This is a genomic window from bacterium, from assembly GCA_031082185.1.
GTDB lineage: Bacteria > Sysuimicrobiota > Sysuimicrobiia > Sysuimicrobiales > Humicultoraceae > VGFA01.
The window spans coordinates 1-53332 of sequence record JAVHLI010000015.1; the positions used below are offsets into that span (position 1 = coordinate 1).

The following is a 53332-nucleotide window of genomic DNA, read 5'->3' on the forward strand; positions in this document are numbered from 1 at the left end:
CAGCTCCCGGAGTTCGCCGCCTTCCGCAAGGCCGTGACCGCCGCCCTGCCGGCCCGGCCTCCCGGGGCGCGCCACGCGACCGGTTGCGCCCCACCGCCGCGCGCGTGCGGGCCGGGTTGTATGATTCCCTGGGGGAATGGGTGGTCGGGCGCGCCGTTCTTGACCTGTTCGCGGGGACCGGGGCGCTCGGCATAGAAGCTCTCCTCCGGGGGGCGCGCCGGGCGGTCTTTGTGGAATGCGACGCGGCGCACGTGCGGGCGCTCCACGAACAGCTGAGGCGCCAGGGGCTGGCCCAGCGTGCAGTGGTGCGACGCGAGGACGCGGTTGAGGCGCCGTACCGCCTGGCACGTGCGGGCGAAGTGTTCGACCTGGTGCTCCTGGACCCGCCGTACGGGATGGGGTTGATCGCGCGGTCCCTGGCTGCGATCGTCGACTCCGGGGTCCTGGCCCCAGGAGGACGGGTCGTGGCAGAAGGTCACTGGCGGGACAGGCCTACCCTGCCCCCCGGCCAGGAGATGGCGCGGGAGGCACGGTACGGCGAGACCGCTCTGTGGTTCATTCGCTCGAGCGACGGGCCCCGCTCCTAGCGGGAGAAAGGAGCCTGTGTGCGCATTGCCGTCTACCCAGGTAGTTTCGATCCCGTTCACCACGGACACATTGAGGTCATCCGCAGGGCCGTGTGCCTTTTTGACCGGGTCATAGTGGCGGTCGCGGAGAACATTGACAAGGGTCTGGGCACATTCCCGCTCGAGGACCGCGTGGCGATGCTGCGGGAAGCGGTCGCGGGGATCCCGACGGTCGAGGTGGTGGCCTACAGTGGGCTGACCGTTGACTTCGCACGCACGCGTGGCGCGACCTGTCTGATCAAGGGGCTGCGCGCGGTCGGGGATTTCGACTACGAGCTCAAGCAGTCGGCTATGAACCGCCGGCTGGCTCCTGACCTGGACACCCTGCTGTTCATCGCCGATCCGCAGTTCGCGTTCGTGTCATCGGCGCTCATCCGCGAGGTGGCGGCGTTGGGCGGTGACGTCGGCGGGCTTGTGGCCCCGGCGGTTGCCGAGCGACTGCGGGTCCGTTGGCCAAGGAAAGAATAGCCTGTGGAGACCGTGCTGGAACTGCTCGATCGGACCGAGAGCGTGCTGCGGCGCCACCTGAAGCGTCTGCCGACCGAGCGGCGCCAGGCCATCGAGGACGAGGTCCTGGGCCTGTTTCGAATGGCACGGGCGGCTCTGCCCAGGGAGCTCCATCAGGCCTCCCGCCTCATGGAGGAAGCGGAACTGGCACTGGCGCGTTCTCGCGAGGAAGCCCGCCGCATTGTGCTGGACGCGCAGGCCCATGCTCGGTCGCTCGCCGAATCCGGAGGAGCCCACGGGCGTGTTTCGCAGGGCCCTGCCGCGACCGAAGAGGCAAAGCGCGAATCCGACCGCATCCGTCGTGGGGCAGACGAGTATGCCGCCGCCGTGCTGGCACGCCTCGAGGCGGAGATGGAAAGGATCCTGGCCGCAATTCGCCGGGGACAGGAAGTGCTGCGCGCCCCCGGCGAGCGTGACCGGCGGGCGTGACCGGCGGTCCGGGTGGGGGCGTTCATTGACACCCCAAAAACCGGGTCCCTATAATGGGCATGTTTAGCGAGGCGCACCTGCCGTGAGAGTAGATCTCCGTTCCCTGCGCGCCGAACGGGGCGCTGCGCTCGTGGTGGGTTGTGGCGAGCCGGTGGCGAGCGGGATCGCCGAGATGCCGTTCGTTGGTCCCGTCGAGGGAACCCTCTCGCTCACCAATCTGGGACCGTCCCTGCGGGTGGAGGGCCGGCTGGTGACGCGGGTTGATCTGACGTGCGATCGTTGTGCCGCGCCGTTCCGCGCCGTTGTTGAAGCGCCGGTGCACGAGGATCTCGCGTGGGACGGCGAGGAGTTCCTCTCGACGGCGCAGGGCACCACGGTACTGGACGTTGACGCGCTGGCTCGAGAGATGCTCCTGCTGGCGCTGCCCACGCCGGCGCGCTGCCGTCCCGATTGCCCGGGGCTGTGCGGCAACTGCGGGGCCGATCTCAATGCTGGACGCTGTGCCTGTGAGTGAGTCCGCGCTTGTGCGCTGAGAAACGGGAGGAGATTCTGTGGCCCAGAAGAGACGAGGTCCCAAGTCAAGGACGGGTTCACGCCGAAGTCATTTCAAGGCGGTCCCCCCCACCCTGGTGACGTGCCCGCAGTGCAAGTCCCGGATCGTTCCCCACCGGGTTTGTCCCTCCTGCGGCTTCTACGACGGGCGCGAGGTCGTCGTAATCAAGAGCCGGCAGCCCAAGAAGAAGGAAAAGTAGGGCCCGAGGTGCGAGCCCGGCGATGAGGATCGCTGTGGACGCGATGGGCGGGGACCACGCCCCCCGCGCCATCGTTGAGGGAGCGGTTCATGCCGCCCGGGACTTTGGCGTTGAGCCGGTGCTCGTGGGCATCCCGGCGAGGATCGAGGCGGAGTTGCGCCGCGTCGGTGCGGGCGCGCTCTCGGTTCAGATCGTCGAGGCCCCGGATGTCATAGAGATGCACGAGCACCCGGCAATGGCCCTGCGCCGCAAGCGCCGGTCCAGCATCGCCGTGGCAGTGCAGCAGGTGCGCGAGGGCCACGCCGACGCCGTCGTCAGCGCGGGCCACACCGGCGCGGCGATGGGCGCCGGCCAGTTGATCCTGGGGCGCATCAAGGGGATAGATCGTCCGGCCATCGCCGCGGTGCTGCCCACCGTGGGGGGGCGGCGGGTGGTGCTGCTCGACGCAGGGGCGAACGTGGACTGCAAGCCGCAGCACCTGGTGCAGTTTGGGATGATGGGCAACATCTACGCGCGGGAGGTGCTCGGGATTCCCTCGCCACGCGTGGGCCTTCTCAGCAACGGCGAGGAGGACATCAAGGGCAACGACGTGACGATTCACGCAGCCGGCATCCTTCGTGATTCGGATCTCAACTTCGTGGGCAACATCGAGGGAAAGGACCTCTTCTTCGGCCTCGCGGATGTGGTGGTCTGCGATGGGTTTGTCGGAAACGTCGTGCTGAAGTGCGGGGAAGGGCTGGTCCTGGCGATCCGCCAGATCTTCACCTCCGAGCTTCAAGGCTGGCGCGGCCGACTGTTGGCGCTCTACCTGCTTCCCCTGCTTCGTCCCGCCCGCAGGATCTGGGGGCGGCTCGACTACCGGGAGCACGGAGGCGCGCCGCTGCTGGGCATCAACGGCGTGTGCATCATCGCCCACGGCCGGTCTAACTCCCGTGCCATCCGCAACGCTATTCGCGCGGCGATGGATGCCGCCACGCACCAGGTGCCGGCACGCATCAGCTCCGCCATCCACGGTGAGAAGGCGGCAGCCCTCCCATGCCTCAGGTGACCATGCGCGAGGGCAACGCCGCGAAGAACGGAGGTTACTGATGGCAGTTCGCGGTTCAACCATCGCCGGCATCGGACGCGGGATCCCGCCGCGCGTCCTGACGAACCAGGAGCTGGAACGGATGGTGGATACCAGCGATGAGTGGATCCAGACGCGCACCGGGATCCGTGAGCGCCGCATTGCGGCTCCCGAGGTGGCCGCCTCGGACCTGGCATGCGAGGCGGCGGCCGAGGCACTTGCCGACGCGGGCGTTTCGGCAGACGAACTCGACCTCATCATCGTGGGAACCGCGACCCCCGACATGCTGTTCCCGGCGACCGCGTGCTTGGTGCAGGATCGGCTGGGGGCCCGGCGCGCCGGAGCTTTCGACGCGTCGGCGGCCTGCAGCAGTTGGGCTTATGGGGTGGCGGTGGGGCACGCGGCGGTTGCCTCCGGTAGGGCCGAGACCGTGATGGTCATCGGTACGGAGGTCCTCTCACGGATTACCGATTGGAGCGACCGCGCCACGAGCGTGCTATTTGGCGATGCCGCAGCGGCGGTGATCCTGCGTCCGTGCAAATCCGGGGAGGGATTCCTGGCTTTTCACCTGGGCGCGGACGGCGCCGGCGCGCCGCTCATCGAGTTGCCGGCCGGCGGATCGCGCCGGCCTCCCGGCCACGATACCGTCGCGGCGCGAATGCACTACCTCAAGATGAACGGTCGCGAGGTCTACAAGTTCGCCGTTCGGGCGATCCCGCGGGCCATCGAACGGGTGGTGGAGGAGGCGGGTCTCACGGTTGAGGACGTGGACTGCTTCGTGCCACACCAGGCAAACGTCCGCATCATCGAGGCGGCGGCCGAGCGGTTGGGCCGGCCGTTGGAGCGGTTCTTCATTAACGCGGACCGGTACGGCAACACATCTTCGGCTTCGGTCCCGGTGGCTCTGTACGAGGCCGTGGAGCAGGGGCGCATCCGCCCGGGCAGCTTGGTGGTGTTCGTGGCGTTTGGGGCCGGGCTCACCTGGGGCGCCGGTGCGATCCGGTGGACGGATGATTCGGCCTTGACTCGGCGTTCGGGCAGCAGCACGCCGTGATTGCGTTCGTCTTCCCGGGACAGGGAGCCCAGTACGTGGGCATGGGTGTGGAGCTGGCCGCGCGGTATGTGTCGGCGCGACGCGTCTTTGACGAGGCCAGCGAATCCATCGGGCTTGACCTTCTGGAGCTCTGTCGCACGGGACCGGAGGAGCGGCTACGCCAGACCGAGAACACGCAGCCGGCCATCCTCACTTGCAGTTGGGCGGCTGCCGCCGCCCTGGCCGAACACGGCGTCCGGCCCGCCATGGCGGCAGGCCTCAGTCTGGGAGAGTACACGGCCCTGGTGGCCGCCGGGGCGCTCGCTCTTGTCGATGCCGTTGCGCTGGTGCGGCAGCGCGGGAAGTTCATGCAGGATGCAGTGGAAGGACAGCATACGGCGATGGTGGCGGTGATGGGTCTGCCCGCGGAGCGCGTGGACGAGATCTGTCGACAGACGCCGGGTGTGGTTGAGGCCGCCAGCTTCAACGCGCCCGGTCAGGTTGTGGTCGGCGGGGAGGCGGGAGCGGTTGAGGATGCGTCGGCTCGGCTGCTGGCAGCCGGCGCGCGGCGGGTCACGCGCCTGGCCGTCAGCGCCCCATTCCATACTTCGCTGATGAGGCCTGCGGCCGCACGCCTGTCCGCGGCTTTTGGGCGGGTGAACGTGGCTCCTGCCCGGATCCCGGTCGTGGCCAATGTTATCGCGCAGCCCGTGCGGGAGCCGCAGGAGATACGGGCCGCGCTGCTCGATCAGGTGGCGGCGCCGGTGCGGTGGGAGCAATCGGTCCGAACGCTGCGCGCCCTCGGCGCCTCGGTCTTCGTTGAGGTGGGACCTGGGACGGCGCTGGCCGGGCTCATTCGGCGTACTGTCCCGGGAGCTGTGGTGGTTTCGGTGCAGGACCCCTCGACGCTTGACGCGGCGCTCTTGACCCTCGGACCGGTCACGACGTCGCCCGAGCAGGGGCACGCCGGGAGCCGGAGGTAGCCGGACACCGTGGGCCGGCTTGACGGTAAGGTCGCACTGGTCACCGGTGCCTCGGGTGAAATCGGCAGCCGCGTCGCCGTGGCGCTGGCCTGTGAAGGGGCGGCACTGGTCGTTCACTTCGGAGCGAACAGCGAGGCGGCTCTGACCGTTGTTAGGGAAATCGAGGCGGCAGGGGGGCAGGCCCGAGCGGTCGGCGCCGACCTCTCCAGGCCCGAGGAAGCGGCGGGGATGATCGCCGCGGCCCTGGAGGCATACGGTCGGCTGGACATCCTGGTGAACAACGCGGGGATCGTGCGTGACGGGCACGTGCTGAGTATGCGTGATGAGGACTGGCAGGCCGTCCTGGACACCAACCTCAGCGGGACTTTCTACTGCATCCGGGCCGTGCTGCGCGAGTTCCTCCGTCAGAGGCGCGGGCGGATCATAAACATCACCTCGACCGCCGGGCAGGGAGGCAGCACCGGGCAGGCGAACTATGTGGCCGCCAAGGCAGGGGTCATCGGTCTTACGCGGGCGGTCGCGCGCGAGGTAGGTGCGCGCGGGATCACCGCAAACGCGGTGGCCCCGGGCTACATCGCCGCGGGCATGACCGAGGGTCCGGTACCGGAGGACGTCGAGCGCTACCTGGCGCAGATACCGTTGGGGCGGGCCGGCACAGCGGATGATGTAGCCGCGGCCGTGGTCTTCCTTGCGTCGGATGAGGCAGGGTATATTTCGGGGCAGGTCCTGAACGTGGATGGCGGAATGATCATGCACTGACCGAAGGGGGAAGCGTTCATGGCAACGGTGTTCGAACGTGTGAGGGCTAAGGTGGCCAGTCAACTCACTGTGGAGGAAGACAAGATCTTGCCGGAGTCTTCGTTCATTGAAGACCTGGGCGCGGACTCCCTCGATGTCGTCGAGCTTGTGATGGCGCTGGAGGACGAGTTCGGGATCACGATCCCTGACGACCAGTCCGAGAAGATAGCGACCGTGGGCGACGCCGTGGCTTTCATCGAGCGTCAAGTCAAGGGGTCGGCGCAGTAGCGCCACACGGTGCCTGAGGGCTTCCTGGTATCCGGCGTGCGCAGGCGGGTTGCGGTCACCGGGCTGGGCGTTGTGAGCCCGATCGGAGTGGGCCATCGGGAGTTCTGGTCCGCGCTGCTCGAGGGGCGCTCAGGCGTGGATCAGATCACCGCATTCGACGCCTCGGGGTACTCAACGCGGATCGCCGCCGAGGTGCGCGGCTTCGATCCACTGGTGTTCATGGACCGCAAGGAAGCGCGGCGCACAGACCGATTCGTGCAGTTTGCGTACGCCGCCGGGCGAATGGCGCTCGACGACGCCGGCTATGTCATAACGCCGGCCAACGCGACGCGGACCGGCGTGATGATCGGGTCGGGAATCGGAGGCGCCACGACGTGGGAAGAGCAGCACCGGCAGCTGCTCTTGAAGGGACCCGAGCGGGTCTCGCCGTTCTTCGTCCCTATGATCATCTCGAACATGGCCAGCGGGGTCACCTCGATTCTCACGGGGGCCAAGGGGCCGAGCTCCTGCGTGGTTACGGCGTGCGCCACCGGCGGCAACGCGATCGGTGACGCATCGCGGATGATCGAGCGCGGCGACGTGGACGCGATGCTGGCCGGGGGCTCGGAGGCCGCCATCACGCCGCTGGCGGTGGCGGGGTTCTGCTCGATGAGGGCGATGTCCACGCGGAACGACGAGCCTCGTCGGGCGTCGCGCCCGTTCGACGCCGGCCGGGACGGCTTCGTGATGGGCGAGGGCGCGGGCGTGGTACTCCTGGAGGCGCTGGAGCACGCCGAGGCGCGCGGGGCCCAGATCTACGGAGAGGTAATCGGCTACGGCGCAACCGCCGACGCCTTCCACATCACGCAGCCTGATCCCGAAGGCGACGGCGCGCTGCGGAGCATGGCCACGGCCCTCTCCGATGCGGGGATCACGCCGGAGGAGATTGACTACATCAACGCACACGGTACGAGCACGCCGTACAACGATCGGCTTGAGACGCTGGCGATCAAGCGCCTCTTCGGCGCGCACGCGCGCCGGCTCGCCGTCAGCTCTACGAAATCCATGATTGGGCATCTGATGGGGGCGGCGGGCGGCGTGGAGTTCATCGCGTGCGCGTTGGCGTTGCGCCACCAGATGATGCCGCCTACAATTAACTATGAGGTTCCCGATCCACAGTGCGATCTTGATTACGTGCCGAATCTGGCCCGCCCTGGACGGCTGCGCACGGTGATTTCCAACGCGTTCGGGTTCGGGGGCCACAATGCCACACTCGTGTTGAGGGCAAACCATGCGTAGACCCAAGCGTGCGCTACCGCCGCCTCTCCCGCCCGATGAGACCGGTGCGGTGGGCGAGGTGCTGTCACAGGAACGGCTGGCCAAACTCGCGGCGCTGGAGGAGCGACTGGGGGTGCGATTCCGCGACCGGTCGCTGCTCGACCTGGCGTTGCGCCACGGGTCGTTCAGCCACGAGCGCGGCCAGGACCCTGCCAAGAGCTATGAGCGGCTGGAGTTCCTGGGGGACGCGGTCCTGAGTCTGGTGGTCGCCGACGACCTCTACCGCAGGAACCCAGAGATGGACGAGGGGGGGCTGGCGAAGAACCGCTCGCGACTGGTAAACGAGGGGGCGCTGGCCTCATTCGCCCGCCGGTTGAACATTGGCGAATACCTGATGCTGGGCCGGGGTGAGGAGAAGGGAGGAGGGCGGCAGCGCGCCTCGATGCTGGCCGACTCCGTGGAGTCGGTCCTGGGCGCGGTCTACGTGGACTCGGGCTACGGCGTGGTGCACGCCCTTTTGATACGCTGGCTCGGAGAACTGGCTGAGGACATCCAGCGCGTCGGAGACGACTTCAAGAGTCAGCTTCAAGAACGGTTGCAGCGACGCCGCCAGATGCCCAAGTACCGCATCGCCCGCGCCGAGGGCCCCGAGCACGCGCGGACATTTTCCGCCGTCGTTGAGGCCGCCGGCAAGCCGATCGGAGATGGCGTCGGCCAGAGCAAGAAGGAGGCGGAACAGGCTGCCGCGGCCGATGCGCTGCGCCGGCTCGACAGCGGGGCTCAGTGAAGCGGCTGTGGGCCCCGTGGCGGTTCGCCTATATCGCCGCCCCTGCCGTGACCGGCTGCGTTCTCTGTGAGGCGCCGGCCTCAGGTGACGACCGGGCCGTCCTGATCCTGCACCGCGCCCAGGATGCCTACCTCATCCTCAACCGATTTCCCTACAACACCGGCCACCTGATGGCGGTGCCGCTTAGGCACCTGGCCCGCCCCGACGAACTGACGCCACGCGAGGGCGAAACGCTGCTGGCGCTCGTGAGTCTGGGAGTTCGGGCGCTGGAGCGTGCCATGGAGCCCGACGGGTTCAACATCGGCATGAACCTGGGCCACGCTGCCGGCGCCGGGATTGCCGATCACCTGCACCTGCACATCGTCCCGCGCTGGTCGGGCGACACCAACTTCATGCCGGTTCTCGGCGGCGTCAAGGTGCTTCCTGAGCACCTGGATGATACCTATCAGCGGCTGGCCTCGGCCCTGGCGTCCCTGACCGGGCCCGGCACGGCCTGAGGCCGCCCCTGCCCCAACCGATGCGCTTTGGAACCCGCCGGACCGTTCTCGTCGCCCTGGTCCTTGCCACCGCCGTTGTGCTCGTCCAGCCGGCATTCCTGCGGCAGGACACCAGGCCCCCGGGATTTCGGGCGGACGTGCTCGTGGTAGGCGGAAGCCCCTCCGGCGTGGCCGCGGCGCTCGCGGCGGCGCGCCAGGGCATGGTGGTGGTCCTCGTGGAGAGCCGCCCGTTTCTGGGGACGGTCATGACCGGCGCCATGCTCAACATGGTGGACATGAGCCGCGGACCCAACGGGGAGAACCTCATCAAGGGGATCTTCTTAGAGATCTATCGGGAGATCGGGGGGATCACCTTCGATCCCCGCAGGGTTCATGAGATCCTGCGGGCCAAGATAGAGGCCGAGCCGGGGATAGTTTCCTTGTTGGGCATAGAGCACACCGAACCCATCGTTGTGGAGGGCCGTGTCGGCGGGGCACGGGTGCGGCTCTCGGATCAGGCGATGACCCCGATCCATGCCGTGGTCACCGTAGACGCCACCGACGACGGCGACCTGGCGGCTGCCTCCGGCGTGCCGTTCACGTACGGCCGGGAGGCCTCCGGGCTGGATCGCCGGGCGATGCCTGCGACGCTGATGTACCGCGTGGCCGATGTGGACTGGCCGGAGATCATCCGGTACGCGCGTGCCCACAGGCGCGGCCGGCAGCCCAGCGGCGCCTTCCACGGATACGCCTGGGGTTCCAGGGAGGCGATGCGCGGGTACCATCCCGCCGATAGGCGGCTTTCGGCGCACGATCTGAACATCGGCAAGCTGCCCGACGGGACGGTGCTCATCAACTCGCTGCAGATCCACGATGTGGACGGCACGGACCCGGCCTCCCGTGCCGACGGCTACGCGCGCGCGGTTGGGGAGGTCCCCAACAAGGTATCCTACCTGCGGGCCAACGTTCCGGGGTTCGCCGGTGCGCGGCTGGTTGAGGTGGCGCCGGAGCTCTACATCCGTGAGACGCGGCATCTCGCCGGGCTCTACACGCTGACCGGAAAGGACATCCTTGAGCGCACGCGCTTCTGGGATCGCATCGGCGCCGCGTCCTATCCGATAGACCTACACCAGTACGTGCAGGGCGAGCAGTACCCCTACCGGCCGGCAAGGCGGGAGTATACGATCCCGCTCCGTTCGTTGATAACCGCGAGGATAGACGGCCTGTTCGTGGCGAGCCGTGCCTTCTCGGCCACCTACCAGGCCGCGGCCTCGGCCCGCGTGATTCCAACCACGATGGCCATGGGAGAGGGCGTCGGCGTGGCCGCGGCCGTGGCCGCCGCGCACAGCGTGACCCCACACCAGCTCGCGCAGCGGCAAGACCTCGTCCGCGAGGTGCAGCAGCGCCTCCTGCATGCGGGCGCGCGGATTGACTACTGACATGGACGGGCCGGTCGGCCCGAGAGAGGGTAGCGTCGTGTCCCTGCCCGATGTTCTGACGCTGGCCTACCACGCACGCGAGCCACACCCCAGGGAGGTGCCGCTCGAAGCGGTCTACCGCGACCTGGAGGCACCCGCGCCGACGGGCCGGCCCCACGTTATCCTCAACATGGTCCAGACCCTGGACGGCGCCGTGGCCGTTGAAGGCAAGGCCTGGCAGATCGGCTCCGAGGTGGATCACTACCTGTTCAGGACGCTGCGCGGATGGGCCGACGCCGTGCTCTGCGGCGCGGGCACGCTGCGGCAGAACGACATCGTGGCCGTCACGCACCCGCACCTGCAGGCTGCGCGTGCGGCCGCGGGCCGACCTGCCAATCCCGCGGCGTTCGTCGTCTCCGGCCGGGCCGAGTTCTCCGATGCGGTGCTGCGCAAGCGCTTCTTTGCGCACCGGGATTTCGCATCGGTCGTGGTCACGACCGAGCTGTCACGGGCGGCGGATCTCCGGCGGGTAGAGGAAGCGGGCGCCGAGGTCTGGGTGGTCCCGGCTGCCGCGTCCGGGGAGGTAGATCTGGAGGCCGCTCTGGGGCTGCTGGCCGACCGCGGGTTCGGAAGGGTACTGGCAGAGGGCGGACCGGTTACCAACCGGCGCTTGGTCGAAGCGCAGGTCCTGGACGAGCTCTTCCTGACCGTGTCGCCGCAGGTGGCGGGTGTTCCTACGCGCTCCGGGGTCCTGGCCGGGATCCTGGGCGGCGCTCAGGTGGGGCTTGCTCTGATCAGCGAGTTTCAGTACCGGGACCCGACTCTGCGAGAGTGGTACCTCAGATTTGCCGTAGCCCGCTGATTCCCTCTCCTGTTCGGCATTGACATACGAACACCTGTTCGTATAATCGGTGTGGAGCCCCTTCAATGTCCACACCCTTTCCCGGCACCGGATTTGTTCTCGTCCACGGGGATCCGGCCTGCCTGACCATAGGCCTGCTACTCGGCCTGCGCGCAGCGGCTCCTGCCAGCCCGCTCCTGATCGTAGATGGGGCAAATGCGCTCAACCCGTACCTGCTCTCCGGCCTGGCGCGCCGGATGGGGCGGCGTCCCGAAGCCCTGCTGGCCGGCGTTTTCATCTCCCGCGTTTTCACCGCCTACCAGCTCGAAGTCGCGGTCGTTGACCGGCTGGAGAGCGTTGTTGCGGCGCGCCGTTCCTGCGGCGTGCTGCTTGCCGGCCTGCTGGATCCCCTCCACGACAAGGACCTCTCCGCCGCCGAGGCCCGGCGGATCTTCCATCGGGTGCTTGCAACCCTCACCCGCCTGGCCGCACAGCCGCACCTGCTGGTGGTGTCCGCGGCGTCCCAGCCGCCGGTACGCGGGCGTGAAGGGTTCGGGGCGCAGCTCGCCGCAGCGGCGGACCGGGTGTTCCGCGTCGTGTCCCGCGAAGGAAGGATCGAGATCACCGGGGAGAAACCCGCGCCCGGCCGCTGGTGGTGGGAGCCGGAGGTGCCGCTGCTGGCCGCGCGGCGGTGGTGCTGATGGGCCGCACCGTACCCACCATGACGCAGATCGTAGCCCAGGAGGAGGCGAACTTCGCGCCGTTCCGCCGGGCGCTGCGCAGCGAGGACCGGGTGATCCTCGACCGGCTCTTCGCAGCCGCGCGCCACCACACCGCGCCCGCCGCCTATCTTTCGCATCCGGTGCCGTTCGAGGTTATCCTGCTGGCCATGCTGATCGAGATGGCGAAGCTGGTGGAGGCGCTGCGCGTCCGCCTGGAAGGCCTGGAGGCCGGTGATCCCACGGGTGATCCCAGGACGGGGTGAGGTGACGCTGACCGGCTGGTTGTTCGACACCTATTCCACCGGGGAGGGCATGGCGGTCTGGTTGATCGGCGAGGACGGCCGGGCGCACCGCCTGGTGGTGCCGTTTGCTCCGGTCTTCTATACAGCCGGACCGGAGCGCCTTCTGGCCCGGCTGCCGGCGCGCCTGGCCGACCTGGGAATTGCGGCCGAGACGGCGATGGCCGCGCGGGAAGAGCTCCTCTCCGGCGCGGCGCTGCCGGTGCTGCGGATCGCCGTCCGCTCACCGCTTGCGTTCCCATCCGCGGTACGCTCGGTCGCCCGCATCAGAGGCCTGACGCCGTTCGATTGTGACCTCAGCGTCCCCCAACTGTTCTTTGCACAGACCGGGCTGTTCCCGCTGGGGCGGTACCGGGTGGAGGAAGGGTCGGTCGTCACGGTAGCGGAGTTTCAGCCGTTGGACACGCCGGAAGATCTTGAGTACGTTCTTCCTCCGCTGGTGACAATGCGCCTGCGCCTGGACGGCGACCCGATCAACCCGGCACACGGCCGGATGACCGAAATCGAGGCGTCGGTAAACGGAGAAACGGTCGTGCTCTGCGGCGACCGCCCGGAGGACCTGATCACCAGCCTCAACCGCCTGCTCGAGCGCTACGATCCCGACATCCTTCTCACCGAGTGGGGCGACGCGTTCCTCCTACCGCGACTGCAGACGCTCGCGGCGCGGGTCGGCGTGCCGCTGCGGTGGAACCGCGAGCGCGGCGGGGGCCTTCAGGTGCGGCGCGCCCGCTCGTACGTCACCTACGGCCAGACCGTCTTCACGGCCGGCGCGCAGATGCTCCACGGCCGTTGGCACCTCGACCTGCGCAACTCGTTCATATACGGCGAGTCCGAACTGTCCGGGCTGATTGAGATCGCTCGCCTGGCGTGCCTGCCGGTGCAGTATCTGGCCCGGACCTCGATCGGGACGGCGATCAGCGCGATGCAGATCCACCGCGCGATCCGGCGGGGCGTGTTGGTCCCCTGGCGCAAAAGCGAGCCCGAAGGGTTCAAGTCGGCCGGGGAACTGCTGGTCACCGATAAGGGCGGGCTCACCTACCAGCCGGTCGTGGGCGTGTTCGAGGGCGTCGGTGAGCTGGACTTCGCATCCATGTACCCTACGATTATGGCGCGGTTCAACATCTCGCCTGAGACGGTCAATTGCAGGTGCTGTCCCGACGCGCCGCGCGTGCCGGAGACCGGCGCGCGCCTGTGCCGGCGCCGGAGGGGTCTGCTGCCGGAGGTGCTGGAGCCGCTGCTCCGGCGGCGGGCGTACTACAAGCGGCGGAGGCAGGAGACGTCCGGCGAGGCGCGCGCCCTCTACCAGCAGCGGCAGACGGCGCTGAAGTGGTGTTTGGTCTGTTCATTCGGGTACCTCGGGTATCGCAACGCCCGCTTCGGCCGCATCGAGGCGCACGAGGCCACAACCGCCTTCTCCCGCGAGATGCTCCTGCGGGCCAAGGAGCTGGCTGAAGCCCAGGGCTACCGGATGCTCCACGCGTTGGTGGACTCGATGTGGCTGCACCAAAGCGGCGCCACGCGCGCCGACTACGATGCCCTGGCCCTGGCCATAGAGGAGACGACCGGGCTTCCGATTCTCGTCGAGGGCGTCTACGACTGGATCACGTTTCTGCCGTCGCGAACGCATCCGGGCTTGGGTGTGCCCAACCGCTACCTGGGCCGGTTCGATGACGGCACGACGAAGGTGCGCGGCATCGAACTCCGACGCTCGGACGTCCCTGCGTTCATCGAGCGCACGCAGGCCAGGATGCTGGAGGTGCTCTTCGCGGCCAGGACGGCGGCGGAGGTACGCGCCGCGATCCCGCGGGTGCTGGACATCCTGACCGAGGCCGTGGTCCGCCTGCGGGGCGGGGAGGTCAGGGCCGCTGATCTTGCCGTGACGACGACCATCTCGCGCGCGCCCGAGGAGTACAGAAACAACGCGGCTGTGGCCGTGGCCGCTCGGCAGATGGCCCGCTCCGGGGTGCGCCTGCATCCAGGCGAGCGGATCCAGTACATCATCATCAACACGGGCGCGCGTCTGCCCGACGATCGCGTCCGGCCCCTTGGACTACTGGGACCTGACTGGTCGTGCGACGTGGACTACTACACCGGCCAGTTGATGCGCGCCGCCGAGACGTTGTTGGTTCCCCTGGGATTTCCTCTGGCGCGACTGGAACAGGAGGTGCAGCTCAGGATGCAGGCGGGCGGCTGAGCGGGCGGTATCAGCGGGAGGCGGCCAGCAGCGCCTGCATCTCGCGGCCGTTCTGCGCGGCCTGGCCGCGTGCGTGGTTGTTGAACATGAGATAGAGGGAGCCGACGCGGGGCGCCAGCGTGCGTACGGTCGCGGCCCACCCTTCCATCTCCTCCTGGGAGTAGAGGTAGTCGTATGCCCGGTCCGTGGAGACCCGGCGCTCCAGTAGCGCCGGATTGCGGCCGTGGAAGCGGACGACCGACCACCCCGCGGTTACCTCGACCTCGGGCGGGGGGAGGTACTGCACCTGGGCCATGTCCGGGACCACATAGGCATATCCGCGCTCGCGCAGGAAGCCCAGGAACGCCTCTCGGTGCCGGTGGTACAACCACTCCTTGTGGCGGATCTCCACGGCCACGGGCCAGTCGCGCAGGTAGGGGGCCCACGCATCCAGGTAGGCGAACAGGTCGGGCGCATACCCCAGGCCCTTTGGGAACTGGAATAGGACGTAGCCCAGCCGGCCCGCCGCGGCAAAGACGTTGACGAACTCCGCGAACTGGTCCCAGGCCGCGCCCAGCGCCTCCTCCGGGACGCGGTCGCCGCGCACCGGGCCGCCGGACCGCAGACCCGGGGGTAGGAGGGCCGCGATCGCGGGCGGTAGCCGACGGGGATCGCTCTCGTGCCGCGTCAGCCAGGCGAAGGCCTTGATGCCGAACCGGAACGAGGCCGGTGTCCAGTCCAGCCACTGTCCGGCGCGTTCCAGGGGCTGCAGGGCGTGGTAACTCGCGTCCACCTCGACGGCGGGGAAGACGCCGGCGTAGTGCGCCAGTCGGGCTCTCGGTTCAGTCTTGGTCCCGCGCGGGTAGAAGTCGCTGGCCACCACGCCACGGTCCGCCCACGAGCAGGTGCCCACGAAGACCTCGCACCCTCGGAGGGGGATCGGGACGGTCGCCGGGGCGCCGCCGGGTTCCGGGAACAAGCTCACAGATGCAATCCACCGCGTGTTTGACAGTACCTTCGCGCCGTGGCTATAATGTCCTGGGCTTCTGCCCGTTTTTTTTGCGCCTGATCATCCTCACCACCTGGAAGGGGATTGCCGTTGAGAGCGCGTCTCGGCGTCCGTCTGGTCATAATCTTCGTCCTGGGCCTTGCTGCGATACAGGTAGCGTTCCGGCCGCTCCAGTTCGTCGGCCGCATGCCGGTGTTCGGCAGCCCCACGCTGCGCATGAACCTGGGCCTTGACCTCAAGGGAGGCAGCCTGCTCGTGCTGGAAGGGCAGGATACGCCGACCGTCCAGGCCACGCCCGAGGCGGTGGATGCCGCGATGCGGGTGATCGAGAAGCGCATAGATCAGTTGGGCGTGGTGGAACCGACGATCCAGCGGCAGGGCCTGAAGCGCATCATCGTCGAGTTGCCCGGAATCCAGGATCCCGAACGGGCGATGAAGCTTATCGGGAAGACGGCCTTGCTGGAATTCGTGGACACCGGTGCGCAGTCGCTGCCCGAGGGTGCGCAATGGAGCGCGGACGGCAAGACGGTCATCCTCCCCGAGCGGCCGGATGCGCCTCAGCCCTCGGACCAGACCGGCGCCGCCCGATCGCTGCCTCTGGAGAAGAAGGTGGTACTGACCGGGGCGGATCTGGAAAGCGCGCAGGGTGGCTTCGACCAGAACAGCGCCGAGCCCATCGTCCACTTCAAGTTCCGCGGCAAGGCCGCCAAGACGTTCGAGGATTACACGGCCGCGAATGTCGGCAAGTACCTGACGATCGTGCTCGACAACGAGGTCATATCATCCCCGGTCATCCGGGATCGCATCACCGGCGGGAGCGGCCAGATCAGCGGCGGTTTCCGCGTAATCGAGGAGGCCCGCGACCTGGCCGTCCTCCTGCGGGGAGGGTCGCTGCCCATCCCGGTTGAGGTGGTGGAGAACCGCACCGTCGGACCTCAGTTGGGCCGCGACTCGATCGATAAGAGCCTGCGGGCGTCGAGCGTCGCGCTCTTGGCGGTTGCGCTCTTCATGGCGCTCTATTACGGCCTGCCGGGTCTCCTGGCCGACTTCGCGCTTTTCCTCTACCTGCTGGCCTTGCTGGCGCTGCTGAGCGGCCTGGGCGCAACGCTCACGCTGCCGGGTATCGCCGGGATCGTTCTCTCCATCGGGATGGCGGTGGACGCCAACGTGATAATCTTCGAGAAGGTCAAGGAGGAGCTGCGCGCCGGCAAGAGCCTGCGCGCGGCGATAGCGGCGGGTTGGAGCCGGGCGACGACCACGATCCTGGATTCCAACGTCACCACGCTGATCGCCACGACGGTGCTGTTCCTCCTGGGCTCCGGGCCGATCCGTGGCTTCGCGGTCACGCTCAGCATAGGGGTGCTGGTCAGCATGTTTACGGCGATCGTCGTCACGCGGGCATTCGTGGACGCCGCCGCGGCCGCGGGTCTCGGGCCGCAGTTGGCCCGCCTGGCCGGGAGGATCGTGCGATGACCACCCGGACCTGGGACATAATAGGCAAGCGGCGCTGGGGGTATGCCTTCTCCCTGCTCCTCATCATCCCCGGCGTGATCGCGCTCATTACCAACTCGGCCGCAGGGAGGGGCGCGCTGGACTGGGGCGTGGACTTCACAGGCGGCAACTTCTTCCAGTTGGAGATGGAGAGGCCGTTCAGTACCGGGCAGGTCCGCGCGGTCGCGGACCGATTTGTCACTGGCCAGAGCGTCATCCAGAAGGCGGAGCAGGAGGTGCTGATCCGCACCAGGCCGCTGACCCCCGAGGCGAAGAGCGGTCTGCTTGCTGCGCTAACGCAGGAGTTCGGCAAGGTTACCATCCTGCGCGAGGACGAGGTTGGACCCAAGATCGGACGAGAGCTGCGCAACGTGGCGATCATCGGCGTGCTGATCGGCCTTGCGCTGCAGGTGCTCTACGTCTCCTACCGGTTCAAGTCCGTCCGGTACGCCATGGCAGCAGACATCGCGCTGCTCCACGATCTGCTCGTCGTCGTGGGGATCTTCGCCCTCACGCGGAAGGAGGTCAACACCGCCTTCGTGGCGGTGCTGCTGACCGTCGTCGGCTACTCGATCAACGACACGATCGTTGTCTTCGACCGAATTCGCGAGAACCTGGCGATGCGGGGGCGAGAGGCATTCGATCGGCTGGTCAACCGCAGCATACTTGAGGCATTGGTGCGCTCGATCAATACCGTGCTGACCACGATCATGGCGATAGGCGCGATCTATGTTTTCGGAGGTAGCACCGTTCGCGACTTCGCCTTCGGCTTGATGGCAGGGATCACCGTAGGGGCTTACTCCTCGGTGTTCAATGCGAGCGCCATCCTGGTTGACTGGAATCTGTGGGCGGAGCGCCGCGGCAGGCGGCCACGCCCTGAGGCCCCGGCGGAGATGGCCGCGGCTCCCGAGGCGGCGGTGCCGCAGGCGGCCAACACCACCCCACGCCGCAGGCGGCCCCGGAGGAGGTAGCAGGCATGTCGGTATTCACCGTGTTCGCGCTACTGCTGTTTGCCGCCGTCACGGTATTCGCGCTAGCCAATCCCTCGACCGTCGTGCTCCGCCTCGCGGTCTGGGAGGTGCGGACGACGCTGGCGCTGGCAACCATAGGCGCCGCCGTCCTGGGCGGTTTCCTCGTCTTCATCAGCGGCTTCATCGGACAGCAGCGGCTGCGATCGCGCCTGCGGGAGCTGCAGGCGCGCCTGCGCGAGATGGAGTCGCAACCGCCTGCGGCCGGCGGCCGACCGAACCAGGACCCCTGACCCGCTGGTGCGTCGCCTCACTTGACGCGGCGGCGCAACGCCGCCTTGTAGCCACCCTCGGGGTTACTACCCTCACGGCCCAGGTTCTCATGAACCGGGGCCTTGCCGATCCGGCCGCGGCCGCGGCCTTCCTGGACTGCGGTCTTGACCGGCTGAGTTCCCCCTTCGATCTGGCTGAGATGGACCTTGCCGCCGAGCGCCTGTTGCGGGCGGTGCACGCCCGCGAGCGGGTGGCCATATACGGCGACTTCGACGCCGACGGCGTAACCGCCACCGCGATCCTGGTGCGAGGGCTGCGCCGCGTCGGCGTGGCGGTGGAGTACTACGTGCCCGATCGCCGCACCGAGGGGTACGGGCTGCACCCCAACGCCGTGGCCCGCCTGGCATCCGACGGGGTGGCGCTACTGGTAGCGGTTGACTGCGGCATCGCGGCCACATCCGCGGCAGAGACCGCCCGCTCAGCCGGGCTCGACCTTATCGTGTTGGATCACCATGAGCCCGTGGGCCCGTTGCCCGCCGCCGCGGCGGTGGTGCACCCGAGGCGGCGTACCGCGGGCGCCACCTCGGCCGCCTGCACCGAGTTCTGTGCCGCGGGCCTTTCCTACCAGGCATGGCGCGCGTTGTGCGCGCGCCTGGAGCGGAAAGATGACGACGGCGACCTCCTCGAGCTCGCCGCGCTGGGCACGGTTGCGGACGTGGCGCCGCTGTTGGGTGACAACCGGATCCTGGTTGCCCGGGGTCTTGAGCGTATGGGCTCGACCCGCGTCCTGGGGCTGCGCGCGCTAATGGAGGTGGCGGCGCTGCGGCCTCCTCTTGGCGTCCGCGACCTCTCTCACGCGCTGGCCCCGCGGCTCAATGCGGCCGGGCGGCTGGCCCATGCGGCGGCCGCGGTCCGTTTGTTGACCACCGAGGACCCAGAAGAGGCAGGGGCGGTCGCCGCCGAGCTCGACGGCCTGAACAAGGAGCGGCGGGCGCTGTGCGGGCAGGTGCTGGCCGAGGCCGTCCAGGAGGTCGAAACGGGAGGGTTGCAGGAACAGCCGGCGCTGGTCCTAGCACGCGAGGGCTGGCATCCCGGCGTCGTGGGCATCGTCGCGTCGCAGTTGGTCGAGCGGTACTACCGACCCGCGGTGCTGATCGCGCTGCACGAGGGCGTGGGAAAGGGATCGGCGCGCAGCATCCCTCCCGTGCACCTGGTTGAGGCGCTCTCCCATGCCGCAACCTTCATGACCGCTTTTGGCGGCCATGCCATGGCTGCCGGTCTGACCATTCCGGAGGGTGCAGTGGAAGGGTTCCGATCCGCGTTCCTTGCCGCGGTCGCGGGGAAGCTGCGGAACGGAGACCTGGAGCCGGTCGTGCGGATTGACGCCGAGATCCCGCTGGAGATGGCTACCCTGGAACAGACCGCGGAACTCGGCCGCCTGGCGCCCTTCGGGAGCGGAAACGAGCCGCCGGTGTTTGCGTCCCGCGGACTGCGGGTCCATAGCACGCGACTGGTGGGCGATGGAGCCCATCTGCGGATGGTTGTCGGGGACGGCACGCACACCGCCGAGGCGATCGCGTTCCGTCACGGCGACATCGCTGAGCTGCTGGCCTTTACCCAGGCGCGGGTGGACCTGGCTTATGCACTGGAGGAGAACAGGTGGCGTGAGGTCAGCTCCGTGCGGCTGATCGTGCGAGATCTCCGGACCCCAGGCCTGAAGCCGGCAGAGGTGACCTCCAGCACCGCGCAACTGCTGGGGCGCCTGTTCGAGCGCGCCGATGACTACCTCGATCTGGACCGGCGGGAGGTCGAGGACGCCGACGCGTTCCACACCAAGGTGGTCGGCGTCACCTTCGAGGGGCGTCAGGCGACCCTGGCATCGGTACGCGCGGGCGAGGCGCTCCATCTGGTGCGGGATCCCCAAAACCCGCGCGATCCGCACGCGATCATGGTCTGCCTTGGCGACGGGCGACAGCTTGGGTTCCTTCGGGCGGCGCTGGCAGCCCGGCTTGCGCCGGCCATGGATGCCGGAGCCCGATACGCGGCGACCGCGACGGCGCTGACCGGTGGCGGGGACCGCGCGTGGGGGCTGAACATCCACCTCAACCGCGAGGCAACCTGGGAAGGGGAGATGGTCGAGGGCCGTCGTGGACTCCTCGACGGTCTGGTTTCCGGTCTAAGCCGCGGGCGCCCTCTCTCCAGCCGGCAGCAGGAGGTCCTGGATGCCGTTCTTGCAGGAAGCCCGGTTGCGGCCCGCTTTGGGCCGGGCCGCGGTCTCCTTCACACGGTGGTGATGGCGGCAGCAGTGCTGGCATCCCGCGGCGACGGGCCGGTCGTGGTAGTGCTGCCGCGGTCAGGGGTGGTAGATGCCTGGTATGGTCTTGCCGGGGCGTGGCTGCGAAGGGCCGGGCTCCGGGTAGCCGGCGCCCACGGCCTGCTCCCCGCGCAGGACGCGGCCCGCGTCGGCGCGGCCTGGGGCAGAGGAGATCTCGACCTGCTGTTTGCGTCCGCGCTCTGGACTGAGCAGCGGGTGCCGGAAGCAGGCGGGGTAATGGCAGTGCTCGACCCCCACAGCCCGGAGTCCGACGTTGCCCTCCTGCGGGAGCGGTACGGTGGCCGCCTCCGCCTCCTAACCGGAACGCTGCCCGGCGAGGCGCTGGGGCAGGCCGCCGGTGCTGTTGGGATTGATCGGGTCGTCTCTGCTGCTCCTGCCCGGACAAACCTACGGGTCGTGGACCGCCGCGGCCTCCCAGCCGATGAGGTCGGTCTCGGAGGCGGCCGCGCGCGCGGGGAGAAGACCCTTGTCCTGACTGGTGACGCCGGCGCGAGCGTTGCAGCGGCGCGCCATCTGCGCACGCGCCATCCCGACATGGCGGATCTCATCGCCTACTATCACGCGGGCCTGCCCGCGGCGTTGCGCCGCGTGATCGAGGACCTCTTTGCGGCAGGACAGTTGACGGCGTTGGTCGCAGGGGCGTATTTGGTCGCGCCCGCGCTGCCCGAGGACATCGCGCGCGTGGTGGTCCTGGGACTGCCGCCGGACCCTCTGCTGGCGGGCGACTGCCTGGGCTCCGGGGGTCTGAAGGGAGGGGTGACGACCGTGGAGCTCAGGTTCGGTCCTGACGCGCTTGACGCCGCCTCAGCCCAGTTGGAAGCGCGCTGCCCCTCGCGGGAGACGCTTGTGCGATGCTACCATGAACTCAAGCCGCGGGGGCGGGCGGGAGAAGGTCTGGAAACGACCCTCCCGGCCGGGGTTCTGTCCGCCTGCCTGGCGATCATGGTCGAAGCCGGGGTCCTCACCCGGGAGGACGCGGAGGGTCCCGGGGGGCGGTACACTCTGCTGGATGCCGGTTCCCGAGGCGATCTGGGCCGGTCGCTCAGGTACAGGGAGGGGATGCGGGAGCACGCGGCCTGGTCCCATCTGCGTGCCTGGGCAGGCGGTCCGGCTGCACGGATTCTGGACGGCCTCGCGAGGCCGTAGTCCAGGAGGGCTCGGGGGCTTCACGCCGAAATGCTGCAGGAAAAGCCGATCGGCGGTGTCCAGCGGTGAAGTGGCTGGATCTGCGCAGACAACAAGGTAGCTTCCAGGATCTGCCGCCTGAGGTCCAGCGCCTCATCGCGACACTGCGGGCCAACTTCCCCAAGGCCGATCTCGATCTGGTGCGCGAGGCCTACCTTGCCGCTGCCAGGGCCCACGAGGGCCAGAGACGCGCTTCGGGCGAACCGTACGTCATGCACACGGTGACCGTGGCGACCATCCTGGCCGATCTGCGCCTCGACGTGACCACGGTTTCCGCCGCCTTGTTGCATGACGTGCTCGAGGACACCGGCGTTGAACTGTCCGAGCTGCGCGACCGGTTCGGCCCCGAGATCGCCACGCTGGTGGACGGCGTTACCAAGCTGGGCAAGATCGAGTGGCAGAGTCGGGAGGAGCGTCAGGCCGAGAGCCTGCGCAAGATGTTCCTGGCAATGGCCAACGACATCCGCATCGTCTTGATCAAACTGGCCGACCGGCTGCACAACATGCGCACCATAGCGCCACTTCCAGAGTGGAAGCGCCAGCGTACCTCCCAGGAGACGCTCGACATCTATGCCCCGCTGGCTGAGCGGCTGGGGATAGGCAGCGTCCAGAAGGAGTTCGAGGACCTGGCGTTCCAGCAACTCGAGCCCGAAACCTACGCGGAGATCACCCGCTCGCTGGCCCAGGCCGAGGACGCCCGGCAGGCGCTCGTAGATCGGGTCGTGAGGGTCCTCCACCGCGAGATCCAACGGGCGGGCATCAAGGTAGAGCCCAAGAACATCACGGGCCGGCCCAAGCACATATACAGCATCTGGAAGAAGCTTCAGCGGCCCAAGTACGCGGGGCAACCCGTGGAGCGCGTCTACGACCGGCTGGGCGTGCGGGTGCTGCTCGACGACGTGAAGGACTGCTACACTGCGCTAGGCGTAGTTCATGCTGTTTGGAAACCGATCCCGGGCGAGTTCGACGACTACATCGCCAACCCGAAGACCAGCGGGTATCAGTCGCTGCACACGGCGGTCATCCACGAGGGGGAACCGCTGGAGTTCCAGATACGCACCCACCAGATGCACGTCGAGGCAGAGCGCGGCATCGCCGCCCACTGGAAGTACAAGGAAGGCGCGGCACAGACCCGAGAGGTGGACCAGAAGCTGGCCTGGCTGCGGCAGTTGCTGGAGTGGCAGCAGGACATGTCCGGCGCGCGCGAGTTCGTGCAGTCGGTTCGGCTGGACCTCTTTCAGAACGAGGTATTCGTCTTCACTCCGAAGGGCGACGTGATAGACCTGCCGGCCGGTGCGACCCCGGTGGACTTCGCCTACCGCATCCACACCGATGTCGGGCACCGCTGCGTCGGAGCCAAGGTCAACGGACGGCTGGTCCCGCTGTCGCATAAGCTTCGCACCGGCGACATCGTTGAGATCTCGACCAGCAAGAGCAGTGCCGGTCCGAGCCGGGACTGGCTAATGTTCATCGTGACCAGCAACGCCCGATCCAAGGTCAAGCAATGGTTCAAGCGCGAGCGGCACGAGGAGAATCTGGTCCACGGCCGGGAGATGCTGGAGCGCGAGCTAAGGCGTACCGGCGGCGTGGCGGCCGCGATGAAACCCGAGCGGCTGGAGGAGGTCATCGGGCAGTTTGGGATGTCGTCGGCCGACGAGCTGCTGGCCGCGATCGGCAATGGCGACCTCTCGCTGTTGCAGGTGGCGCACGCGCTACGGGGCACCGTCCCGGTCGAGGAGGAACCTGCGGCGCCTCCCACCGCGCCGATGGCGCCGCCGGGCGCGCCGCAGGGAGTCCGGGTACGGGGCGTCGACAACGTGCTCATGCGCTTTGCCCGCTGCTGTACCCCGCTGCCGGGCGACCGCATCGTGGGATACGTCACCCGCGGTCGCGGCGTGGCGATCCACCGAAACGACTGCGCGAATATCGCCTTCCTGCGCGCTCACCCCGAGCGACTGCTCGAGGTGGAATGGGAGTCCGTTCAGGAGCGGGTCTACCAGGTGGAGGTGGAGGTGGAGGCGTTCGATCGGGTGGGTCTCCTCAAGGACATCCTGGCCGCAGTCGCGGAGACGAGGACCAATGTCCTTTCGATGAATGCCCGCCTACGGCGGGACAAGGTGGTCGTCACGAACGTCGTGCTGGACATCCGAAACATCGGCCAGCTGCACGCGGTCATGCAGCGGGTAGAGAAGGTCCCTGAAGTCTTCAGCGTGGCCAGGGTCGTGCCCACGTGATGAGGCGCACGACCTCCACCCGTGTGGATCTCTTCACCGAGTCGGTGATCCGCGAGATGACGCGGCTCGCCGACCTGCACGGGGCCATCAACATGGCGCAGGGTTTTCCGGATTCCGACCCTCCCTCGGAGTTGGTGGAGGCCGCGGTGGCGGCGTTGCGGGGAGAATGGAACCAGTACTCTGTCACATGGGGCTCCCCGCGGCTGCGGCGCGCGATCGCCGACAAGGTGGCGTGGTCGAACGGTCTGGAAGTTGACCCAGAGCGCCACATCACGGTGACCTGTGGGGCCACCGAGGCGATGATGGCCACGCTGCTCGCCGTCTTGGACCCGGGTGACGAGGTTGTCCTATTCGAGCCCTTCTACGAGAACTACGGCCCGGACGCCTTGATCACCGGTGCGCGCCTGCGCCACGTCCGACTGGACCTCAGCGACCCGGCCATGCCGTTTGACCCCGCTGAGTTGCGCGCCGCATTCGGGTCGAAGACGCGGGCCATTATTGTCAACACGCCCCACAACCCCACCGGCAAGGTCTTCACCCTCTCCGAGTTGGAGCAGATCGCAGCCCTGTGCCTGGAATGGGACGTGCTGGCGATCACGGACGAGGTATACGAGCACATCCTCTATGATGGGACGGCGCACATCAGCTTGGCTACGCTGCCCGGGATGGCGGAGCGCACCGTTACGGTCAACAGCATGTCCAAAACCTACAGCGTGACCGGCTGGCGGGTGGGATGGGCACTTGCCCGCAACGCCGCAATCGCCGACGGCATCCGTCGCGCCCACGACTTCCTTACCGTAGGCGCGCCGGCGCCACTGCAGGAGGCGCTGGTGACCGCGCTGCACTTCCCGCGCGACTACTACGCGGGCCTCGGCGCGTTCTATCAGGCCAAGCGGGACGCCATGCTGGAGATCCTGGCCGGGGCCGGCTTCCGGTGCGTCGTGCCGCGCGGCGCGTACTACGTCATGTCCGACTTCAGCGGCCTCAGCACCGCCGATGACGTGGCGTTTGCCAGGCGCATGGCCTCCCAGGTTGGCGTGGCCGTGGTTCCGGGCAGCAGTTTCCACAGCGATCCCTCGGCCCGAACGCTGTACGTGCGCTTTGCGTTTCCCAAACGCCCCGAGACTCTGGAAGAGGTGCGCCGCCGTCTTGGCGCCCTTGCTTCGCGTGATCTTGGGTAGGCGGGAGCCGCTGCGGGAACGGCCGTGAGAGCGGTTGTTCAACGGGTGGCGCAGGCGGCCGTGCGCGTCGGCGAGGAGACGGTCGGCTCGATCGGCCCGGGGCTGATGGTTCTCCTGGCCGTGGCGGCGGACGACGCCTCCCCGCAGGCCGCGGCGCTGGCCGAGAAGGTGTCCCACCTGCGCATCTTTGACGACGCCGCCGGGAAGCTCAACCGGTCCGTGATGGACGAGGGTGGCTCGGTCCTGGTTGTTTCGCAGTTCACCCTCTACGGCGATGCCGGCCGGGGACGCCGCCCATCCTTCGTTCGGGCCGCGGCGCCGGCCCACGCCGAGGTGTTGTGCGAGGAGTTCGTCGCGCGGCTGCGCGCGCTGGGCATCTCTGTCGCCACGGGCCGGTTTCGGGCCAAGATGCTCGTGGAGATCCATAACGACGGCCCGGTGACGCTCATCCTGGACGCAGATGGCTGACGCGCCCCGCCTGATGCTGGTCCGCCACGGACACCACGATTGGCTGGTGCCGCCCATCAGCCGCTTTGCCGGGCGGCTCCCTGGGGTGCACCTGAACGCATCCGGTCGCGTTGAGGTCGAGGCCCTCGCGTGCTACCTGGAGGGATCCCTGCCGGACCGGATCGTGTCCAGCCCACTGGACCGCACGATGGAGACCGCGGCCATCATCGGCGAACGCGTGGGCCGACCCGTCTCCACGGACGATCGCCTCCTCGAAGCCGGGCTCGGGCCGTGGGAGGGCCTGCCGGTCGCCGAGGTGATCGCCTGCCATCCCACCGAGTGGCAGACCTGGCGGACCGTGCCGTCGCAGATGGCAGTTCCGGGCATCGAGCCGGTGGACGCGATCGCGGATCGCATGGCCGAGTGCGCTCGCGAGTGGGTGGAGCAGGGTGGTACGACCTTGCTCGTCTCCCACCAGGACCCGATCCTGGCGTTGGTATGCCGTCTGCTCGAACTGCCGCTGGATACAATGCGGCGGATGGATATCTCGCCCGCGTCGCTGACCGTGTTCGAGTTCGTGGACGGGATTCCGGTGATGCTGGTGCAGAACGCGGTGGCGCCCGTGCGCCCCGTCAGGCCAGGAAGGCAGTGAGCAGTCGCTGCTCGAGCTCGCGGCTGACCTCGGAGAGGTCCTTCACCGTATCCACGGACCTCCAGTAGGCCTCGGACTTGTAGGCACCCAGGCGCCGCTGCTCGGCCAGCTCCGGGAACGTTGTCCGCTCGTGGTCTCCCACCTCGGGGAAGTGCGGTATCACCTCACGGGAAAGCACGTAGATCCCGGCGTTGATCCAGTAGGGGAGCGTGGGTTTCTCGTGGAACGCGGCCACCCGTCCGTCCGTGGTTACTTCCACCAGCCCGTATGTGCTGACATAGGGCGTGAGCACCACCGTGGCCAGGTTCCCGCCCTCGCGGTGATGGGCCACCACCGGTTCGAGCCGTAGATTCGTTATGATGTCACCGTTCGTTGCCAACACAATCTGCTCGGGCGTGCGGAGCCTCCCGAAAGCGCTGCGGATGGCGCCGCCGCGCCCGAGAGGCAAACTCTCAACAGCATAGTCAATCCGCATACCCCACTTGGCGCCGTCCCCGAAGTAGTCCATGATTACCTCGTGCCGGTACCCACACGCCACCACGACTTCGGAAACGCCCTGCGTCTGCAGCCAGTGCATCTGGTAGGCCAGGATCGGGACGCCCAGGACCTCGACCATGGGCTTGGGCCGATCCTCCGTGTAGGGGCGTAGCCGCTCCCCTCGTCCGCCGGCCAGGATGATCGCCTGCACCACTGGTGCCTCCTTTCCCTACGGCTGGAGTTCTCAATGGATGAGTTCGCCCCAGCGTATGCGGCTTCCTGGACGCGCGGAATCCTGGACGCGCGGAATCCTGCGGCTCCGGCACGGTTTGACAGCAAAGGCCGTCCAACAGTAGAATGGCCGCAAGTTTCGGTCAATACGGTACCGGCTGGGAAGGGAAGAGTAGGGCCCGGTCCTTTCAGAGAGGGGAGGCCCCGCTTCGGCGGGCTGTGAGCATCCCCAGGCGTCCCGGGTACCGAACGACACCCCTGAGCCGACGGGTCCAACCGCGCGCAGCGTGGCTACATCCGTCCGGGTCCGCCCGTCATAGCGAAGAGGGTCCGACCGGTATAGTCGCGCGGCCGGAAACCAGGGTGGCACCGCGGGAAGACATGACGCTCCCGTCCCTGAGGGACGGGAGCGTTGCTTTTGGTAAGGAGAGAGGGGGAACGGCACGATGCCCGCATTCCAGGCACCGCGCGGCATGCGCGACATCCTACCCGGCGAGGTGGAGCGCTGGCAGGCTCTGGAGGCAGAGGTCCACGAACTGGCGGCCCGCTACGGGTTCCGTGAGATTCGTACGCCGGTAGTCGAGCACACGGACGTGTTTCAGCGCACGGTGGGTGAGGCCACCGATCTCGTCGAGAAGGAGATGTACACGTTCTCGGATCGCGGGGGCCGCTCGCTCAGCCTGCGCCCCGAGGGGACCGCACCGGTGATGCGCGCCTTCCTCGAGCACGGGCTCGCGCGCCAGCCGCAGCCGGTGAAGCTCTACTACATCGCGCCGATGTTTCGCTACGATCGGCCCCAGCGCGGCCGTTACAGGCAGCACACGCAGTTCGGAGCCGAGATCATCGGCAGTCCCGATCCGTCGGCCGATGCCGAGGTGCTGGCGCTGCCGGTACGCCTGCTCCAGCAGGTGGGCCTGTCGGAGGTGGAGGTCCGCCTCAACAGCGTGGGCGACGCGGCCTGCCGCCCGCGGTACCTGGCCGCGCTGCGCGACTACTTCAGGCCCCGCGTCACCGACCTGTGCGAGGACTGCCGGCGACGGTACGAGGAGCACCCGCTGCGGATACTCGACTGCAAGCGTGAGGGTTGTCATCGAATCACGCGCGGCGCTCCGCCGGTCTTCGGATACCTCTGCGAAGCGTGCGCCGCTCACTTCGAGGGTGTTCGGGCACAGTTCGACCTGCTGGGGATCAAGTACTCGATCGATCCATTCATCGTCCGGGGACTGGACTACTACACGCGCACGGCGGTGGAGGTTTACTCCGGCCGTCTGGGCGCTCAGAACGCCATGTTCGGGGGCGGACGCTACGACGGGCTTGCCGAGCAACTGGGAGGGCCGCCCACCCCCGGCGTGGGTTTCGGTTTTGGCCTGGACCGTTTGCTGCTGGTGGGCGAGCAGGAAGGGCTGGCCAGGCCCCTGGACCGAGGGATTGAGGTTATGGTTGTGACGATCGGTCCGGCCGCACGGTCGGAGGGCTTCCGTCTGGCCGACGAGCTGCGTCAGGCCGGCATCCGGACCGATGGCGATCTGCTGGCCCGCTCGGTGGCCGCCCAGATGAAGCACGCCGACCGTCTGGGCGCGCGGATCGCCGTCGTCCTGGGCGACGACGAGCTGGCCGCGGGCACGATCACGCTGCGCGAGATGGCCACCGGGGAGCAGGCTACGATCGTGCGCGCAGGCATGGCACAGGCGCTTCGGGATCGGCTGCGAAGGCAGGAACCGGCCAACGACGGGCAGGGACGGTGAAGGCGATGAAGGGGATGCGTACGCACTCCTGCGGTGAGCTGCGCGGCGCCCACGCGGACCAGGAGGTCCGTATTGCGGGATGGGTGCAGCGCCGGCGGGATCTGGGCGGGGTAGTCTTCCTTGATCTGCGGGACCGCGAAGGGTTGACGCAGGTGGTCGTCAACCCCGGCGATGTGGATCCCGCCATCGCAGCGGTCGCGGCCGAAGTGAGGGCGGAGTTTGTGGTAGCGGCGAGCGGTCGGGTGGCGCGGCGCCCGGATGGAACGGCAAACCCGCGACTGGCCACCGGAGAGATCGAGGTCCGGGCTGGGACGCTGAGGATTCTGTCTTCCTCGGCAACGCCGCCGTTTGCGCCGGGCGATGAGGCCGCGGTGGATGAGGCCCTGCGGCTGCGCTACCGGTATCTCGACCTACGCCGCCCGCGCATGTACCGTAACCTCTTGCTGCGGCACCGGAGCGCGATGGCGATCCGCGAGTCGCTCGACCGGTTGGGGTTCCTGGAGGTCGAGACGCCGATGCTGATCCGCAGCACGCCGGAAGGGGCTCGGGATTTCCTCGTGCCGAGCCGGGTGCAGCCGGGGAAGTTCTACGCGCTCCCGCAGTCCCCTCAACTGTTCAAGCAGTTGCTCATGGTGGGCGGCATAGACCGGTACTTCCAGATAGCCAGGTGTTTTCGCGACGAGGACCTGCGCGCTGACCGCCAGCCGGAGTTCACGCAGATAGACATCGAGATGAGCTTCGTGGATCAGGATGAGATTCTGGCGATAACCGAGGAGATGCTCCACAACGTCTGGGCCAGGGTGCTGGGCGCCGATATCCAGCGCCCGTTCCCCCGGCTGTCGTATACCGATGCCATGCTGCGCTTCGGATCCGACAAGCCCGATCTGCGGGTGTCGTTGGAGATCGTGGACCTGACCGACCTGGCAGGCGAGGGCGGGGTGGCCAAGTTCCAGGAGGCGGCATCTTCCGGAGGAGTGCTGCGGGCTCTGCGGATCCCTGGGCACGCCGCGGCCAGCCGTCGCGACCTGGACGACCTGACCGCCGTGGCCCGGTCTGCCGGCGCCGAGGGCCTGGCTTCACTGGCATTGACATCCTCGGGTCCCAAGGGGCCGCTGGCCAAGCACCTGCCCAGGGGCGTGCTCGATGCCATCACCGCGCGCACTGAGGCGCGGGAGGGGGATCTCATACTGCTTGTCGCCGGGCCCGCGGCCGCATCCGCGGCCGCGTTGGGACGGCTGCGGCTGGAGGCGGCCGATCGGTGGGGTCTGCGCGAGAACGGAACTGCCTTCCGGTTTGTCTGGGTGACGGAGTTCCCCCTGGTGGAGTTTGATCCTTCCCAGGGACGGTACGCCGCGGTTCACCATCCCTTCACCGCGCCGATGGAAGAGGATCGGCACCTGCTGGAGGAGTCTCCCGACCGGGTGCGCGCGAGGGCCCACGATCTCGTGCTGAACGGGGTGGAGTTGGGTGGAGGGAGCATACGCATCCATGAGCACCGGATGCAGGAGCAGGTGTTCCGGCTGCTTGGGATCTCCCTTGAGCAGGCGCAGGAGAGGTTTGGCTTCCTGTTGGACGCCCTTCGGTTTGGCGCGCCGCCCCACGGCGGGATAGCGCTGGGTCTCGACCGGCTCGTGATGCTTCTGGCCGGGGAGGCGACGATCCGCGAGGTGATCGCTTTTCCCAAGACGGCGAGCGCGACCGACCTGATGAGCGGTGCGCCGGCGTCTGTGGATCCCGATCTGCTGCGCGAGGTTCACATTGCGGTTGCCGAGGATTAGGTTGCGGACGGCGGTGTAGGTTGCTAGGATTGAAGGTGCTCGGAAGGCTCCCTGCCGTGCACGAGGCGGGCCAGTAGTTCCGATCCAACACATTGGCCCGGGGAGCCCGTCTCCGGACGCCGAGGCAGACCCGCTGCCAGTCCGCGGGAAGCCGGAGCGGTCGGGAGGGCACCCACCTGCGAGAGCAGGGTTCGGGAACTCCGTCCCGCACGGCACGGCGGGGGCCTGCTAGTAGATGAACTCCTCGATGTCGTAGCGCGCCACGCGAGCCCCAGGTCCGAGTGTCGCCTTGGACCCAAAGACTAGTTCGTCCACCTGGTCCCACACCTCGTCCTCGGTGAGTGGCATCACTCCGGCCGCCATGGCCCTTTCGGCGTAGGGGCCGTTCTGCGGCGCCGCAAACGCGGACACGTACAGCAGGTCCCCGGCTCCCAACTCCATGGCCCGGACTACCGCCAGCGTGGCTTCCACATGCCGGTGCCAGAACGCGTCCCCGCCGATGCCGGCCATGACGATAATACCCACGGCCAGCCCGGCGTCCCTGGCCGTGTGCGCAAGTTCAATCGCTTCCTCTGCCGACTGGGGTTTGTTGAGGAACTCCAGCAGCCCGTCGTCGCCGCTCTCCAGCCCCAGGTAGATCCGCCGCAGCCCGCGGGCACGGAGGGATGCCATCTCACGGTGGTCGCGGCGGTATCCGGTGAACACGTCTATGAACGCCGCCAGGTCGCCGGCTTGGCCGGGCAGCGCGCGCGCCAGTAGGTCCATGCGCGGCATGAGGTCGCCCTCCGACAGCAGCAGGGCATTTGCATCTCCCAGAAAAGCGCCCCGCCGCATGGTTAGTCCCGGGCCGAAGAACGCCCGGACCGCGTCCAGATGAGCCGCGAACTCGTCGAGCGGTTTGATCCGGAAGGGACGCGTCCGGTAGAACGAGCAGAAGGTGCAGCGGTTCCAGTGGCAGCCCTCGGTCACCTGGACGACGAGAGAGCGGTACCGGTCGGGCGGGAGAATTGGCACCGGGGCATAAACCGAGGCGTACCGCTGGGCATCCGCAACAGCGGCCGCGGCATCGAACCGGGCGGCGGCCTCTAGGAGTTCCGCGGCCCTGTCCTCATCCGGGTCTCCGGGCAGGGACCAGAGGATCTCGGCGGTGCCGCCGCGCAGGGCATCGAGAGCAGCGGATGCGGCCCCGGCGGCCGCATTTGTGATCGCCGCACGCGGTTCATCTTCCAGGAAGCTCCGGTGCCGGTGGGGATGCCGTCCAGAGCGATCGGTGTGTTTACGCATCACGCGGCCGTCGAGCGCGCGCCGGTAGAGGCGGTATCCGGACCATGCGGAGCAGAACCGTCCGGCGTGATCAAAGGTGTAGATGGCCTCTTCGCCATCAAAGACGGTGATCACCAACGATTCCCGCTTGCAGGCTATGCGCGGTGGACGCGTGGTGCGCATACGGGTCTGTTCGCACTCCGGCGCGCGGGTCCCTCCGGCTGCCCGGTCCGTGGTACGATAAGAGGTAGCCCATGGCGCTGTTTGAGGATACTTCCGCAGAGTCCCGTGCAGTTCCGCTTGCCGCGCGCCTGCGGCCGCGGACGCTGGATGAGTTCGTAGGGCAGGAGCACCTCATCGGCCCGGGCCGCACCCTGCGGACGGCGATCGAGCAGGACCGGGTTCGCAGCCTGATCCTTTGGGGACCGCCCGGGTCCGGCAAGACCTCGCTCGCGTTGTTGATCGCGGCCAGAACGCGCGCCCACGTGGAGCAGGTCAACGCGGTCACCGCTGGAGTGGCCGATCTACGGAGGATCATCGCCGCTGCCAGGGACCGCCTGCGGTTCCACCAGCAGCGGACGCTGCTGATCATTGACGAGATCCACCGCTTCAACAAGGCCCAGCAGGACGTGCTGCTGCCGCACGTGGAGAACGGCACGATCATCCTGATCGGCGCCACCACCCAGAACCCTTTCCACGACGTCAACCCTACCCTGATCTCACGGTCAACCGTTGCCCAACTGCAGCCACTGGACGATGCGTCCGTTCGGGCCATTGTCGAGAGGGCTCTCGCGCACCCGGATGGCTTTGCCGGGCTCGGGTTCGAGGTGGATCCCGAAGCGATGGAGTTCCTTGTGAGCGCCAGCAACGGCGACGCCCGCGTGGCCCTCAACGCGCTGGAATCCGCAGCTACCGCGGCGGAGGGCGAAGGCAGTCGCCGGATCACGCTCGCGCTGGTCACCGACGCCAGCCAGCGCCGGATCCTCCCCTACGATCGGGAGGGTGACGCCCACTACGATGCGATCTCGGCATTCATCAAGAGCCTGCGCGGCTCCGACCCGGATGCCGCGGTCTACTGGCTGGCGCGGATGCTGGCGAGCGGGGAAGACCCCAGGTTCATCGCGCGGCGGATGGTGATACACGCCGCGGAAGACGTCGGCCTGGCCGATCCGATGGCCCTGGTGGTCGCCACGGCGGCCGCGCATGCCGTCGAGTTCGTGGGGCTTCCAGAGGCGCGCATACCGATGGCGCTGGCCGCGATCTACATCGCCACGGCGCCCAAGAGCAACGCGGTGGTGACCGCAATCGGAGAGGCGATGCGCGACGTCGAGCAGGAGCGCGCCGACCCGGTGCCCTTGCACCTGCGCGACACCAGCCACCCCGGGGTCGTTGAGCGCCTTGGTTACGGCAAGGAGTACCGGTACCCGCACGACTTTCCGGAGGGGTTTGTCCTCCAGCAGTACATGCCGGCGGGACTCGAAGGCCGGCGGTACTACCGGCCCACGGACCACGGCGCGGAAGCCGCCGTGCGCAGGCGGCTGGAGGAGTGGTGGGGGCAGCGGACCTCGCCGGTCAAGGAACCGCCCGGCGAGGGAGCGAAGGATGGAGAGGAAGAGTGAGGCCGCAGTTCAGTTGGACCATGGAGGTGGCGTGATGCGGGTAACGACGTTGATGGCCGTAGTCATCGCAGCGATTCTGGCGTTCACCGTCCCGGCTGCGCAGACCGGCCCGGCCGTGGAGATCACCTTTACCTCGACGCAGTTCTCACCGGTGCACGAGACCGAGTGGGCGCGCGACACGCTCTTTCGTGCCTTTGAGACGGAAACCGGCATCCGTGTCCGGTTCGTCTCGGAGCTGGCCGGCCCGTACATGGACAGACTCCAGGCCGAAGCCCGGGTAGGGCGAGGGTCCATTGACCTGACCGGAACGCTGCACGGGGACTTCCCAATCCTTGTTCCCGCCGGGGTGGCCCGCGACATGGCGTCGGTCCAGGCCGACCTGGCCCGCCGCGGCGACCGCACCTTCTTCCCAGATCTGGTGCGGATCAGCCAGGTCGGCGGCATCCAGGCGTACGTTCCCTGGATGCAGGCAACGTACCTGATCGTCGCGCACAAGCGGGCGATGGCCTACTTCCCCCGTGGCTCCAATCCCATGGCCATGACCTACGACGACCTGCTGGAGTGGGGGGACGCTATCAAGGCCGCCACCGGCACCCGCCGGATCGGGTTCCCGGCAGGCCCGGGCGGGCTGTTCGGGCGATTCCTGCACGGGTACATCTACCCCTCGTTCACCGGTTCCCAGGTGAAGCGGTTCAAGTCCCCTGAGGCCGTGGAGATGTGGCGGTACCTCCGGCGGTTGGGTGGCGTGCTCCACCCGTCGTCGTTCCTCTACAGCTTCATGCACGAGCCGCTGCTGCTGGGCGAGGTGTGGGTCGCCTGGGACCACACTGCCAGGCTGCTGCCCGCGCTGCGCGACCGGCCCGACGACTTCGTCGTCCTGCCATCGCCGGCAGGGCCGCGCGGCCGGTCGTTCCTCTCGGTCATCGTCGGGCTGACCATTCCCAAGACAGCCCCCAACGCCGAGGCCGCGGCCCGGCTGATCGAGTTCCTCACGCGCCCCCGCACGCAGGTCCTCACCGTGCAGGGCGTCGCCTTCTTTCCGACAGTCCGCGAGGCCGCCGGGGCGGTGCCGACCGGCGGGATGAAGCTCCTGGCCGAGGCCGTGACGGCGCAGCAGGGCGCTCGGGACGCACGGGTCGCCCTGCTCCCGGTTGGGCTGGGCGTGCGGACCGGCGAGTTTGTGCCGCTGTACGTGGACACTTTCAGGGAGATCTCGGTGCTGGGCAAGCCGATAGAGGAAGTCCTGGCCGCGCAGGCCCGGAAGCTGGAGGAGCTGTACCGCGCGATGAACGCGGTGTGCCCACCTCCGGACCCGGCCATAACACCCTGCCGGCCTGACTAGGGACGACGGCGCAGGCCCCGGTGGCAGCCGCAGAGGAGGTGCCCGACCTGCCGCGCGCGGGACGATCGCGCACCGAGTGGCTTCCGTACCTGCTGCTGGCGCCGTCGCTGGTCTTCCTGGGCGTTTTCTTCGTCTACCCGCTGGTGCAGGCCTTCGGGCTGAGCTTCCTGCGCCCGGAGGGCGGCCTGACGGCCGAGCACTTCCAGCGGATGCTGGGTGACACGTACTTCCGGGGGGCGATTGCTAACAGCCTGCTGCTCACCGCGATCGTCGTGCCGATCCAGGTGGCGATCGGGCTGGTGATCGCCCTGCTGGTAAACAGCCGGTTTCGCGGGCATCTCTGGTTCCTCTACATCTGCGCGATCCCGCTTGCGATCTCCGACCTGGCCGCGGGGTTGATCTGGCTGTCGGTTTTCACCGAGCGCGGCTACCTCAACACGCTCCTGCACATGGTAGGTGCCGTGCGGGAGCCCCTGACGTACCTCTCGGCTGAGCAGCCGGTCTGGCTCTATGGCGCCATCATCGCAGCCGAGGTGTGGCGGGCCACGGCCATCGTGATGATCATCCTGTTGGCGGGCCTGCAGCTCATCCCGCGGGACTACTTCGAAACGGCCGATGTATTCGGCGCCGGCGGCTGGCGGAAGTTGTGGTACGTCACGCTGCCACTGCTGCGCCCCAGTCTGCAGACTGCGCTCATCATTCGCACTATCCTGGCGTTCCAGCTCTTCGCGACCGTAATCACCCTCTCAGGCCGCCAGGTGCCGGTGCTGGCCGGCGAGGCCTACTTCTGGTACGGCCTGTACCGAAACCCGCACGTCGCGAGTGCCTACGCCGTGTTGATCATGGGCGTCTCGGTGGCAATAACGTGGGTGTACCTGCGGGTTCTGCGAATGCGGGAAGAGGAGGTGGCGGGCTAGGTGATGGCACGCGCTGCGCGCACCGCCCTCCTCGCGACGATCGCGACGCTGATCGCGGCCTGGGTGCTGTTTCCCATCCTGCTGATCTCGCTGGCCGCGTTCAGCTCGCGCGCCCAGCTCTACTCCTGGCCGCGGGCTATTGTCCCCACACCACCTACCCTGGACACGATCCTCTTCTTCCTCAGGGCGCAGGGTGTCTGGCAGTCCACCCTCAACAGTCTGATCGTGGCGCTATTCACCATTGTGCTCGCGGTGGCGATCGGCGCACCGGCCGGCTATGCCCTCTCGCGCTTCCGGTTTCCTGGCCGCGAGGGGTTCAGGCTTGGAATCCTTGCGACGAAGATGTTCCCGGCGACGGTCCTGGCAATACCGCTCGCAGTTGCCTACATCCGCTGGGGGCTGTATGACAACCTGCTGGGGGTAGCCATCGTCCACACGGCCCTCGCCCTGCCATTTGCCGTTATCATCACGACAAGCGTCTTCATCGGGGTCCCAATGGAACTGGAGGAGGCCGCCATGACGCTGGGCTGCACCCGCCTGCAGGCCTTTCTGCGGGTGGCCCTGCCGATCGCGCTCCCTGGCCTGGCCGCGGCGGCGATCTTTACCTTCGTGCTGTCGTGGAACGAGGTCTTCGCGGCCGCGATCCTCACGCTTCACAACCGAACCCTGCCGGCGCTGCTCATCAACGCGGTGGCCTTCGCGGGCGCGCCGCTCGACTACCGCTTTGCCGGTGGTTTCTTCATGATCGTGCCGGCGATGATCATCATCTTCATCATCCGCCGGTACCTGATGACCCTATGGGGAGTCACCATCCGTTAGTGGAGGGAGAATGGCAACCGTACTTCTCGATCGCGTGACCAAGCGGTTCGGCCGGATCACAGCAGTGGACGGCGTCACGCTGGAGGTCCGGGACGGTGAGTTCATGGTTCTGTTGGGCCCTTCGGGCTGCGGCAAGACGACGGCCCTCCGCTGCATCGCCGGCCTGGAGCGCATGGACGGCGGTCGAATCGTGATCGGGGGGGAGGATGTCACCGACCGGCCGCCTGGACGGCGCGGGATCGCCATGGTCTTCCAGTCCTACGCGGTGTTCCCGCACATGACCGTTCGGGACAACATCACCTTCGGGCTGCGAATCCGCAAGACCCCGGCGGACGAGACGCGGCGGCGCTCGCAGCAGGCGGCCGAACTCCTTCAGATCGGCGAGTTGCTGGATCGCTACCCGGCGCAGCTCTCGGGTGGCCAGCGGCAGCGGGTCGCTGTGGCCCGGGCGATCGTGATGCAGCCCGGGGTCTTGCTGATGGACGAGCCCCTCTCAAACCTGGATGCCCTGCTGCGCCTGCAGATGCGCGCCGAGCTCAAGCGGTTGCACCGAGAGACCAGGGCGACCACCGTGTATGTGACCCACGATCAGGTCGAGGCCCTGAGCCTGGGGGATCGGATCGCGGTCATGCGCAGCGGCGCGATCGTCCAGTGTGACACGCCTTCGGTAATCTACAACCGGCCGGCCAGCACCTTCGTGGGGGGCTTCATCGGCAGCCCGCCCATGAACTTCTTCAGGGGGACCGTGGAGGAAGGCGGACGGTCGGTCCGGTTGGCCGGGACGGCAATGGGTCTGGAGGAGCGTTGGGCCGGGGCCGCGGGCATCAGGGCAGGCGGCGAAGTGCTGGTGGGTGTGCGGCCCGAGGCATTCGAGGTGACGGCCGAACCTCGCGCCGGCGCCCTTCCCGCGGCGGTCGTGGTGGTTGAACCGCTGGGCGGAACCACGCTGCTTACCGTTAGCGTGGGCGGCGAGACCGCGAAGGTCTCGGTGGCTCCCGACACCGACCACAACCCGGGGCAGCGGCTGTGGCTTCGGCCGCTGCCCGACCGGATGCGCCTGATGGAGCCCGGAAGGGGGCTGGCCGTGATTCCCACAGAGGAAGGAGCACACCGATGACGCGGATCTGCGATCCTCTGCCGGACGATGCGCCGGCGCTGGTCGAGGCCGCTGCCGCGGTCCTGCGCACCAACGACCGCGGTGAGTTCACCAAGCCGAGCGCTCGGCTTTATCCCCACCAGTGGAACTGGGACAGCGCTTTCATCGCGATGGGGTGGGCGCACCTGGACTGGGAGCGCGCCATTCGCGAGGTGGCGAGCCTACTGCGGGGACAGTGGACGGACGGGATGCTCCCGCACATCCGTTACGACCGGGCCGCGTTGGGCTGGTACGCCCCAGGGCCAGAGCTGTGGCCGGGAGGACACGCGCGTGATGCAGGCGAGATGACCAGCGGCATCTCACAGCCGCCGGTCCTGCCGACCGCGGTCTACCGGACCGGGATGGCGCATCCCGACCGCGATCGTCGCCACGCCTGGTGGGCCGAGGTCTTCGACGGGTTGCTGGCGTGCCTGCGGTACTTCTTAGACCACCGCACGGTTGAAGGCTGCCCGCTGATTGTGGTCGTCCACCCCTGGGAGAGCGGCCACGACAACAGCCCGCGCTGGGACTTCGCGGTCGAAGCAGGCGTACGGCCGCAACAGTCCTACCGGCGGATAGACAACACCATCATCGCCGCGGCCGAGCGCCCCACCAACCAGGACTACGACCTGTACATCTTCCTGGCGGAGCTGATCTCCTCGGCCGACTATGCGCTGCCACGCTACCTTCCCAAGACTCCGTTCGCGGTCTACGATGCCCAGTTCAACGCAATTTGGTACCGATCGGCGCAGGATCTGAATCGGATTGCCGCGGCCCTGGGTCGGCCGACACCCCTTTCGGCGGAGGCGCTGGCCGCCTTCGCGCACGCCTTTCGCGAGCGCCACTGGGACGTGGAGCGCCGGACGTTCCTCGACTATGATCTGGTTGGGCGGCGTCCGATCCCGGTGGAGACCTGCGCCTCGCTGATGCCGATCTTTGCCGGGCTGGTTCAGGCCGATGATGCCCTTGACCTGCTCGCCCGCTACCGCGCCCGCAGCACCGGCTGCCGAAGGCTGCCGGTTGTCCTGCCCGACCAGAGGGGGTTCGAGGCCGGGCGCTACAGCCGTGGGCCGGTTTGGATCCACACGAACTGGATGGTGATCCAGGGGCTGGCCGCCCTTGGGTGTGATGCGGCGGCGGCCCGGCTCGCCGGAGAGACGCTCGACCTGGTCAGGCAGGCCGGTTTCGTGGAGTGCTACCATGCGGCCTCCGGCGCTGCCTGCGGGCCGCACGAGTTCTCCTGGTCGGCCGCGCTGGTCATAGACTTGCTGCGGGGCGCCGCTCCCTGATACCATTAGAGCCAGGAGCGCAGACGCGCGGTGGAGCCATGAACAGGGTAGCCGTCGCCATGAGCGGCGGGGTGGACAGCGCGGTGGCTGCGGCCCTGCTCATCGAGCAGGGCCACGATGTCATCGGGCTTACGATGAACCTGTGGCCGGCGTGGTTGCCGGAACCCGAGGGGAACGCGCGGGCCTGCTGCGGGTTGAGCGCGATCGAGGACGCGCGCAACGCGGCACGCCGCATGGGCATCCGCCACTATGTCCTCAACCTTCGCGAGGAGTTCGAGCGAGAGGTGATTGACTACTTCTGCGGCGAGTACGCTCGGGGTCGCACGCCGAACCCCTGCATCGCGTGCAACCAGGCGGTGAAGTTTCGCATCCTCCTGGGGCGGGCAGAGGCGTTGGGTTGCGGCATGCTGGCCACTGGACACTACGCCCGGATCGCCACCGATGATGCCAGCGGCAGGTGGCTGCTCCTGCGGGCTGCGGACCGCCAAAAGGACCAATCGTACCTGCTCTACGCGTTGACGCAGGAGCAACTGGCGCGGCTGCGCTTCCCGGTGGGAACCCATCTCAAGGGGGAGGTTCGGTCGCTCGCCCGGCGGTGGGATCTGCCGGTTGCCGACAAGCCGGACAGCCAGGAGATCTGCTTCGTTCCAAGAGGGCGCTACGGCGACCTGGTGGCCGCCCGGTGTCCTGAAGCGTTCAGCCCCGGGCCGATCCGGGATCGTGCAGGAGAGGTGGTGGGCACCCACACAGGTATCGCTCGGTACACGGTCGGGCAGCGCCGGGGGCTGGGGCTATCGTTCAGCGCCCCGCAGTACGTGCTTGAGGTTGATGCACGGCGCAACACGCTGGTGGTCGGCGGGCAGGAAGATCTGCTGCGCCGGCGCCTCGGGCTGGGCACGGTGAACTGGATCGTGCCGACGCCGCTCCCGGCCGCGGCGACGGTCCGCGTGCGGCACGCGGCGCCCGACGTCCCCGCGGTACTGCATGCCGACGGCCCCACCGGCGTCCGGGTGGAGTTCTGCGAGCCACAGCGCGCAGCCGCACCTGGGCAGGCCGTCGCGTTCTATGACGGCGACCGGGTGCTAGGCGGAGGAATCATTGAGGACGTATGCTGGTCTAGAGAGGAGATGAACGGGAATGGGAAACCGTAGTGACTTCGTGGCAGGTTTTGTCATCGGAGGGCTGCTCGGTACCGCTGTGGCCCTGCTCCTTGCGCCACGCTCAGGGGAGGAGACGCGCACCCGTCTGGCCGGGTCCGCCGAGGACCTGGGCGACCGTACGCGGGATCGCGCCGAAGAGGTCATCCAGAAGCTCCGCGTGACCGCCGAGGACCTCTCGCAGCGCGGGCGGGTGAAGCTGGACGAAGGCGCTGCCCGGCTGCGCGAGGCGCTGGAACGGGGCCGTGAGACACTGGAGGAGAAGGCTAGAGGGCTTCACGAGCGCACCGAGGAGCAACCGAAAGAGTAGTCCACTGACCCTCGCCATCCCTGAGCGCTTCCGGCCGGGCATCGAGATCGTCCGGCGGCTGCGCGAGGCAGGATGGGAGACCTACCTGGTCGGGGGGGTCGTCCGGGATCTACTGCTCGGGCGGCCGCCCGTGGATCTGGACATTGCCACGGCCGCGCCTGTGGACCGCGTTGCGGCGTTGTTCGACCGGACGGTACCGGTAGGAGTCCAGTTCGGCGTCGTTGCCGTCGTCCTCGCTGAGCACCCCTATCAGGTGGCCACCTTCCGGCGCGAAGGCCCCTACCTGGACGGCCGGCGTCCGGCGTACGTTGAACATGGCAGTGCGCTCGATGACGTTCGCCGGCGCGACTTCACCGTCAACGCGCTGCTTTACGATCCGTTCACCGGGGAGGTCATTGACCATGTCGGCGGTCGGGCCGACCTGGTCGGCCGGTGCATTCGCACCGTTGGGCCTCCTGCCGAACGTTTCGCCGAGGACTGGCTACGACTGCTGCGCGCGGTACGGCTGGCCGCTGAGTTGCAGTTCACGGTGGAGCCGGGCACGCGCGCGGCTCTAGCGGATCTTGCGCCCACCATCACCGGCGTGAGCGCCGAGCGGATCCGCGATGAGCTGGTCCGGCTGCTGGTCGCGCCGGGCGCCGCCGACGGCGTCCTCCTCATGGCCGCCACTGGTCTGCTGAGAGCCGTCCTGCCCGAGGTGGCGGCCCTCTCGTCCCAGCCATCACCCCATGCGGACGGGCCGGCCCCTGACGCGCTCGATTACGCCTGCCGGGTGCTGAAGTGCCTCGGGCCGCAGAGCCCGGAGCTGGCCTTTGCCGCGCTCCTCTGCCGCCTTCCCGACGCGGCGGCTGCCGGCGAGCTCTGCCGCCGATTGCGCTTCTCTACGGTCGAGCGCCGGAAAGTAGTCGTCCTCGTTCGCGAGTTCCAACGGCTGTCCGGGGGTGCCTGCCTGTCCGCGGAGGACGCCCGGCGCGTGCTGCGCCAGGGGGCTGCCGCGGGCCTGCTTGCGCTGCTGCGCGCGGACCTCGAAGCCGCAGGAGGTGACCCTGCCGCCTACCTTCGCGCTGCAGGGGTGCTGGCCGCTCACGCCGGGAGTGCCGTGGAACCGGACCGCCTGATCACCGGCGACGACCTGATCGCCATGGGCTACGTTTCCGGTCCGGCGTTCGCCGTGATGCTGCGCGCGATCGGGGAGGCGCGGGCGCGTGGCGAGGTTACGACCGCCGAGGGGGCGCGCGCCTGGGTTCGCGACCGCTTCCCGGCAGGAGCAGCGCGGCCGCCTGTGGAACCGGCATGAGCGAGCGGATTGATTCGACTGAACGGAGGCCCGCATGACCGAACGCGCTGCGTTGACCCTTGTCCTCTGGGCTCTGGGTATCATGATCGTGATCGGCGCTCTGCTCCCCCTGGTTTGGCCGGGGCTGATCCGGTTCGTCAATCGAACCGTGCTCAAGGAAGACGACATCGGGAAGCACTGACGGCGCGCCGCACGATTCCCCCGCACTTCAGTTCGGACAAGGAGATGCTCGTAGCCGGGTCGAACAGCCCGGAGAGCGCGTGGGCGCGCGGCGTGCGGCGTGCGGCCGGATGGGGTGGAGGAGGCTGGTGGGTAACGGGGCACTGATCGTTGGGCTTGTCAACCAGAAGGGCGGGTGCGGCAAGACCACAACGGCCGTCAACCTCAGTGCCTCCCTGGCGGCCGCGGGGCATCGGTGTCTCCTGATAGACCTGGATCCGCAGGCCAACGCGACGGTCAGCCTTGGGATCGATCCGGCCACGCTGCGGCAGACGATCTACCATGTGCTGCTGGACCCCGACCACGACGAGGGGCTGCCGCTGGAGGCCGTGATCCGGCCCTCACCGGTCGAGGGCCTGGAGGTTGCTCCCTCTTCGATTGACCTGGCCGCCGCCGAGCTGGAGCTGGCGGCCCGCATCGGACGGGAGCACGCGCTGCGCAGGCGCCTGGCGCCGATACGCAGCCGCTATTCGTTCATCCTGATCGACACGCCGCCGTCCCTGGGGCTGCTGACATTGAACGCCCTGGTGGCCTGCGATGGGATCATCATACCCATCCAGACCCACTACTACGCGCTGCTAGGGATGCGGCAGCTTATCCGGACCCTGAAGATGGTTAACGACGAGGTGGGCCACCAGGTGGAGATCCTGGGCGTGCTTCCAACGATGTATGACTCCCGCACCACGATCAGCAAGGAGATCGTGGGAGGCATCCACGACTTCTTTCCAGACAAGGTGTTCGAGACCACGATCCACTTCAACATAAAGCTCGTTGAGTCGTCCATGTCAGGAGTGCCGCTATTCGTGAGCAACCCCACGTCGCGCGGTGCGAAGGAGTATACCAGTCTGGCCAAAGAGGTGATCGCACATGCCCAGCGGTCGCGAGGAGCTGAGGCGCGGTATTAGGAACGTCATTGAGGCGGCCTCGCGCGAGATGGGTGCGCTGACCGACCCGCAACGCCCCGCCTCCGGCCCGGCGGACTCTTCCGCGGAGGGGCGCGTCGATCGGCCGCTCCTGCGGCTGGTCCGCGAGGCTCGGGCTCAGCCCGTCTCTCCTGCACTCAAACCGGCCGCGATTCAGGAGGGGGTCACGGTGCACCCTACCAGGGGCATCTGTGCCGCCTACCAGATCAGCCAATCCTGCTGGGAGGTGCCGGACGCGTACTGCAACCAGGCGCTGCATCTCTGCATGCTGCGCGAGTGCCCGGTCTACGATCTGAACCAGAGCGTGCTCGATCGGCGGTTCGCGGCGAAGTTCGCGCACCTCTGGTGAGGGTGCCGGTCAGGCATTCCAGTCGAGGTCGAGCAGCTCGCGCAGGTCGCTGACCCAGGCCCAGGGCATGACGCCGCGCGCCTCGACTTCGCTCCTTCGGGGTCCGAACCCCACAAAACGGATGCCGGCCTGCGCCGCCGCCTGACCATCAACCCAGGAGTCCCCCACCAGATAGGCCGTTCGGTGGGGCCCTGCGAGTTCCATGACGAGCCGGACGCCGGCCGGATCGGGTTTCAGGGCAGGCACCTCGTCACGGGTTACGGTCAAGGGAATGAGCGTGGAGAGCCCGAGTTCGGCCAGTGCGCGCTGGGTGGCGGTTCGGGCGTTGTTGGTCAGGAGCGCCAGATGGAACCCTCGGGCGGTCAGGTCCGCGAGGACGCCGCGCACGTTGGGCACAGGCACCGCGCCCTCCATGCCCGCGGCCTCGAAGGCCTCGATGGTCGCCCATGCCCGAGCGGTTAGGTGGGGGGCGGAGTTGCCGATCCGAGTGACCAGATCCGCTATCGGGGCGCGCATCAGCGCCCCGCGCGGCTCACTCAGCGGGCGCGAGGATTCCAGCAGGTCTATCAGGGCGCCGCGCATCGCGGCGAAGTCTATGCGAGAATCAACAAGGGTGTTGTCGAAGTCGAAGATGAGAAGGGGCGGAGGGGCGTCCATTCTTGGCGGCCTGATTGAGGATTCTTCATCCCAAGCGCCGTCCCTTCACGATGAGAGGGGAATATCATGAGCGTTCGGCCAGCGTACCGAACCATAGCCGCACTCCCGGGCCATGTGGGTGAGGAGGTGGAACTCCGGGGATGGCTGCAGCACCGGCGCAGCAGCGGCAAGATACTCTTCCTCCTGGTGCGCGACGGTACGGGCGCGGTGCAGGTCATCATGAGCCGGCAAGAGGTGCCCGAGGAGGTCTTCGCGACCGCGGACCGGCTCCCGCAGGAGAGCAGCGTGGTCGTGACGGGGCTCGTGCGGGCGGACCCCCGCGCACCCGGGGGGGTAGAGATTGCCGCGGGCTCGTTGCTGGTTGTGCACGAGGCCGAGCCCTACCCGATCACGTCGAAGCCGCACGGGATCGAGTTCCTGATGGATCACCGCCACCTATGGCTGCGCAGCAGCCGCCAGCAGGCCATCCTGCGAGTGCGGGCCGAGGTGATCCGGGCGATGACCGAGTATCTGGACGGTCACGGCTTCCTACGGGTGGATGCGCCGATCCTGACGCCCGCGGCGGTCGAGGGAACGACGACGCTATTCGAGACGCAGTATTTCGATCTGGGGTCTGCCTACCTGACCCAGTCGGGCCAGCTCTACAATGAGGCCGCTGCCATGGCGTTCGGGCGGGTCTACTGCTTCGGCCCAACGTTCCGGGCAGAGAAGAGCAAGACGCGGCGTCACCTGATCGAGTTCTGGATGCTCGAGCCCGAGGTCGCGTACCTCGATCTGGACGGGTACATGGCGCTGGCGGAAGATTTCGTGAGCAGCGTCGTTGTGCGGATCCTCGAACGCTGCCGGGAACCGCTCGCCGCGCTTGAACGCGATCTGGCCCCGCTCGAGCGCGTCCGAGCGCCTTTCCCAAGGATCTCCTATGATGAAGCGCTGCGGCTCCTGTCCGCGGCCGGGAAGCCCGTGGCCTGGGGCGAAGACCTGGGGGGCGATGAGGAGACCGCGGTCAGCCAGCAGTTTGACCGGCCGGTGTTCATCCACCGGTATCCTACCCGCTGCAAGGCCTTCTACATGCAGCCGGACCCCGACCGTTCGGACGTCGTGCTGGGTGCGGACCTGATCGCTCCGGAGGGATACGGGGAGATCATCGGCGGCGGGCAGCGCGTCCACGACCTGGAACTGCTGCGGGCGCGACTGGCGGAACACGGTCTGCCCGAGTCCACCTATCAGTGGTACCTGGACCTGCGCCGCTACGGATCGGTGCCCCACTCGGGCTTTGGAATCGGCATCGAGCGCACCGTTGCATGGCTGTGCGGTATCGAGCACGTGCGAGAGGCCATTCCGTTCCCCCGACTGCTCAACCGGCTCTACCCGTAGGGCCCTGCGCTCCAAGGCCTTGCCTGGCCGTTGGGCATTGTGGTAACATTGCGACGAAGACCGCTGCAGAAGACGTCCGGCTCTCCGCCGGCAGGTATGTCGTCGCGAGTGGGTGAGGTTGCCCGCTCGTTTTTCATGCGGCGGGGTGAGGAGACGGGTACGTGCCACACGCACCATGGAAGGACGCAGTCGAGCACCTGGCCGCCTCCGTCGCGGCCAGGTGGGGGTATTCCCTGGCCGGCGTGGAGATCGTTGGGGAAGGGCGGCGCCCGCTGATCAGGATCAGCGTGGAGGGAGAGGAACCCGTGACCGTGGACGCGTGCGCCAGGATCTCCGAGGAACTGGGGCGCGCGCTGGATCTGCACGACCCGATCCCGCACGCGTACATTCTCGAGGTGGCATCGCCGGGGCTGGACCGGCCGCTACACGGCGAGGGCGACTTCCGCAGGTTCGCAGGACGCAAGATCGAGCTACTGACGCGCGAACCCGTGGAGGGTCGCCGTCGGTGGAAGGGCCGGCTGTCCGGGGTTGACGCCGGCAGCGTGGTTGTTGATGTGGAAGACCAATCGGTGCGGCTGCCGTTGGAGCAGGTTGCTTCCGCGCGATTGATCGTGGGGATGGAGGATCTTCGTCAAGATCTTGCCAAAGGGGGGCGCGGTAGGTCATGAACTTAGAGCTGCTGCGGGCGCTCGATCAGATCGAGGAAGAGAAGGGCATCGGCAAAGACGTCATCATAGACGCGATCGAGGCGGCGCTGCTGTCCGCCTACAAGAAGAATTTCGGTGCCACCGCCCAGAGCATGCGCATCGAGATGGACCGCACCACGGCTGAGATGCGGGCCTACCAGGTGCGCACCGTGGTGGAGGACGTAGACGACCCGACGCTGCAGATCGCGCTTGCCCAGGTGCGTGAGTGGGACCCCACGGCCCAGGTGGGCGAGATGGTCGAGGTTGAGGTTACGCCCAAGGACTTCGGGCGCATCGCCGCGCAGACCGCCAAACAGGTGGTCGTGCAGCGACTCCGGGAAGCGGAGCGGGAGATGGTCTACAAGGAGTTCCGCGACCGTGAGGGCGACATCGTCACCGGCATCGTGCAGCGAATAGAGCGGAAGAACGTCTTTCTGGACTTGGGCCGCATCGAGGCCGTGCTGCCACCCCCGGAGCAGATTCCGCGTGAAGGATACAGGCAGGGTGAGCGCGTGAAGGCGTACGTGGTCGAGGTGCGACAGGGCACGCGCGGCCCGCAGATCGTGGTCTCACGTACCCACCCCGGACTGCTCAAGCGGCTATTTGAGATAGAGGTGCCGGAGGTCTACGAGGGAATCGTGGAGATAAAGGCGATCGCCCGCGAGGCCGGCACGCGCAGCAAGATTGCGGTCGCTTCTCGGGATCGCAACGTGGATGCGGTGGGTTCTTGTGTCGGACCCAAGGGATCGCGCGTGCAGGCGATCGTGGACGAGCTCCGCGGCGAGAAGATAGACATCGTTGCCTGGAACCCCGACCTCTCGCAGTTCGCCGCGGCCGCGCTTAGCCCGGCCAGGGTGGTGCGGGTTGAGATTTCCGAGGCCACCAAGACGGCGCTTGTGATCGTGCAGGACCACCAGCTGTCGCTGGCCATCGGACGCGAGGGCCAGAACGCCCGCTTGGCGGCCAAGCTGACCGGCTGGCGTATTGACATCAAGAACGAGACACAGATTAGGGAGATCGAGGCGCAGAAGATCTTCGTGGATCTCCCAGAGGAAGAGCCGGTCCCGGCCGAGACAGCCGCCGTCCCTGTTGCCGCGGACGAACCGCCGGCATAACGGGCGGCCTGGACAGATGTCACGGGTCAAGCACGTGCCACAGCGCCAGTGCGTCGCGTGCCGGCAGGTACGACCGAAACGCGAGCTGGTCCGGGTAGTACGCACGCCCGCGGGAGAGGTCCGCGTGGATTTGACGGGAAAGGTGTCGGGGCGCGGAGCGTACGTCTGCCCCGACACCGCCTGCGCCGAGACCGCGGTACGGGAACACCGGCTGCAGCACGCGCTTGAGATAGTAGTCCCTGAGGCGATCGTCGAGGACCTGCGTGCGGCGGCGGACCGCAGCGCGCAGGCTCCCGGTCGGAGTTAGAGGAGGCCGCTGGATGCGGGTGTACGAACTGGCAAAGGAACTGGGGCTGAGCACCAAAGAGCTAATGGACGTGCTCGCGATGCTCAAGGTGCCGGTCAGGAGCCACAGCAGCAGCCTGAGCGTGGTGGCCGAGCAGCGCGTCCGGGTGCACGTTGCGGCCACGCGGCCCTCAAAGGGGAAGAAGCAGGCAGCGGCATATGCCGCAGCAGCGCCGCCCCCGGCGACCGTGACCCGGCCCGAAACCAAAACCCCGACCGGGGAGCGGATACTGGGCATGCGGAAGATCGTGCTTCCCCCGCCTCCGGTGGAGGAACCGGTCATGCCGCCTGAGGCGCCGGCTGTGCCGCAGCCCCAGGCAGCGCCACAGGTCCGCCCTGCCGCCGCCGCCCCAGCAGCAGCCCCCGCCTCCGCAACAGCAGTCCCAGCCGCTCCCGCAACAGCAGCCCCTGCCGTTGCGGCGACGCCCGCGGCGGCAGTCTCCCATGCAGCCGCAGGTGTTGTTGAGGCGCCTCCTGCGCCGCCCAGGGTTGTCCCGTCGCCTCCGCCGCCGAGGGGGATCAAGATCGAGCCGGTTCGGCCGCCCAAGCGTGAAACCGCAAAGGAAGCGCCGCGCGAGCCGGTAGGTCGCGGCGCGGCACCTCCGCCGGTTGCCCTCCCGCCGCGTGCACCGGAGACCGGCGATAGGCGCCGCCCGCCTGCGGGTCCCGGCAAGCCGCCCAGCAGGCCTGCGGTTCAGCCCCGCCGGCCCATGTTCCGCCTGCCCCGTCGCAGACGGCGCGCACGGGCGCGTCCGGCCGAGACCGTCACAGTGGAGACGGTTCTCCCGGTTGCAGCAGAGATCGAGATGACTGGGCCGATCAGCGTAGGAGAACTGGCGTCGCGGCTGAACGTTGCCGCGGGCGAGATCGTGCGGCGTCTGCTCGACCAGGGCGTGCTGGCCGGGATCAACCAACAGATCCCAGCCGACATGGCCACCCGGGTCGCCGAGTCGCTCGGCACCGTTGTGCACAAGACGCGGCCGGTGCCCGAAGGGCAGCAGGCAGTGAAGAAGATCGATCGGATGGTCGTGGCCGCCGGTGAAGCTGCCGTTCCCAGACCGCCCGTGGTCACGGTCATGGGGCACGTTGACCATGGGAAGACGACGCTTCTGGATGTGATCCGCCAGACCCGAGTTGCCGATCAGGAGTTCGGAGGAATCACGCAGCACATCGGGGCCTCCGTGGTACAGTCCGGCGGAAGGGAGGTCGTGTTCATAGACACCCCGGGGCACGCTGCCTTCACATCCCTGCGCGCGCGCGGCGCGCAGGTGACCGATGTGGCGGTGCTGGTTGTGGCTGCCGACGACGGCGTCATGCCCCAGACCGTCGAGGCGGTCAACCATGCCAAGGCCGCAGGAGTACCGATAGTGGTGGCCATCAACAAGATGGACTTGCCCCAAGCCAATCCCGACCGCGTCAAGCAGGGGCTCGCCGACCTGGGCCTGGTGCCTGAGGAGTGGGGCGGAGACACGATCATGGTACAGGTGTCCGCCCGGCAGAAGACCGGGCTGGACCAATTGATCGAGATGATACTGCTGGTGACGGAGCTCCAGGATCTGCGCGCCGACGTGGACTGTCCCGCGCGCGGGACGATCATAGAGGCCCGCCTGGACCGGGGCCGGGGTCCTGTGGCGACGGTTCTGATTCAGGAAGGACGCCTGCGGGTGGGAGACGCCATTGTGGCCGGGGAAACCCACGGCCGCGTCCGCGCCATGATGGATGCGCGGGGTGCCCGGATGGATCAAGCAACACCCTCGACGCCCGTCGAGGTATTGGGACTCGTGGAAGTCCCCCAGGCCGGCGACCTGCTGGAAGCGGTGCGCGACGAGCGGGTCGCACGCGCGGCGGCGGGGGAGCGTCGGGATCGCCGTCGCGCATCCGAGCAGGCCGCGGCGCATCCCGCGGCCGCCACGGCGTTGGGGGAGGGGCCGAAGGAATTGCGCGTCATCATCAAGGGTGACGCGCACGGATCGGTCGAGGCGCTACAGGCGGCCGTTCCCAAACTATCAGGACCTGAGGTGAAGGTTACCGTCCTGCACGCCGCGGTCGGCAATGTGAGTGAGTCGGACATCATGCTGGCCTCGGCCAGCAGGGCCGTTGTCGTAGGGTTCAACGTGAGGCCCGAAGCCCAGGTACGGCGGATTGCCGAGGAAGAGCACGTGGACCTGCGGGTGTACCGTGTGATCTACGAGGCGCTTGACGACCTGGCGGCCGTGCAGAAGGGCCTGCTCGCGCCCAAGGTTGTGGAGGTGGTCCTGGGGCAGGCCGAGGTCAGGCAGGTGTTCACCATCTCCCGCCTGGGAGTTATCGCTGGTTCGTACGTCACAGGGGGTCGCATCGTGCGCGGCGCGAAGGCCCGGATCGTCCGCGACGGCGTGGTGGTGTACGACGGAAGGGTCGGCTCGCTGCGCCGGTTCAAGGAGGACGTTCGCGAGGTGACCGACGGGTTCGAGTGCGGCATAGGTCTGGAACGCTTCAACGATGTCAAGGAAGGCGATCTGGTTGAAGCCTACGAGGTGCAGGAAGTACCCGCGTAGCAGTCTGCGGCGCAGGCTTGGAGGACGGGCAGATCATCGTCGGCGTTGTCCGGATTGAACTGAGCCTGCCAGGCGCAAGAGGGCTGAAGGACAAACGCCGTCTGGTGACGGGATTGATTGAACGGGCGCAGAACCGGTTTCGGGTCTGCGCCGCCGAGGTAGACCACCAGGACAACTGGCGACGCGCGACCGTTGCGTTTGCCTGTCTTTCAAACTCCACGAGTCACGCGCACGCCGTCCTGGCCAAGGTGGCCGATTTCGTCGAGCGCCAGGCGGATCTGGTCGTAATGGAGTTCCAGGTCGAAATCCGGTAATGGAGCAAACGACAATGGCTCGCACCCGCGCCCAACGGCTGGCCGAGGTGATTCGAACCGAGGCCAGCGAAATCATCCTGCAGGGCCTCAAGGATCCGCGTATCGGGTTCATTTCCATAACCGACGTGGTGGTTAGCGGTGACCTGCGTCACGCCAAGATCTTCGTGAGCGTGCTCGGTGACCAGGAGGCGAAGCAGCGGACGATGGCGGGGTTGAACCGGGCAACGGGGCACGTCCGCTCCCAGCTCAGCGCCAGGCTGGCGATGCGGTTCGTGCCGGAGATCCTATTCCGCCTCGACGATTCCATCGAGCGCGGGGCCCGCGTGTCGTCTTTGCTCCGAAAAGTGGATCAGGAGGGAACGCGTGGACCCTCGGGAGACCATCGCCCGGACGCTTAGGACCGGCGGCCAGGTGCTGATCGTCTGTCACCTGGGCCCCGACGGTGACTGTCTGGGCGCGGGTCTTGCGCTGGCCGGCGCGCTGGAGCGCATCGGCGTGGACGTGACGGTCGCGTGCGAGGATGGCGTGCCCGACTCCCTGGCGTTTCTTCCCGGTGCGAGCGGAGTGGTCAGGGGCGTTCCGGACGCCATGGGCGTTTCCGTCGCGGTCGCGCTGGAGTGCGGTACCCTGGATCGTGCAGGAGGTCTGGCGCCGGCTCTGGAGCGCGCCGGAACGCTGGTCGCCATTGACCATCACAGCGAGCCCCCCTTGGATGCCCAACTGACGTACTGGGATCCGGCGGCCGCGGCGGTCGGCGAAATGGTCATGGATCTGATCGCGCACCTGGGGGTGACCGTTGATCGTCCAATTGCCACCTGCCTGCTCGCGGCCCTGGTTACGGACACGGGTGTCTTCCGGTTCGCCAATACAACGCCGCGCACGCTTCGGCTGGCCGCGGAGCTTATGGAGAGGGGAGCCATCCTCGGGGAGGTCGTGCGCGCTGTGTACGAGGAGCAGCCCGCGCCCGCGGTGCGGCTCCTGGGTCACGCCCTGGCTGCCAGCCGGTTGCACGAGAGCGGCGCGGTGGCAATGACCGCGGTGACGCCGGCGATGCTGGCCGCTGCCGGGGCCGGACCGGATGACGTTGCGGGCATTGCTGCGGTGCTTCGGACGATCTCGGGCGTTCGGCTGGCCGTTGTGCTCGAAGACCGGGGAAACACCGTCCGGGTTTCGATCCGGGCCAGGGACGGAGTGCGCGCTGATCTCATGGCCCACGCACTGGGTGGAGGAGGACACGCCGGCGCCGCAGGAGCTGAGATGAAATGCAGGATCGAGGAAGCGGTGCCACGCGTACTCTCGGCCTCATCGCGCGCGGTCCGTCCGGTGGGCGATGACGCGTAGCCCCCTGGTGCCGGAGGCGGTCCACCTCTCGGGAGCGCTCAATGTGCTCAAGCCGCCTGGGATGACCTCACACGACGTGGTTGACGCGCTGCGGCGGCTCACGGGCGTGCGCAGGATCGGGCATACCGGCACGCTCGACCCCGGCGCCTCTGGCGTGCTCGTGCTCTGCGTGGGCCGGGCAACGCGCATCGCCGAGTTCCTTTCGGACCAGCCCAAGGGCTATCGCGCCGAGTTCACCTTCGGCGTTGAGACTGATTCCGGCGACGCGTACGGCGCGGTGGTGGGCGGGAGCGATGCCTCTGGTCTGACCGCCGGTGCGCTGGAGGAGGCGCTGACGGAGTTCGTGGGCGCGATCCAGCAGGTCCCGCCCATGGTTTCAGCGGTGCGCAGGTCCGGGCGCAGGCTCTACGAGCACGCCAGGCGCGGTGAGGTCGTGGAGGTCGCTCCGCGCCAGGTCACCGTTTTCGAATGCCGCCTGCTGGAGTTTGTCCCCGGGCACCACGCCACCGCGTTGGTGCAGGTGGAGTGCTCCAAGGGAACCTACGTTCGAGCGCTGGCCAGCGATCTGGGCAGGCGGCTGGGCGTAGGCGGGCACGCCTCCTTCGTATTGCGCACGCGTGTCGGCCGCTTCACCCTCGACTCCAGCCTCACGCTAGAGGAGCTTTCCGCGGTCGAGGATCTGACGCGTCTTCTCGTGCCGCCGGATGAGGCCCTGAATCACCTGCCCGTGGTGGATCTGACTTCTCTTCAGCGGCGCCAGGTATTGGACGGTCTGGCGATCCCGCTGTTCCAGATCCCCGGGTGGGCCGGTCTGCCCGCGGATTTGCCGGTCCGCCTGCGCGACGAGCGGGGATTGGTGGCCGTAGGCCGCGTGGAGGCCGGGCGCCTGATTCCGTTTCGCGTTCTTCGGGGGTCAGGGGGGCGATGAACGTTGTCCGCGGGTTTTTGGACCTGCCCTCAGATCCCAGACCGGCCGCCCTGGCTTTGGGGACATTTGACGGGCTCCACCTGGGTCACCAGGCGGTGGTTGCCGCGCTGCGGTCGGCTGCCGCGCGCGAGGGCCTGCAGTCGGTGGTTATCACGTTCGATCCGCACCCTCTGGCCGTGGTCGCGCCGCCGGGCCAGCCGTTTCTGCTGACTACGATCGAAGAACGAATTGATCTGTTCACCTCCATGGGGATTGACACGCTGCTGGTCGTACGGTTCGACGCGGAACTGCGCGAGGTTTCGGCCGCGGGCTGGCTGGAGATGCTTTCCGGCCGGCTCCAGGCACGGGAGATGGTGGCCTCCTCCAACCATGCCTTCGGCCGCGGCCGCGAGGGCGACACCGCAATGCTCCAGGCATGGGCCGGTGCACGGGGGATCGGGGTGACGGTTGTGCCTCCGGTGTACAACGGCGGGGCGGTTATCAGCAGCAGCGGGATTCGCGAGCGTCTGCGGACCGGAGACGTCAGGACCGCTGCCCAATGGCTGGGTCGCTGGTACACGGTCCGGGGGTTGGTCGTGGCGGGAGACGGCCGTGGCCGGGAGTTAGGGGTGCCCACGGCCAACCTTCAGGTCTTCCCGCAGAAAGTGGTGCCGTGCCCGGGAGTGTATGCCGCGTACGCCACCGTGGCCGGACAGGCCCACATGGCCGCGATCAACATCGGCGTGCGACCGACGTTCGGCGCAGGAGAGCTGACGGTGGAGGCGCACCTGCTGGATGCCGACCAAGACCTCTACGGGCAGACCGTTGAGGTGGCGTTCGTTTCCAGGCTTCGGGATGAGCGGCGGTTTCCGGACCTCGAGACCCTCAAGGCCCGGATGTCAGGGGATCTCCTCGCCGTGAGGGATTGCCTGGGTTCCCCAGGTATCACTGGGACAGGGTGGTTTGAGTAAAGTCCAGGGTAGCAGTTGAGGGGATTTCGGTAGCGAAGCAGAAAG

General features: G+C 67.9%; 54 protein-coding genes and 1 other RNA gene. 51 read left to right on the forward strand and 4 right to left on the reverse strand.

Features of this window, described 5'->3' with window-relative positions; genetic code table 11:
- The 18 genes from RDU83_11970 to RDU83_12055 form a co-directional block, all read left to right on the forward strand.
- The coding region (locus RDU83_11970; GenBank protein ID MDQ7841722.1) for an RsmD family RNA methyltransferase at positions 1 to 587 on the forward strand (587 nt) is incomplete at its 5' end.
- Between the two features lie 18 nt (positions 588 to 605).
- A complete protein-coding gene (gene coaD / locus RDU83_11975) occupies positions 606 to 1094 on the forward strand; it encodes a pantetheine-phosphate adenylyltransferase (GenBank protein ID MDQ7841723.1) in 489 nt (162 codons plus the stop codon).
- Between the two features lie 3 nt (positions 1095 to 1097).
- On the forward strand, positions 1098 to 1562 hold the full coding sequence (locus RDU83_11980) for a hypothetical protein (protein MDQ7841724.1): 465 nt from the start codon (positions 1098 to 1100) through the stop codon (positions 1560 to 1562).
- Positions 1563 to 1644: 82 nt separating this feature from the next.
- The gene (locus RDU83_11985) at positions 1645 to 2076 is read left to right on the forward strand and encodes a DUF177 domain-containing protein (protein ID MDQ7841725.1); all 432 of its coding nucleotides are present in this window, start codon (positions 1645 to 1647) and stop codon (positions 2074 to 2076) included.
- Positions 2077 to 2113: 37 nt separating this feature from the next.
- On the forward strand, positions 2114 to 2314 hold the full coding sequence (gene rpmF / locus RDU83_11990) for a 50S ribosomal protein L32 (protein ID MDQ7841726.1): 201 nt from the start codon (positions 2114 to 2116) through the stop codon (positions 2312 to 2314).
- 22 nt (positions 2315 to 2336) lie between these two features.
- Entirely contained in the window at positions 2337 to 3362 is a 1026-nt protein-coding gene (gene plsX, locus RDU83_11995) for a phosphate acyltransferase PlsX (GenBank protein ID MDQ7841727.1), read from the forward strand.
- Positions 3363 to 3402: 40 nt separating this feature from the next.
- Positions 3403 to 4434: a beta-ketoacyl-ACP synthase III gene (locus tag RDU83_12000; protein ID MDQ7841728.1), complete on the forward strand. Its 1032-nt coding sequence runs from the start codon at positions 3403 to 3405 to the stop codon at positions 4432 to 4434.
- Positions 4431 to 5396 carry an ACP S-malonyltransferase gene (fabD, locus tag RDU83_12005; protein MDQ7841729.1) on the forward strand — a complete coding sequence of 322 codons (966 nt, stop codon included), beginning with the start codon at positions 4431 to 4433 and terminating at the stop codon, positions 5394 to 5396. Before RDU83_12000 ends, fabD begins: the two co-directional genes overlap by 4 nt.
- Before the next feature lie 9 nt (positions 5397 to 5405).
- Complete coding sequence (locus RDU83_12010; protein ID MDQ7841730.1) at positions 5406 to 6155, forward strand: 3-oxoacyl-ACP reductase family protein; 750 nt, start codon at positions 5406 to 5408, stop codon at positions 6153 to 6155.
- Positions 6156 to 6173: 18 nt separating this feature from the next.
- Positions 6174 to 6422 carry an acyl carrier protein gene (locus tag RDU83_12015; protein MDQ7841731.1) on the forward strand — a complete coding sequence of 83 codons (249 nt, stop codon included), beginning with the start codon at positions 6174 to 6176 and terminating at the stop codon, positions 6420 to 6422.
- 36 nt (positions 6423 to 6458) lie between these two features.
- On the forward strand, positions 6459 to 7700 hold the full coding sequence (fabF, locus tag RDU83_12020; GenBank protein MDQ7841732.1) for a beta-ketoacyl-ACP synthase II: 1242 nt from the start codon (positions 6459 to 6461) through the stop codon (positions 7698 to 7700).
- Positions 7693 to 8466, forward strand: coding sequence for a ribonuclease III (rnc, locus tag RDU83_12025; GenBank protein MDQ7841733.1), 774 nt, complete (start codon positions 7693 to 7695; stop codon positions 8464 to 8466). Before fabF ends, rnc begins: the two co-directional genes overlap by 8 nt.
- Complete coding sequence (locus RDU83_12030) at positions 8463 to 8963, forward strand: HIT domain-containing protein (protein ID MDQ7841734.1); 501 nt, start codon at positions 8463 to 8465, stop codon at positions 8961 to 8963. The genes rnc and RDU83_12030 overlap by 4 nt, the downstream gene beginning before the upstream one ends.
- Before the next feature lie 20 nt (positions 8964 to 8983).
- The gene (locus RDU83_12035; GenBank protein MDQ7841735.1) at positions 8984 to 10381 is read left to right on the forward strand and encodes an FAD-dependent oxidoreductase; all 1398 of its coding nucleotides are present in this window, start codon (positions 8984 to 8986) and stop codon (positions 10379 to 10381) included.
- A gap of 37 nt (positions 10382 to 10418) precedes the next feature.
- Entirely contained in the window at positions 10419 to 11222 is an 804-nt protein-coding gene (locus RDU83_12040) for a dihydrofolate reductase family protein (GenBank protein ID MDQ7841736.1), read from the forward strand.
- 65 nt (positions 11223 to 11287) lie between these two features.
- Entirely contained in the window at positions 11288 to 11902 is a 615-nt protein-coding gene (locus RDU83_12045; protein MDQ7841737.1) for a hypothetical protein, read from the forward strand.
- Positions 11902 to 12186, forward strand: coding sequence for a hypothetical protein (locus RDU83_12050; protein MDQ7841738.1), 285 nt, complete (start codon positions 11902 to 11904; stop codon positions 12184 to 12186). Before RDU83_12045 ends, RDU83_12050 begins: the two co-directional genes overlap by 1 nt.
- Positions 12155 to 14416: a DNA polymerase domain-containing protein gene (locus RDU83_12055; GenBank protein MDQ7841739.1), complete on the forward strand. Its 2262-nt coding sequence runs from the start codon at positions 12155 to 12157 to the stop codon at positions 14414 to 14416. Before RDU83_12050 ends, RDU83_12055 begins: the two co-directional genes overlap by 32 nt.
- A 10-nt stretch (positions 14417 to 14426) precedes the next feature.
- On the opposite strand, the gene RDU83_12060 is transcribed toward RDU83_12055, so the two are convergent.
- Positions 14427 to 15380 (reverse strand): DUF72 domain-containing protein, encoded by a 954-nt coding sequence (locus RDU83_12060; GenBank protein ID MDQ7841740.1) that lies wholly within the window; start codon positions 15378 to 15380, stop codon positions 14427 to 14429.
- A 114-nt stretch (positions 15381 to 15494) separates the two neighbouring features.
- Between RDU83_12060 and secD the strand changes: the two genes are divergently transcribed.
- The 8 genes from secD (at position 15495) to RDU83_12100 (ending at position 26170) form a co-directional block, all read left to right on the forward strand.
- On the forward strand, positions 15495 to 16877 hold the full coding sequence (secD, locus tag RDU83_12065) for a protein translocase subunit SecD (GenBank protein ID MDQ7841741.1): 1383 nt from the start codon (positions 15495 to 15497) through the stop codon (positions 16875 to 16877).
- Positions 16874 to 17866 carry a protein translocase subunit SecF gene (gene secF / locus RDU83_12070; GenBank protein ID MDQ7841742.1) on the forward strand — a complete coding sequence of 331 codons (993 nt, stop codon included), beginning with the start codon at positions 16874 to 16876 and terminating at the stop codon, positions 17864 to 17866. The genes secD and secF overlap by 4 nt, the downstream gene beginning before the upstream one ends.
- Positions 17867 to 17871: 5 nt before the next feature.
- A complete protein-coding gene (locus tag RDU83_12075; protein ID MDQ7841743.1) occupies positions 17872 to 18156 on the forward strand; it encodes a LapA family protein in 285 nt (94 codons plus the stop codon).
- Entirely contained in the window at positions 18153 to 21617 is a 3465-nt protein-coding gene (gene recJ, locus RDU83_12080; GenBank protein MDQ7841744.1) for a single-stranded-DNA-specific exonuclease RecJ, read from the forward strand. The genes RDU83_12075 and recJ overlap by 4 nt, the downstream gene beginning before the upstream one ends.
- Positions 21618 to 21682: 65 nt before the next feature.
- Positions 21683 to 23890: a bifunctional (p)ppGpp synthetase/guanosine-3',5'-bis(diphosphate) 3'-pyrophosphohydrolase gene (locus RDU83_12085; GenBank protein ID MDQ7841745.1), complete on the forward strand. Its 2208-nt coding sequence runs from the start codon at positions 21683 to 21685 to the stop codon at positions 23888 to 23890.
- Positions 23890 to 25071 (forward strand): aminotransferase class I/II-fold pyridoxal phosphate-dependent enzyme, encoded by a 1182-nt coding sequence (locus RDU83_12090; GenBank protein MDQ7841746.1) that lies wholly within the window; start codon positions 23890 to 23892, stop codon positions 25069 to 25071. The genes RDU83_12085 and RDU83_12090 overlap by 1 nt, the downstream gene beginning before the upstream one ends.
- 24 nt (positions 25072 to 25095) lie before the next feature.
- Positions 25096 to 25539 (forward strand): D-aminoacyl-tRNA deacylase, encoded by a 444-nt coding sequence (dtd, locus tag RDU83_12095; protein MDQ7841747.1) that lies wholly within the window; start codon positions 25096 to 25098, stop codon positions 25537 to 25539.
- On the forward strand, positions 25532 to 26170 hold the full coding sequence (locus RDU83_12100) for a histidine phosphatase family protein (GenBank protein ID MDQ7841748.1): 639 nt from the start codon (positions 25532 to 25534) through the stop codon (positions 26168 to 26170). Before dtd ends, RDU83_12100 begins: the two co-directional genes overlap by 8 nt.
- Here RDU83_12100 and RDU83_12105 read toward each other — a convergent pair.
- Positions 26151 to 26858: a nucleotidyltransferase family protein gene (locus RDU83_12105; protein ID MDQ7841749.1), complete on the reverse strand. Its 708-nt coding sequence runs from the start codon at positions 26856 to 26858 to the stop codon at positions 26151 to 26153. The two genes, RDU83_12100 and RDU83_12105, sit on opposite strands and share 20 nt — an antisense overlap.
- Positions 26859 to 27324: 466 nt before the next feature.
- On the opposite strand from RDU83_12105, the gene hisS reads away from it, so the two are divergent.
- The 3 genes from hisS to ssrS all read left to right on the forward strand — a co-directional run bounded on the left by hisS (position 27325) and on the right by ssrS (position 30628).
- Positions 27325 to 28623 (forward strand): histidine--tRNA ligase, encoded by a 1299-nt coding sequence (gene hisS / locus RDU83_12110; protein ID MDQ7841750.1) that lies wholly within the window; start codon positions 27325 to 27327, stop codon positions 28621 to 28623.
- Positions 28624 to 28628: 5 nt separating this feature from the next.
- Positions 28629 to 30401 (forward strand): aspartate--tRNA ligase, encoded by a 1773-nt coding sequence (gene aspS / locus RDU83_12115; GenBank protein ID MDQ7841751.1) that lies wholly within the window; start codon positions 28629 to 28631, stop codon positions 30399 to 30401.
- Positions 30402 to 30446: 45 nt separating this feature from the next.
- Positions 30447 to 30628: non-coding RNA, 6S RNA (gene ssrS / locus RDU83_12120), on the forward strand.
- A gap of 1 nt (position 30629) precedes the next feature.
- Here ssrS and RDU83_12125 read toward each other — a convergent pair.
- Entirely contained in the window at positions 30630 to 31799 is a 1170-nt protein-coding gene (locus RDU83_12125; protein ID MDQ7841752.1) for a radical SAM protein, read from the reverse strand.
- A gap of 119 nt (positions 31800 to 31918) precedes the next feature.
- Between RDU83_12125 and RDU83_12130 the strand changes: the two genes are divergently transcribed.
- From RDU83_12130 to RDU83_12185, 12 genes are all read left to right on the forward strand, one after another.
- The gene (locus RDU83_12130; protein ID MDQ7841753.1) at positions 31919 to 33283 is read left to right on the forward strand and encodes a replication-associated recombination protein A; all 1365 of its coding nucleotides are present in this window, start codon (positions 31919 to 31921) and stop codon (positions 33281 to 33283) included.
- A 34-nt stretch (positions 33284 to 33317) separates the two neighbouring features.
- Positions 33318 to 34625: an ABC transporter substrate-binding protein gene (locus RDU83_12135; GenBank protein ID MDQ7841754.1), complete on the forward strand. Its 1308-nt coding sequence runs from the start codon at positions 33318 to 33320 to the stop codon at positions 34623 to 34625.
- Positions 34626 to 34645: 20 nt separating this feature from the next.
- On the forward strand, positions 34646 to 35542 hold the full coding sequence (locus RDU83_12140; protein ID MDQ7841755.1) for a sugar ABC transporter permease: 897 nt from the start codon (positions 34646 to 34648) through the stop codon (positions 35540 to 35542).
- Between the two features lie 3 nt (positions 35543 to 35545).
- On the forward strand, positions 35546 to 36361 hold the full coding sequence (locus RDU83_12145; GenBank protein ID MDQ7841756.1) for a carbohydrate ABC transporter permease: 816 nt from the start codon (positions 35546 to 35548) through the stop codon (positions 36359 to 36361).
- A 10-nt stretch (positions 36362 to 36371) separates the two neighbouring features.
- Complete coding sequence (locus tag RDU83_12150; protein ID MDQ7841757.1) at positions 36372 to 37478, forward strand: ABC transporter ATP-binding protein; 1107 nt, start codon at positions 36372 to 36374, stop codon at positions 37476 to 37478.
- Positions 37475 to 38785, forward strand: a complete 1311-nt coding sequence (locus RDU83_12155; GenBank protein ID MDQ7841758.1) for a trehalase family glycosidase — start codon at positions 37475 to 37477, stop codon at positions 38783 to 38785. Before RDU83_12150 ends, RDU83_12155 begins: the two co-directional genes overlap by 4 nt.
- Positions 38786 to 38823: 38 nt before the next feature.
- Entirely contained in the window at positions 38824 to 39936 is a 1113-nt protein-coding gene (mnmA, locus tag RDU83_12160) for a tRNA 2-thiouridine(34) synthase MnmA (GenBank protein ID MDQ7841759.1), read from the forward strand.
- Positions 39923 to 40252, forward strand: a complete 330-nt coding sequence (locus tag RDU83_12165; protein MDQ7841760.1) for a YtxH domain-containing protein — start codon at positions 39923 to 39925, stop codon at positions 40250 to 40252. The genes mnmA and RDU83_12165 overlap by 14 nt, the downstream gene beginning before the upstream one ends.
- Entirely contained in the window at positions 40188 to 41549 is a 1362-nt protein-coding gene (locus RDU83_12170; GenBank protein ID MDQ7841761.1) for a CCA tRNA nucleotidyltransferase, read from the forward strand. The genes RDU83_12165 and RDU83_12170 overlap by 65 nt, the downstream gene beginning before the upstream one ends.
- A 34-nt stretch (positions 41550 to 41583) precedes the next feature.
- Positions 41584 to 41730, forward strand: coding sequence for a hypothetical protein (locus tag RDU83_12175; GenBank protein MDQ7841762.1), 147 nt, complete (start codon positions 41584 to 41586; stop codon positions 41728 to 41730).
- Positions 41731 to 41857: 127 nt separating this feature from the next.
- Complete coding sequence (locus RDU83_12180; protein MDQ7841763.1) at positions 41858 to 42673, forward strand: ParA family protein; 816 nt, start codon at positions 41858 to 41860, stop codon at positions 42671 to 42673.
- Positions 42636 to 43040 (forward strand): hypothetical protein, encoded by a 405-nt coding sequence (locus RDU83_12185; GenBank protein ID MDQ7841764.1) that lies wholly within the window; start codon positions 42636 to 42638, stop codon positions 43038 to 43040. Before RDU83_12180 ends, RDU83_12185 begins: the two co-directional genes overlap by 38 nt.
- 9 nt (positions 43041 to 43049) lie before the next feature.
- On the opposite strand, the gene RDU83_12190 is transcribed toward RDU83_12185, so the two are convergent.
- Complete coding sequence (locus tag RDU83_12190; GenBank protein ID MDQ7841765.1) at positions 43050 to 43697, reverse strand: HAD-IA family hydrolase; 648 nt, start codon at positions 43695 to 43697, stop codon at positions 43050 to 43052.
- A 66-nt stretch (positions 43698 to 43763) separates the two neighbouring features.
- On the opposite strand from RDU83_12190, the gene asnS reads away from it, so the two are divergent.
- From asnS to RDU83_12240, 10 genes are all read left to right on the forward strand, one after another.
- Positions 43764 to 45071, forward strand: a complete 1308-nt coding sequence (gene asnS / locus RDU83_12195; protein MDQ7841766.1) for an asparagine--tRNA ligase — start codon at positions 43764 to 43766, stop codon at positions 45069 to 45071.
- A 161-nt stretch (positions 45072 to 45232) separates the two neighbouring features.
- Complete coding sequence (gene rimP, locus RDU83_12200) at positions 45233 to 45739, forward strand: ribosome maturation factor RimP (GenBank protein MDQ7841767.1); 507 nt, start codon at positions 45233 to 45235, stop codon at positions 45737 to 45739.
- Positions 45736 to 46872 carry a transcription termination factor NusA gene (gene nusA / locus RDU83_12205; protein MDQ7841768.1) on the forward strand — a complete coding sequence of 379 codons (1137 nt, stop codon included), beginning with the start codon at positions 45736 to 45738 and terminating at the stop codon, positions 46870 to 46872. The genes rimP and nusA overlap by 4 nt, the downstream gene beginning before the upstream one ends.
- Positions 46873 to 46888: 16 nt before the next feature.
- Entirely contained in the window at positions 46889 to 47179 is a 291-nt protein-coding gene (locus RDU83_12210; GenBank protein ID MDQ7841769.1) for a YlxR family protein, read from the forward strand.
- Positions 47180 to 47192: 13 nt separating this feature from the next.
- Entirely contained in the window at positions 47193 to 49754 is a 2562-nt protein-coding gene (infB, locus tag RDU83_12215; protein ID MDQ7841770.1) for a translation initiation factor IF-2, read from the forward strand.
- Between the two features lie 17 nt (positions 49755 to 49771).
- A complete protein-coding gene (locus tag RDU83_12220; protein ID MDQ7841771.1) occupies positions 49772 to 50068 on the forward strand; it encodes a DUF503 domain-containing protein in 297 nt (98 codons plus the stop codon).
- Positions 50069 to 50082: 14 nt separating this feature from the next.
- On the forward strand, positions 50083 to 50466 hold the full coding sequence (gene rbfA, locus RDU83_12225) for a 30S ribosome-binding factor RbfA (protein ID MDQ7841772.1): 384 nt from the start codon (positions 50083 to 50085) through the stop codon (positions 50464 to 50466).
- Positions 50432 to 51409 carry a DHH family phosphoesterase gene (locus RDU83_12230; protein ID MDQ7841773.1) on the forward strand — a complete coding sequence of 326 codons (978 nt, stop codon included), beginning with the start codon at positions 50432 to 50434 and terminating at the stop codon, positions 51407 to 51409. The genes rbfA and RDU83_12230 overlap by 35 nt, the downstream gene beginning before the upstream one ends.
- Entirely contained in the window at positions 51399 to 52337 is a 939-nt protein-coding gene (truB, locus tag RDU83_12235) for a tRNA pseudouridine(55) synthase TruB (GenBank protein MDQ7841774.1), read from the forward strand. Before RDU83_12230 ends, truB begins: the two co-directional genes overlap by 11 nt.
- Positions 52334 to 53287 (forward strand): bifunctional riboflavin kinase/FAD synthetase, encoded by a 954-nt coding sequence (locus tag RDU83_12240; protein MDQ7841775.1) that lies wholly within the window; start codon positions 52334 to 52336, stop codon positions 53285 to 53287. Before truB ends, RDU83_12240 begins: the two co-directional genes overlap by 4 nt.
- Positions 53288 to 53332 lie beyond the last annotated feature (45 nt).

Bases quoted from the DNA above. Each gene is read 5' to 3' on its own strand.
- RDU83_12190 (MDQ7841765.1), bottom strand. From the start codon at position 43,697: ATGGACGCCCCTCCGCCCCTTCTCATCTTCGACTTCGACAACACCCTT.
- RDU83_12090 (MDQ7841746.1), top strand. From the start codon at position 23,890: ATGAGGCGCACGACCTCCACCCGTGTGGATCTCTTCACCGAGTCGGTG.
- asnS (MDQ7841766.1), top strand. From the start codon at position 43,764: ATGAGCGTTCGGCCAGCGTACCGAACCATAGCCGCACTCCCGGGCCAT.
- infB (MDQ7841770.1), top strand. From the start codon at position 47,193: ATGCGGGTGTACGAACTGGCAAAGGAACTGGGGCTGAGCACCAAAGAG.
- hisS (MDQ7841750.1), top strand. From the start codon at position 27,325: ATGCCCGCATTCCAGGCACCGCGCGGCATGCGCGACATCCTACCCGGC.
- RDU83_12000 (MDQ7841728.1), top strand. From the start codon at position 3,403: ATGGCAGTTCGCGGTTCAACCATCGCCGGCATCGGACGCGGGATCCCG.
- RDU83_12145 (MDQ7841756.1), top strand. From the start codon at position 35,546: ATGGCACGCGCTGCGCGCACCGCCCTCCTCGCGACGATCGCGACGCTG.
- RDU83_12045 (MDQ7841737.1), top strand. From the start codon at position 11,288: ATGTCCACACCCTTTCCCGGCACCGGATTTGTTCTCGTCCACGGGGAT.
- RDU83_12035 (MDQ7841735.1), top strand. From the start codon at position 8,984: ATGCGCTTTGGAACCCGCCGGACCGTTCTCGTCGCCCTGGTCCTTGCC.
- RDU83_12130 (MDQ7841753.1), top strand. From the start codon at position 31,919: ATGGCGCTGTTTGAGGATACTTCCGCAGAGTCCCGTGCAGTTCCGCTT.
- RDU83_12100 (MDQ7841748.1), top strand. From the start codon at position 25,532: ATGGCTGACGCGCCCCGCCTGATGCTGGTCCGCCACGGACACCACGAT.
- RDU83_12210 (MDQ7841769.1), top strand. From the start codon at position 46,889: ATGTCACGGGTCAAGCACGTGCCACAGCGCCAGTGCGTCGCGTGCCGG.
- truB (MDQ7841774.1), top strand. From the start codon at position 51,399: ATGACGCGTAGCCCCCTGGTGCCGGAGGCGGTCCACCTCTCGGGAGCG.
- RDU83_12150 (MDQ7841757.1), top strand. From the start codon at position 36,372: ATGGCAACCGTACTTCTCGATCGCGTGACCAAGCGGTTCGGCCGGATC.
- RDU83_12175 (MDQ7841762.1), top strand. From the start codon at position 41,584: ATGACCGAACGCGCTGCGTTGACCCTTGTCCTCTGGGCTCTGGGTATC.
- plsX (MDQ7841727.1), top strand. From the start codon at position 2,337: ATGAGGATCGCTGTGGACGCGATGGGCGGGGACCACGCCCCCCGCGCC.
- mnmA (MDQ7841759.1), top strand. From the start codon at position 38,824: ATGAACAGGGTAGCCGTCGCCATGAGCGGCGGGGTGGACAGCGCGGTG.
- RDU83_12185 (MDQ7841764.1), top strand. From the start codon at position 42,636: ATGCCCAGCGGTCGCGAGGAGCTGAGGCGCGGTATTAGGAACGTCATT.
- RDU83_12050 (MDQ7841738.1), top strand. From the start codon at position 11,902: ATGGGCCGCACCGTACCCACCATGACGCAGATCGTAGCCCAGGAGGAG.
- aspS (MDQ7841751.1), top strand. From the start codon at position 28,629: ATGAAGGGGATGCGTACGCACTCCTGCGGTGAGCTGCGCGGCGCCCAC.
- RDU83_12240 (MDQ7841775.1), top strand. From the start codon at position 52,334: ATGAACGTTGTCCGCGGGTTTTTGGACCTGCCCTCAGATCCCAGACCG.
- rnc (MDQ7841733.1), top strand. From the start codon at position 7,693: ATGCGTAGACCCAAGCGTGCGCTACCGCCGCCTCTCCCGCCCGATGAG.
- RDU83_12135 (MDQ7841754.1), top strand. From the start codon at position 33,318: ATGCGGGTAACGACGTTGATGGCCGTAGTCATCGCAGCGATTCTGGCG.
- secF (MDQ7841742.1), top strand. From the start codon at position 16,874: ATGACCACCCGGACCTGGGACATAATAGGCAAGCGGCGCTGGGGGTAT.
- RDU83_12155 (MDQ7841758.1), top strand. From the start codon at position 37,475: ATGACGCGGATCTGCGATCCTCTGCCGGACGATGCGCCGGCGCTGGTC.
- RDU83_12165 (MDQ7841760.1), top strand. From the start codon at position 39,923: ATGGGAAACCGTAGTGACTTCGTGGCAGGTTTTGTCATCGGAGGGCTG.
- RDU83_12075 (MDQ7841743.1), top strand. From the start codon at position 17,872: ATGTCGGTATTCACCGTGTTCGCGCTACTGCTGTTTGCCGCCGTCACG.
- RDU83_12015 (MDQ7841731.1), top strand. From the start codon at position 6,174: ATGGCAACGGTGTTCGAACGTGTGAGGGCTAAGGTGGCCAGTCAACTC.
- rbfA (MDQ7841772.1), top strand. From the start codon at position 50,083: ATGGCTCGCACCCGCGCCCAACGGCTGGCCGAGGTGATTCGAACCGAG.
- nusA (MDQ7841768.1), top strand. From the start codon at position 45,736: ATGAACTTAGAGCTGCTGCGGGCGCTCGATCAGATCGAGGAAGAGAAG.